We start from the raw sequence: 56296 nt of genomic DNA on the forward strand, positions 1-56296 counted from the left end.
AAAAGAGGAAAAAGTATTGCTTCACATATTGACAATAAAAAAAGCCGCCTAAAAATTACTTTTTAGACGACCTCTTTTCTAGACTCCATTTTTCAGATTCCCTCAACCGGGTACCGATATAATAACCGGAATATTAATTAACCTATTAACACATGTTCCTTGGGATCTCTGCCACCAGGAGTCGGCTTCTCCTTTGAATGGTGGGTTTGGTTAGATATTTCTTACTTCTTCCAATTGTCGTTGGCTTCTTCTTTTTGCTCTTTTTCAATCCAGTTACCTTCAGCATCGGCATAAAGTTCTTTTTCTTCACCCTCAGCTGTAGTCACTTTTAGTTTGAATTTTTGTGTTCCCTCATGATCTTTCACATAAGCTTCAGCAATTGTAGCTCCGGCAAAATCACGCTCTACAGCTTGTTGTACTTCTGCAGGTAATTCCTGCACTTCAATCTTAGTGAATTCTTCCTGTGCTCTTTGAACTACAGTTTCTTCTACTTCTTTTGTTGGATCTACTTCTTCTTTTGTTGGATCTACTTCCTGGGCGGAAAGGTTCTGAGCCGAAAATAACATTGCAGATGCGGCCAGTACGGTAAGACATATTTTTTTCATAGCTTAAATTTTAGGGTTTAATGTTTTAGTTTGTTATCAAGTCTATTGGTAAAATCGCGCCAGTTTGTAGCATCAACAAGAAAGCCCCTGTAAAACAGGGGCTTTGGTAATATTTTAAGAAAAAGGATTTAAATAAAAAGTTGAGGTTTTTCCACAATTCTGTGGGGAATTTCTCCCCAGAATTACTCTTTTAGAGGATCTTTTCTCGTGGCTTTTTTTTCTGAAAGTTTCTTTTTCTCCCTAAGCCGCTTAAGTTTTGCAGCCCTGGGGGTTTTGGTTTTTTTCCGAACCTTAGGTTTTATCAAAGATTCCTTTACCAGGGTCAAAAATCTCCTGGTGACCAGTTCCTTGTTCTTGTGCTGACTTCTGGATTCATCACACTGTAGGATCAATTCACCTGAATTAGTAAGCCTGGAAGCCAACTTTTTTAAAGCTAGCTGTTTTTCTTCATTGGATAATGCCTGAGAATCCTCCAACTTAAAATGGAGTTCAACCTTTGAAGATACTTTATTCACGTTCTGTCCTCCCGCACCCGAGCTTCTTACCGCTTTGTATTCGGCTTCCTGTATGAGCAGCTGTTCATCCACCTAACTCACCTGGTGTGAAGGTTTGAGAAGATCAGCCACAGTTTTCACGGGGTTGAAGGTCTCCACCGGTACCTCAACAAAAATGGTATTCCACTGCGCCATTCCTCCATTCCACAGCCCGGGCAGTTCCAGGGCCTTAAGTTCTTTCCCGTCCTTAGTTTTATTGGCAATAAAACTTGTGTCTTCATCTACATATTTCTCAAGATCGAACTTTCCACCACGATAGTCACGGGTGGAGCAAACCACATCTACAGGATTAAAGTGAGTTGCCTCCAGTGCAATTTTACTTTGCTGATAATTATCGTGGTCAATTTGTGAGCTCTCCACGATCTGCAAGGAAATTTCTCCATTCTTGTGCGTTACCCAAAAAGGCCCACCCCCTGGTTCTCCTTCATTTTTCACCATGCCACAAACCCGAATTGGCCTGTTGAGCAGTTCTTTTATAACCGAGGGTTTCTCCTCCTCATTGAGATCTTTAAAATTGACCCCGAGTCCTGCATTAAGTTCCTTCTGAAGGAATTCTCCCATTTCGTCAAAATATACTTCCCCTGGCTCATTTTCCAGCTGATTTAAATACTTAAAGTTTTTCTCCTGAAGCTGAAGCAACTTCCCTCCCAACATCTTTTTATAGGAAGCCAGCAACTCTCTATTTTTTGGAGTCACCACGTTGTCAATATTTTTTATGAAAATAAGGTCGGCATCCTGGTCATTCAGGTTTTTAATAAGGGCACCATGACCACCGGGTCTAAAGAAAATATCTCCATTTTCATCTCTAAAAGGCTCATTGTCCTTGGTTACTGCAACAGTATCGGTTTTGGGATCCTGGTAAGAATAAGTAACTTCAAAATTGTAACCGGTTTCCTGTTCCAGCCTTGGCACAACTTCCCTTGCTTCTGCTTCAAATTTTTCCCTGTGTTCCTCGGCAACCGTAAAATGTATCCTAACCTTCTTTCCTGCCGCCGCATAATCTATGGCTTCCACTAAATGTTCCTCGAAAGCTGTGGCAAGATGATCCTCATACTTGTGGAATGGCACCAATCCTTTGGGTTGATCTCCCAGGTTGAGCCCATCTTCCTGCAGCATGTACTTAACAAAAAGGTATTTTTGGCTATCCTCCGGCATTTCTTCAAAACCGGGCTCAGCTTCTATAGCTTTCTTTCTCACCTTGTCATAAAATGGAAGATCTTTTATTCGGCTAAAGAAAATCTCCAGGCTCTGTTCATTCTTTTTATCAATATAATCCTCAAGGTCATCATTCGCGGGATCAAACTCCTTCAACAGGTTATAAAATGCTTTAAACATCCTGGTAGCTGCACCCGATGCCGGTACGAACTTCAAGATGTCAAGATTATCTTTTTTTGATTCGTAAAAGTCGGTGAGTTCTTTCTGCTCTTCTTCGGCAACGGCCAGGATCCCATTCTTTACTGTAGCTGCCTCCCGAATATTTACAACAATATTTCCTCTTTTAAAGATCTCGATTTGCTGTTCTACTTTTTCAGGGCTTATTCCTTTTTCCCTAAAATGGGAAATGTCGTTTTCGCTAAAGTTCAATTTTCTGGTTTTTTAAGTTGATCAATAATTTTCACTGCCGTTTCAAAACGCTGCTGTAAGTCTCCTTCCAGAATGCGGTACGGCAATTTGTGTTCATCAAGGGCTTTTTTGAACCTGGCGAACATTTGATCCCTGTCTTTAGGGCGGTCGCGCAGATCATCTTCAACCCATGGAACATCAATATACGTTAAAAAATATAGATCGTACTGCGCTTTTAACGCATGTTTAAGAAGGGCCGGTTCTACAGTTTCGTCATAATAGGCACGGGAATAAACAACAAGTTCCAACAGGTTAGTGTCACAAAAAAGAAGCTCGTCGTGAGTCGTTGCCGCTTCATTTTCCAGGGCCATTTGGCCTCTTGCAATAGGCAGAAGATCATGAGGTTCACAATTTTCCTGCTGCTCATCCCATTTTTTCTGCAGGTATTCCCTCATATATTCCGGTACCCAGCCGGTATTATAATGGTTTGCCAGCAATTGGGCCAGGGTAGTCTTCCCGGTAGATTCGGGTCCAAAAAGGACAATCTTTACGAGACCACGTGTCCGCCGCTGCTCAAGCTTTTCTTCCATGTCTTATATCCGTAAAAAGCGATGATCGTAAATAATAAATATTGAAAACTGGTAAAGGTAAGGCCTTTATAGAAGTACAGGGGCACAGAGATCACATCTCCTATGATCCAGTAGATCCAGTTTTCAAGTTTTTTTCGTGCCATTAACCACATCCCCACAAAGAAAATTCCCGTAGTTACGGTATCTACATAAGCTGTCCAGTTATTCCATTTATCAAAGTATTCATAAATACCAAAGGTGAATAAAAGGGTTGCTGCAAAAATAAGCAGGCTCCAAAAATGCTCTTTTTGAGTAGTCTTTGTAATAGGGATAAAATGCACCGCGTCAACCTTCCTCGTCCATACGTACCAGCCGTAGATACTCATGGTAGAATAATAGACATTGATCATCATATCACCCAGCAATTCCCACTGCCAAAGGAGATATACGAAAATTACAGTGCTTATAATTCCCGTAGGATACACCAGGATATTTTCTTCTTTGGAGAACCAGACCGAAAGGAAACCGAAGATCACCGCAATGATCTCCAGTACAATGTAAAGCGTGGGATAATCTGAATACTGCTGAAAGAAAAAATCAAAAATCGGCTGCATAGTCGCTTCTGTTTCCCTTCACAATTTTAATGGTTAGCAGCACATGATCTGAAGCCTGAAAAGTTTCCCGGACTTCTTCGGTAAGGAATTCCATCACCTTGTCATACTCTCCATAGATCTGGGTGCTTAAAGGATTTTCCATTATGGTCAAGCCCGAGCTTCTTAGTTTTTTGATAAAAGCTTTAATTGGAGCTTCAAAATCATCCTGCAGGGGAGTTAGAGCAAGCTCTACTGAAATTTGCATATTTATTAATTTTTGTCTTCTCAAAATTAGGAAGATTAAGGCGTAAAACCGGCCTTTTTAAAAACTTTCGAAATGGCTGAAGGAGAATTTACAGGAAAAAATCCCCTTTTTCGAAGGCAGTACCTATCACCACCATATTTGCTCCCGCTTCATAAGCGGCTTCAAACTGACAGCGATTCCTTATTCCACCTCCCACTATGACCGGGATCTGCACTGCTTCTTTTACTGCAGAAATTATCTCGGAGCCCACGGGAATTTCCGCGCCGCTTCCGGCTTCGAGGTAAATAATTTGTTTTCCCGAATATTCCCCCGCCAGGGCAGTATCTACTATTAACTGAACGTCTTCCTGCGAAAGTGGAGTTGTTCTACTCGCCCGTTGAACCGCACATTCTTTTCCGCCATCAATAAGCAGATAAGCCGTGGGAATAATTTCCAGGCCGCTCTCACGTACAAGAGGCACAGATCTCACCTGCTGTTCAATTAAATAATCGGGATTTCTACCTGAGAGTAGACTCAGGAATAGCAACGCATCGGCTCTGGCAGAAATTTGCTGGTGATCCCCGGGAAACAATATTACAGGTAAATCGGTTTCCGCCTTAATAGCTTTAGTACAGTTCTCCAGCTCTTCAGAAGTAACCGTACTCCCGCCAATAAAAATGTGGGTAGTCAAAAATGGTATTTTCCGAAGGAATTCTTGAGCTTTAAGAGAATCAAATTTTTCAGGATCGATAAGTACTGCCAGCAATCTCTTATCAGATTTTTCAGCAAGAATGATTTCCTCGAGCACTTTGGGCATTAGGAGATCTGTCTAAGGGTGTAGACACAGGTGAAGCCTTCAAATTCCAGAAATTCGAATTCAAACCAGTTCGTCTCTCCATTAAATGTGATCTTTCCGGTAGTTTTTTGATCTTCGAAATCAAAATCGGTAATATTAATATGCTGCAAAAAGCTGACTTTTGGCTGGGCATATAGTTTGTAAACCGCTTCTTTGGCACCCCATACAATAGTGAGCTTCCGTACTAAGGCATCGTTATTGGCGAGGGTCCTGTATTCCTCTATAGGAGTGAATTTGCGGGCGATCAAAAGTATCTTTTCCCGCTGCTTTTCGATATCGATTCCCACCTCCCGGTCACTGAGAATAATTCCGGAAAAACTAAAGGAGTGAGTGATTGAAATATACCTTCCGTCCTTTAAGTGTGGCTTACCTGCCTCATCGTAGTAAAGATCGCTGTCCTGATAGCCTTCCTGCGCAAGAAGATGCCGCACGCTCATAAAACCCCGGCGATGAATATCGCTTTTCATGCCGTCCACTCTCTCCCTGCACAATGGAGTGAGTTCCATACCTTTACTTAACTCTTCAAAAGGCTCTTCGATCTTCCAAATGAGCACTTTAGTAGCATGATTTATTGTTATTCTTTTGTAAAGGGGCATATATAACTCTTAGATATTCTGTATTTTTGCATTTCTGAAAATGCTAAATCAAATATAATAATATGTCAACGAAAACAGTGCCTTACACTAAATATAAAGTGAAAGATATTTCCCTGGCAGAATGGGGAAGAAAAGAGATCGAACTGGCCGAAGCCGAAATGCCGGGACTAATGTCCCTGCGCGAGGAGTATGGAAAAGAGCAGCCATTAAAGGGTGCACGTATTGCCGGTTGTCTTCATATGACCATCCAGACTGCTGTTCTAATTGAAACCCTTGTAGCTCTTGGTGCAGAAGTAACCTGGAGCTCTTGCAATATATTTTCTACTCAGGATCAAGCCGCCGCTGCGATTGCCGCTGCAGGTATTCCGGTTTATGCCTGGAAAGGGATGACTGCTGAAGAATTTGACTGGTGCATCGAGCAAACTTTATTCTTTGGAGAAGAGCGCGAGCCGCTTAACATGATTCTTGATGACGGAGGGGACCTTACCAATATGGTTTTGGACAAGTACCCGGAACTAGCTGAAGGGATCAGAGGACTTTCTGAAGAGACCACCACCGGAGTTCACAGGCTCTATGAGCGTATGAAAAACGGAACGCTTCCTATGCCTGCGATCAATGTAAACGACTCGGTTACAAAATCGAAATTCGATAACAAATATGGATGTAGAGAAAGTGCGGTAGATGCTATTCGTCGTGCTACAGATGTTATGCTTGCCGGGAAAAGAGTTGTGGTTTGTGGATACGGGGACGTAGGTAAAGGTACCGCCGCTTCTTTTAGAGGTGCAGGTTCAATCGTGACCGTAACCGAGATCGACCCAATTTGTGCTCTACAAGCTGCAATGGACGGATTTGAAGTTAAGAAACTGGAGACAGTGCTTCCAAAAGCCGATATCGTCATCACTACAACCGGAAACAAAGACATCGTTCGTGCCGAGCACTTTAAGGCGATGAAAGACAAAACCATTGTTGCCAATATTGGACACTTCGATAATGAGATCCAGGTTGCATGGTTGAATGACAACTACGGAAATGCAAAATCTGAGATCAAGCCACAGGTTGATAAATACACCATTGACGGTAAAGACATTATTCTTCTTGCCGAAGGTCGTCTTGTGAACCTTGGATGTGCAACAGGACACCCGAGTTTTGTAATGAGTAACTCATTTACGAACCAGACTCTGGCGCAAATGGAGCTTTGGAACAACAACGGAGAATACGAAAATAAGGTTTACATGCTTCCGAAGCATTTAGATGAAAAAGTAGCTGCACTACACCTAGAAAAAATTGGAGTGGAATTAACAAGTCTTTCTCAAGAGCAGGCCGAATATATCGGAGTGACTGTCGAAGGACCGTTCAAACCTGATTATTATAGATATTAGAGGTGAGATTTGAGATGTGAGATATTGAATCTCAGATTTCATTAATTCAAAAAGAACCCTTCAAAATGCTATTTTTGAAGGGTTCTTTTAATTTAATAGCAGCGGGGTTGTAACAAAGTATAAGTGAATTAAAAAAGCCTCCGGAATTTCCGAAGGCTCTAAAAATTGCATTTTACTTAGTGTTACTTTGTACTGGCCAGCATGCATTCTTCATAGAGAGCGATCTTTCCGTTTAAAACAGCCAGACCTTCTTCTTTTGACACATCATTTTTGATCCTTACTTCTTCCCCATCTGGCAGATAAACTATGTAAAAACCTTCCTCGTAAGAAGATAATTTAATTTTTTGCCCATCTTTAACGGCATTCCACGATTTATCTGCAGGATCGAAAATCATTTTTAGTTCTTTTCCTTCTCTTTCTCCCGAAAGTACTCTGATCTTGATCTCATTTTTAGTGGCGATCATTTCATAATTCACTCCATTCCTTTCGATAAGTTGCTTTTCCACTTCTCCGGCATTCATGGCAATAGGATTAGAACCTGTCCAGAATTCCACAAGATTAAAGATGAGCACATCTCCCGCATAAAAGAGCGGATAAATTGGAATAATATTTAATCCCCAGAAAATCGCGTTATTGACATACTTATTGTCGTCTACATTTTCATTCCAATCCCTTAGATTATTCCAGGCACTAAAAGAACCTAGACAACTCGTTGTCAAAAAAGCCAGGGATAACACAGAGCATAAAATTAATTTTCTCATATTTAATTTACTTTTAGTTAGATACATAAAACTAATAAAAAGAATTGCTTCAAACTGCCCTGGATATTTTTAACTTTAAACATTTATGATTTTATGTAAACTGAAAAGGAAATACAACCTAAGACATCCAAAAATTAATAAGAAAAGCTGCTACCACCAGGCATATCATAGCAAGAACAAACCAGAGCCAGAATTGGGACATAGACACGTCGCTCTTCCCGGGCCCGGGCTCTTGTAAAAAACCATTGTCCCGCAAAAGCACTTCTGCCCTTTTCATATCATTTTCATGCACTTGTACTCTGGCACCGATTGCGAAATTTGTGTTAGAAGATTCATCAAGGATCCTGTACCGCAAATTGTTCTGTTCAAAGATATTTCTAAGCAGCATTAACTGGTTCTGTTGTGCGGTTTGGTAGACGGTAATAAAAGCCATTACAGGTTTTACTTTTTAAGATAGAAAAAAACTTTCTATTCCACATTCATGAACATGAGGATAACCATAGCTACTATGATGATAATAAATGCAGCCAAAAAGATGAAGATCCATTTCTTCCCCGGCATACGGCGATGAACCGGGACATGAGCCTGGCTCGCAGTGAGAAATCCGGTTTGATCGAGAAGTTCCCTCGCCCGGGTCTTGTCCCCCTCGGCAACCTGTATTCTTTTCACCTCCCCTATCTCGTCTGTATCATCCAGGCGGTGATCAATCCCTTCTTCGCTATAGACCCTTTGCAGGACATCAATTTCATTTTTGTCCTTTGTTGAATAAATTGTGATGTAATCCATCTTTTTAGAGTGTTGATTACTCTAAAGATAAAAAAAACCCTCCTGAATAAATTCAGAAGGGTTCAATATCTATAAAAGAAATAATACTAAGCCTCGAACGGTTCTATAGAAACGTAAGACTTATTGTCTTTCTTTTTAGTAAATTTCACAAGACCATCAACTCTGGCATGTAAAGTATGATCTTTTCCTGCATACACATTCTCACCTGGATTGTGAGCAGTACCTCTTTGTCTAACGATGATGTTCCCTGCAATGGCAGCCTGTCCTCCAAAGATCTTCACACCTAAGCGTTTCGATTCAGATTCCCTACCGTTCTTGGAACTACCAACTCCTTTTTTGTGAGCCATTTTATTTTACTTTTTACTGTTCAACGTTTAGCTTAAAGCAGCTATTAATTCGGCTTTTTTCATTGAAGAATAACCTTCAATCCCTTTTTCTTTAGCCATTTCTCTTAATTCAACAACTGTGTTGTTGTTAAGATCAGTGTTTGAAGCGTCATCTTTAGTAGATTTTGCTTCTTCCTTTTTAGCTGAAGTTGCTTTTTTACCGTTAACAGAAATTCCTTCAATAGAAATTTCGGTTAGTGCTTGGCGGTGACCATTCTTTACCCGGTAACCTTTTCTTCTTTTCTTCTTGAAAACAATGACTTTGTCTCCTTTAAGGTGTCTGGTGATTTTTGCTTCAACCAAAGCTCCTTCTATAGCTGGGGCGCCAAGAGTAATGTCATCACCATCACCTGTAAGAAGAATTTTATCGAAAGAGACACTGTCTCCTTCTTCTCCTGCAAGCCTGTGAACAAATACCTTTTGGTCTTTTGCAACTTTAAATTGCTGCCCTGCTATCTCTACAATTGCGTACATAGCGTCTTAATTAAGGGTTTACGTTCTCGCCCTGAGATTTTTCAAGGCGGGTGCAAATATACTCCTAATTAATTAATTTGCAAAGGCTTTATCAATAGGTATGTTTTTTTCCTTCGGAAGTATTCCAGGAAGGTTTGTAAAGTTGCATAATAGCTAAAGTGACCACCAGAGAAGTTGCAAACCCCATAAGGGCAACGGTGAAAACAAGCATACCTATGTTAACAAACCAATCTGTTTCCCACATGGTAATTAATTCTTGCGAAAACCGTGGATTAAGTTCACTTGTATAAACCGCAAAAAATGCGGTGAAAATAACAGTGGCTATAAACCCGGTAGTTAAACCAGCCATAAATCCTTTTTGATATTTGAATTTCCCGGACTTTTTATCCCTGTATTTTTTTATGGCTAAAAATATTCCCCCGGCAGTAATGACCATGTTGAAGACGCTGTAAACAGGATTCCTGTGCAGGTCAAATATTGACAACAACAAGAAGTAGACGATTAATGCCACGGCTATAAAAATCCCATAGAGTAATGGAACAGATGATCTTTTCATGTAGTTGTTTTTTATGATTATTTATAAATTTCCAAAAAATAAGAGGAAATATGCCTTAATAGCTTGTTAATTTAGAATTTTAAACAAATCTCAGGAGAATTAAATTCTAAAAACTTTGTAACAAAACGACCCTTAGCACTACTTATCAATCGTATTTAATAATAAACCTTTATATAATGATCAACAAACTTAAATTAGCTGCCTTTGGCTTATTCCTGGGATTAACAGGAACGGCACAGGAAGTTGAATTTGTCGAGTACACGCTCGATAATGGTCTTGATGTAATACTTCATCAGGATAATTCTGCACCCGTGGTAACTACCGCCGTAATGTATGATGTAGGAGGAAAAGACAGAATCAACAACAAAACAGGATTTGCCCATTTCTTTGAACACCTTCTTTTTGAAGGCACAGAAAACATTGGCCAGGGAGAATGGTTTAAAATGGTCTCTTCAAATGGAGGATCAAACAACGCCAATACTTCTAATGACCGCACTTACTACTACGAGATCTTCCCGTCAAACAATCTTGAACTGGGATTATGGATGGAATCCGAAAGAATGATGCATCCTGTAATCAAACAATCTGGAGTTGACACTCAGAATGAGGTTGTAAAAGAGGAAAAAAGAATGCGTTACGATAATGCACCTTACGGCAATCTTATCAACGAGATTTCTTCCAAGCTTTTTGAAAAGCACCCATACAAGGATCCAAACGTAGGCTACATGGAGGATCTTGATGCTGCTACTCTTGAAGAATTCAAGCAATTTTTCGAAATCTATTACAAACCAAATAACGCCACCTTGGTTGTGGCAGGTGACATTGATGTTTCTGAAACTAAAAAAATGATCCAGGATTATTTTGGGCCTATTCCTGCGGGAGAAGAAGTCACCAGAAACTTCCCTCAAGAAGAGCCTATTACTGAAACCATTGAGGCTACAGCATACGATTCAAACATTCAAATCCCTGCCATCCTGCTTGGTTACAGAACTCCCGGTATGACCGAGAGAGACGCTTATGTACTTGACATGGTATCATCTGTGCTTTCTGACGGAAAATCTTCCCGTTTATACAAGAAACTGGTTGATGAGCAAAAGCAAGCCCTGGAGGTAGCGGCAGTTAATCTTGCTCAAAAAGATTATGGGCAGTATGTCGTTTTCGCTCTTCCACTGGCAGAAACTCCTTTGGATACTCTGGTTTCTGAAATCGATGAAGAGATCACTAAACTTCAGACTGAATTAATTAGCCAGAGAGAATATGAGAAACTTCAGAATAAATTCGAGAACAGATTTGTTAACTCAAACAGCAGTGTTGCAGGTATTGCCGGCTCTTTAGCCACTTACCAGATGCTTTATGGAAATACAGACCTTATTAACGAAGAGATCGACATCTACCGATCTATTACAAGAGAGGAAATAAGAGATGTAGCTAAGAAATATCTCAACCCAAATCAGCGTGTGGAATTAGAATATCTTCCGAAGAAAGACTCTGAATAACAAAATTAAAATTGAATAAAATGAAGAATAAAATAATAGCATTAGCAGTCTTATTCCTTACCACCACGGGAATCCAGGCTCAAATTGACCGCAGCACGCCACCTAAGGCAGGACCTGCACCAGAGATCAACCTGGAAAAACCCGAAACTTTTACTTTGGACAACGGGCTTAAGGTCCTAGTGGTTGAGAACCATAAGCTACCAAGAGTTTCTATGGTGCTTACCATGGACAACCCTCCAATATATGAAGGAGATAAAGCAGGTGTTTCAACCCTCACCGGAGCCATGCTTGGGGAAGGGACTAAAAACATTTCTAAAGAAAAATTCAATGAAGAGGTTGATTACCTTGGCGCAAACATGAATTTCTCCTCACGCGGAGCTTCTGCAAATACTCTCTCAAAATATTTCCCACGAATTTTGGAATTAATGGCTAAAGGAGCCCTTAATCCAGATCTTAACCAGGAACAGTTCGCAACTGAAAAGGAGCGTACGCTGGAAAACCTGAAGAGTGGAGAAAAAGACGTTTCTTCAAATGCCCGAAGAATTAGCAGCGCTTTGACCTATGGTAAAGATCATCCTTACGGTGAATTCACTACTAAAGAGAGTGTTGAAGGACTTTCCCTGGAAGATGTCAAGGAATTCTACAATAATTACTATGTACCCCAAAATGCATACCTGGTAATAATAGGTGACGTAAAGCCTTCTGAAGTAAAGAAACTTGTAAAGAAGAACTTTGGTTCCTGGAAGAAAAGTGAACTTCCAAAAAACACAATGCCACAAGTTAACAACGTAGCTGAGACGCAGGTGAATTTTGTGAACTTTCCTAATGCTGTGCAAAGTGAAGTACAGGTAACAAATGCTATCCAGCTTAAAAAGGGAGATCCCGATTATTTCCCTGTATTGATCGCCAACAAGATCCTTGGTGGTGGTGGTGAAGCAAGATTGTTTTTAAATCTTCGTGAAGACAAAGGATACACCTACGGTGCGTATTCAAGCACAGGAGATGATAAATATGTAGCCAGATTTGTGGCTAGTGCTAGTGTTCGTAATGCAGTTACAGATTCTGCTGTAGTTGCCTTCCTGGATGAATTGCATAGAATTAGAAACGAAAAAGTTTCTGAAGAAGAACTGGCTAATGCAAAAGCCAAATACACCGGGGATTTCGTACTTGCCCTTGAGCGTCCTACTACAATTGCAGCCTATGCTTTGAATATTGAGACAGATGATCTTCCACAGGATTTTTACCAGACTTATCTTAAAAAGATCAATGCAGTAACTGCAGAGGATATTCAAAGAGTAGCTAAAAAGTACTACCTGGCAGACAATGCCCGTATCATTGTTGTTGGTAAAGGTAGTGAGGTGGCCGAAAAACTTGAGAATCTTTCCTACAACGGTAAAGACATACCGGTGAAGTATTTTGACAAGTACGCAAACGCCATTGAGAAGCCAGATTACAACAAGAGTGTTGATCCTTCAGTAAGCGTGGAAAACATCTTTAACGATTACATCAAGGCAATTGGAGGCGAAGAGGCCGTGAAAGATATTGAATCTGTTTACATGATCGCGCAGGCAGAGCTTCAAGGTCAAAAAATGGACCTGGAGACTAAAGTAACATCTTCAGGAAAATCTTCTACCGTCGTTTCTATGGCTGGTAATGTGATGCAAAAACAGATCTTTAACGGAGCTACCGGCTTTGTTGCTGCCCAGGGGCAAAAGATCCCATTCACCGAAGAGCAGGTGACCGCCGCTAAGGCAGAAGCTCACCCGTTCCCGGAAATGATGGCCAAAAATGCCACTGTAGAAGGTATTGAAGATGTTGACGGCGAAGAAGCTTATGCTGTAAAAATGGATGAAAATACCACCAATTATTACAGTAAAGAGAGCGGATTGAAGATCAAGCAGGTGAAAACCATGAAGCAGGGACCTCAAACGATGACTATTCCTATTACCTATAGTGATTATCGTGAAGTGGAAGGTGTAAAGTTTCCATTTGGTCTTTCACAGAGCATGGGACCAATGACTCTTGAATTCCAGGTGAGTGAAATCCTGGTGAACGAGAATGTTACAGATGCCGACTTTGAATAGAAAGAAAAGGCTTAAAAATAAGAAACCGGTACTTCAAAGTGCCGGTTTTTTTTGTGACAAAAAATATTACCCTTCCAAAAAGAGCAATTTGATTAACATTTCTTTAAACTGAAGTTTGGCAGCGATTTAAATAAACAATGGCGCTTTTGATTGAGAAGAAGCCACCTCAATATTTTCTTTTTCAATTGGCACATCTACTTCTTTCTGAAGATCAGCTAGTTCGGCAGCAGCAAATTGCCAGGCAACCAAAAGAGAAAATCCGACAAAAAACGCAAAACCAAAAAATAATCTCTTCTTCATTACATAGGGATTTCAAGTTCAACACTAATGTGAAGTTAATAAATAGTTAAAAAGCTACCAAATGTATTCTAGACATTTTTTTTCCTGCTATTAACTATAAGCACCCCTACAATAATTACTATCCCCGAAAATAGCTGAATCAGCGTAAATTTCTCCCCATCGAGGAAACCCCAGCCCAGCGCCACGATTGGTACCAGATAAGTAACCGAAGTTGAGAAAACGGGATCTGAGATCTGGATTAATTTGTTGAAGAAGATCAATGCAGCCCCTGTACCTACTACTCCCAGTATCCCTATATACAAAAGACTGAGTGGCACATTTGGCCCGGAAAGAACTTCGGTAGAGAAGAATCCTGTAGTTGCCAGAACGATTAGTGCAGGGATTGCAATAACCATAAAATTGCCCGTGGTTATTGCCAGAGCCGGCAAGGTTTGAAGATGCTTTTTTATAACATTTGCATTGATTCCATAAAAAAGAGAGGCTAATATCACTAGCAGGGAGTACCAGTAATTTTGGTCCGGGTTCACAGTGGCCCCGCTCCAAATTAGAGCTGTGGTCCCCACGAGTCCTACCATAACACCTACAAATTTCTTTCGCACAAAAGCGGCTTCAAACAATGCTATTCCCACCACCATAGAAAGCAAGGGAGTGGTTGAATTTAGAATAGATACTATCGCGCTGTCAATTTCGGTTTCGGCAAAGGAGAAAAGATAGGCGGGAAAAAATGTTCCGAAGAAACCGGAAAATGTTATCCACATCCATTGCTTCCCTTTTATATGTTTTAATGATCTTAAGCCTATGGCCGCAAGAAAAAGTGCTGCAAAGACAGTTCGAAGGGAACCAACCTGTAAAGGAGTAAGACCCACCAGCCCTTTTTTGATTAAAATAAAAGAGCTGCCCCAAACAAGGGCAAGCAGGCAAAGATAAATCCACTTTAGAGTACTACTCGGCATTTTGGAGTTTTAAACCCGCAAAAGTACTAAACTGAGACAATTAATTAATCCTGCATTCCTTCCTTCCACTCCACCGTTTCCATGAGGTGCTTAATATCTTCCTTGAGATAAGCGGCGGCAGGTAAGATGGAATCAAAATTGGGTTGTACTTCGAAATACACCGAGCCTGTAAGAAAATGTCTGGTGCTGTCGGTTAAATAAAACTGGGCCTGAGACGCCGCGTTCCCTTCAACCTGATAAAACATGCCGTAGGTATTATGAAAGTCATTGATATAAACCGAACTTTTTATCGCATCGGCCTTTATGGTATGCTGTAAGGGTAGTTTCTGAGCATCGGTAAGCAGGGAATCCAGATTATTTAGAACTGGCTGATAGGTTAAGAAAATTGTACCCTTTAAATCACTGTATCTAATGTTTACCCAACACGCATTACCTGCTCTTGAAGGTACAATTGTAGCAATGGTATTTTTTTCAAAACTATAAGGACAATTTTCTTCTAAATAGGCGCCATATTCAGCATCGGGATAATCTAAAGCCAGGTAGGCATTAGGTTTTGGCTGTACTTCATATCTACACGAGAACAAACTTCCCAGAAATATCAAAAAAATCAGTTTTTTCATAACTTCGTGATATTCACCTTAATTTGCTTAATCCGTTTTTTATCCACAGCTTCAACTGTAAAACTATAGCCGTCAAAAATGATCACATCATTCTTGCGGGGAAAGCTTCCGGAGATCTCAAGCAGGAACCCGGCGAGGGTTTCAGCTTCGCCTTTGTTCTCTTCAAACAATTCCGGGTTATCAAGCTTTATTACCCGGTAGAAATCTTTTAAGGGAGTCTTTCCTTCAAAGACGTAATTGTTCTCATCTAATTTTGAGAAGATGAGATCTTCATCATCGAACTCATCACTTATATCCCCAACAATCTCCTCAATTATGTCTTCAAGAGAAATTAGGCCACTGGTCCCACCATATTCATCTACTACAATGGCCAGGTGATTCTTTTTGATTTTAAAATCATTAAGAAGGTCGTCCAGTTTTTTATTTTCGGGCACAAAATATGGCTCCCTTAACAGGGAATTCCATTCATAATCTTCCTCTTCCAGGAACGGCAGTAAATCCTTAACATAAAGTATCCCCGTCACATTATCTATGTTGTCTTTATAGACGGGAATTCGGGAGTAACCGTTTTCAATGACTTCAGAAATTATCTCACTATATGGTTGATTCTCATTTAGTGCAAAAATATCCATCCTGGGCCGCATAACCTGTTTGGTATCTGTGTTACCAAAGGAAACAATCCCTTTAAGGATCTTGTGTTCCTCCCTTGTGGTATCATGATGACTCGTCAACTCAAGGGCCTGTGACAGTTGATCAACACTAAGTCCTGCGCGTTGATTCCCCAGGCGCTCATGAATTTGAAGTGTTATTGCCCTCATAGGAATGCTTAAGGGTGCAAATACTTTATCGAGTACATTAAGAGGATAAGCCATAAAGTGCGAAAAGATCACCTTATTCCGGCTGGCGTAAACCTTGGGAAGTATCTCTCCAAAAAGAAGGATAAGAAAGGTTACCACAACCACCTCCATTAAAAACTGAAGATCAACACCCATGACCACAGTATCCATATTAGCAAACGCCTCATCTGTGAGATTATCGAACAACAGAATAATGGCGATGTTGATCATATTATTGGCAACCAGAATGGTGGCCAGCAACTTTTTTGGCTTATCAAGTAAATCAATTACGATTTGCTCTTTTACAGTCCTTTTTGCCTCCTCGGGTTCAAAATCGGCCGGAGTGAGCGAAAACAAAGCTACCTCAGCCCCAGAGATGAGCGCAGAGGACACCAGCAAAAGCAGGGCTGCAACAATACCAAAGAGTTGCGAAAGATTGTCAACAAATAGGGAAATAAAACTGGCAGGATCGGGATCCAAATTCTATAGTTTTAATTAGACTTAAAACGGCAGGTCATCTTCATCCTCCTGTGTAAAACTTTGAGGCTGGCTGGCAGGTGCTTTTTGCTGGGGCTTATTTTGCTGTTGCCCCTGCGACTGAGATTGTGACTGGCCGTAACCTGCACCTGAATTGTCTCCAGAGCCTGTAGCATCTTTAGGTGTCAAAAATGTGAAGTCTGTACATTGAATTTCTGTAGAATACCTTTCCACTCCTTTGTCATCCTGCCACTTGCGGGTTTTAATTCTTCCCTCGACGTAAACCTTATCCCCTTTTTTGAGATATTTTTCACAGATCTCGGCCGCTTTGTTTCGCACCACAATATTGTGCCACTCGGTATTTTCTACTTTTTGACCAGTGGTTTTATTAGTATAAACTTCATTAGTGGCCAGGGGAAAACGTCCTATGGATCCACCTCCTTCAAAATAGTGCATTTTCACATCGTCTCCGGTGTGGCCTATTAGCATTACTTTATTTAAGGTTCCGGTCATGGTTTGAAGTTTTTGTTATAATTTAAAAATAATAAAATTGCCCTTCAATCAGCTTCCAAAAATGTCATTTTTGAAGAGCTGATTTTAAAAGAGCTTAAAAATCAAAGGTATCAATAAAATTTTCGATTAAAACCGGGACCGGTAATTTATTTACTTCGGCTAAAGAAAGAGCTTCCTGTGGCAGCTCCTTGCACTCCAGGATCCAGAATTTGGTATAAATATGTTGATGTGTTAATTTATGTACTATCGGCACCTCATTGAACAGCAAAGGTTTTTTATTTGAAGTGACATAAGCAGCAGGAACTTCCTCCACCAGATGTTCCAAACCGGCTTCGGTAGTTGTCTCCACTAAAGGAAATTCATAAAGCCCCTCCCATATTCCTTTTCCGCGTCGCTGCTGCATGATTGTTTTACCCTCTTCAGAAACATAAACAAGGTAATTAAAATGTCTTTTTTTGACCTTTAGCTTTTTCAACTTCACCGGCAGTTCATTGATCCGGTTTTGATTGAAAGCCACGCATCGTGTCGAGAAGGGACAGGAATTGCAGAGAGGATTTCGCGGTTTGCACTGCTCTGATCCAAATTCAATTAGCGCCTGATTGAAATTAGCAGGATCTTCCCTGCTTATAAGGTCTTGAGCAAGATTCCTGAATTGTTTAATTCCCTGTGAGGAATTTGTAGGTGTATCTATACCGAAGATCCGGGCGAGAACACGGTAAACATTTCCATCTACAGCCGCTTGTGGTTCATCATAACATATTGAAGCTATTGCAGCAGCTGTATAATCTCCTACTCCTTTTAATTTAACCAGTTCTTTATAGGAAGCAGGAAACCTTCCGCCGAGATCAAATGCTATATATTGGGCTGTGAAATGCAAATTTCTTGCCCGCGAATAGTATCCCAGTCCCTGCCATAGTTTTAAAACTTCTTCTTCAGAAGCATTTGCCAGGGAAAAAACAGTGGGAAAAGCCTCGAGAAATTTAAAGTAATAGGGTTTTCCCTGTTCAACACGGGTTTGCTGAAGAATTATTTCACTAAGCCAGATTTGATATGGATCTTTTGTGGCACGCCATGGGAGATCCCTCTTATTTTCTAAATACCAGTATATCAGCTTTTTATCAAAAGACATTAACAAATTTTCTTAAGTGCAATGATAATTCTTTATTCTCTTACTATTTAATGGGTTAGGATTAAAAAGTTGCGGATTTAATTCATATATTTGCCCCTCGAAAATTTACAAACCCCATTTATTAAATTAAACGAAAATGACGAAAGCAGATATCGTGGCGAAAATCTCCGAAAAACTAGGTATGGAAAAGGGAGATGTTCAGGCAACTGTTGAGACCTTTATGGAAGAGGTAAAAACTTCATTAGAGGCTGGTGATAATGTGTACCTAAGAGGATTTGGAAGCTTTATCATCAAAACGAGAGCAGAGAAGACCGGAAGAAATATTTCTAAGAATACTACTATAAAGATCCCTGCTCATAATATCCCGGCTTTTAAACCAGCTAAGGTATTTGTTGAAGGCGTTAAATCTAACGTTGAAGTAAAATAGAACTTACACTGCTCCAGGGCAGAACCAAAATAATATTATTAATTAAAAAGTCACACTATGCCAAGTGGTAAAAAGAGAAAAAGACATAAGGTAGCTACTCACAAACGTAAGAAAAGAGCAAGAGCTAACCGTCACAAGAAAAAGAAGTAGTTTTCACACTACTTTTTTTATTTAAAACGTTCTTTGAAATCGAGATTTAAATTCAGCTTTATGCTGATCTTAAATTTCTTCAGGATTTTAAAAACCCTGTGAATTTTATTGTTTAATCCATCCCGATTCAACGGGATAAAAATCAATTTAGAGTGAACAAAGAGTTAATTATTCGAACTGGTTCCTCTGCTGTAGATTTTGCCTTATTAAAAGATGGAAAACTTGTAGAACTCAATAAGGAAGAAGACGACAGTAATTTTGCCGTAGGTGATATTTTTATTGCCAAAGTAAGAAAATCTGTTCCCGGCTTAAATGCCGGCTTTGTAAATGTGGGCTATACCAAAGATGCTTTTTTGCATTATCATGATTTAGGCCCGCAGGTACTTTCCTTGTTAAAGTTCATAAAACGTGTAAGCACAGGTAAATTGAAGGATTATTCCCTTGCGGATTTTCCTTTAGAAAAAGATATTGATAAGGACGGAAGCATTGCCGATGTCATTAAATCAAATCAATCGCTACTGGTACAGGTAGTGAAAGAGCCCATATCAACCAAAGGCCCCCGAATAAGTTCTGAACTTTCCCTCCCGGGCCGTTACATCGTGTTGGTTCCTTTTTCAAACCGGGTTTCTGTTTCTCAAAAAATAGAAAGCAAAGAAGAAAAGGATCGCCTTAAACGACTTGTAAAAAGCATTAAACCAAAGGGCTTTGGAATTATTGTACGTACTGTAGCAGAAGGCAGAAAAGTAGCAGAACTGGATAACGACCTTCAGAATTTAATGAGTCGTTGGACAGGAATGTGTAAAAAGCTGTACAAAGCACCTCATCCATCAAAAGTATTAGGCGAATTAAACAGAGCATCCTCTATCCTTAGAGATGTCTTTAATGATTCATTCTCCTCTATTTGCGTTGACGATGAAACCTTGTACACACAAATTAAAGATTATGTGGGCGAAATTGCCCCAAAGAAAGAATCCATTGTAAAATTGTACGACTCCAATATTCCCATCTTTGAAAAGTTTGGGATTGAACGACAGATTAAAACTACTTTTGGCCGCACTGTTTCTATGAACAAAGGCGCTTACCTGATCATTGAACACACCGAAGCTATGCACGTCATTGATGTGAACAGCGGAAACCGTTCAAATAAATCCAAGAATCAGGAAGATACAGCACTTGAGGTGAACCTCATTAGTGCTACCGAAATTGCCCGTCAATTACGCCTTCGCGATATGGGAGGAATTATTGTAATTGACTTCATAGACATGAACAAAGCTGAAAATAGAAAAGCTTTGTACGATCACCTCAAAGAAGAAATGAGTGACGACCGGGCAAAGCATAAGATCTTGCCACCCAGTAAATTCGGTCTTATACAAATTACAAGGCAGAGGGTTCGACCCGAAATGAACATCAAAACGAGAGAAGAAAACCCCAACAAAAATGGGGATGAAATTGAAGCTCCTATAGTTTTGGTAAACCGGATCAACCAGGATCTGCAAAAGCTTCTTAAAAAAGACTATAAAAAGATCACGCTAAGTGCTCATCCTTTTATAGCAGCCTTTTTAACCAAAGGTTTTCCATCACCCCGCTCCAAGTGGTTCTTTGATCACAAAAAGTGGGTAAAAATAGTACCCAGAGATGCTTACACGTATCTTGAATATCATTTCCACGACACAGACGGGGAAGTGATTCAATAACATTAAGAGACGCCTTTCATTAACTTGGGAGGCGTTTTTTGTTTATAGATATGAGATGTTAGATTTGAGATTTGAGATAGTGATGGGCCGAAAAGAGTCAAGATCGCTGCGCTTCTAGAGCCAGGAACCAAGACTTATATCCGTACAAATTGAAAAATAAATCTTTACTTTGATTCAGCATTAGCAGGGCCTTCTAGAATCCTTTGGACGATTATAGTTTTGAGATTTATAAAATTTCAGAACTTATACACGCTTCGCTACAAGAATCAAGAAGTAAGACTGCCTCATCTTAAAAAAACTATTTTTGAATCTTTAATTCTGAATTTTAAACCCTAAACTTTGAATAAAGAATCCGGGAAATCCTATACCGTAAAGGAAGCGACTTTAAAGCTAATGCAATACTGTGCCTACCGCGACAGGTCGCAGAAGGAGGTGGAAGATAAATTAATTGAAATGCGCATGATCCCGGCCGCAAGGGAAGAGATCATCATAAAGCTTATGCAGGAGAACTTCCTCAATGAAGAACGCTTCGCACGTAGCTTTGTGCGAGGGAAATTCAGGATCAAGAAATGGGGGCGGTACAAGATAAAACAGGAACTAAAGCTAAAAGATATTTCCTCACCCGTCATTAGACTTGCCATGACCGAGATAAACGAGAGTGATTATAAAAGTACCCTCTACTCTGTGGCCGAAAAAAAATTACCCCTTATAAAAGAAACAAATCCTTTCAAAAAGAAGAAAAAGTTATATGATTTTCTCTCTTCAAAAGGATATGAATCTCACCTCATACTTGAAGTTATTGACGATCTTACTTCTTGATCATAACATCTGCACCTATTTGTTTAAGGATCCCAAGTTCATCACTACTTCCCCATCTTTCTACCATCTTACCGTTTCTAAAGCGGCTAATTTGCATTCCCCTTACATTAATTGATTTGTTTGTTCCTTCTACTCCCATAAAATCTCCTTTATGAGTTCCCTTAAGAGTGTAGGCGAAAGCCACATTGTCCTCATCTGCAACCAGGTGCTCTACCTCCACCTGCATATCGGGAAAGGCATTTCGCATCATTCCAAAGAAATCTATATATCCCTGAGGTCCCGGACCCTGATTAGGCGCTGGATCGTGATCCTTTACATCCTGTGCGACAACTTCCCTTAATTGCTCCAGATTTCCTGAATTAATTGCATCTCCAAATTTTTCCTGTGCTAACTTATTCTCTTCTTTATTCATTTCAAGTTTGTTTTTGGTTATAACTTAATATCATGATTATCAGATAATCAAAAAACTAAATTTCGCCAATTATGAAAACTTTAAAACGAAGCTTTCCCGAAAGGTTGGGAAATCAGGATATTTTATTCTTTTCGTTCGTCCTCTTTACTGCCTGCGAATTTTTGTAGTCTATCCATTTCTGGCCCTTCCAGCTCCTCATGGCATTATCAAAATGTCGCATAAAGAAGAGGTTATAAAGGGCTTTGCTAAGGTTTTGGAGATTACGTGGTGCAGCGCGCAGGCTCATGGAAAAGCCTGGCGTGAGATAGGTCATTTGATGCCAGTATCCTTCGGGCATATACAACGTCTCCCCATGATTTAATTCTGTCACCACGCCTTTAGCATTTTTTAAGGCAGGAAACGCTTTAAAATCAGGATTTGTAAAGTCAATATCTTCACGGGTTATAAGCGCATGAGGTACTTTATAGAGATATTTTGTTTCTGAAGGAGGGAACAGGATACACCTTTTTTTTCCGTGGAAATGGAAGTGCAGGATATTGGCAAGGTCAATATCGTAATGCATAAAAACCTTTGAATTCTCTCCGCCAAAGAAAAGCATCGGGATCTGCTTCAGGATACGCAGCCCGATCTTTGGGTACCGAATGTCTTTTTGAAGGGCAGGTACTTCCCGCAACAGGTGATAAAGAAAGATTCTATAGCTGGTAGGACCTTTTTCAAGAAGATCCAGATATTCACTCATCTTCATGTGAAGATGCGGCTCATTAAACTTGTATTTGGAAGAAATAGGTTGATTCCCGTCAAAAAGCGGTACTGTTTTTTCACCCGCCACTTCCCTAAGGTAGTCAATGTTCCATTTGGTATAAGCCGGCCAGTCTTCGATCAACTGCTCGATTACCACCGGCTTTTGAGTCTTTACATACTTCTCTAAAAAGTCCTTTTTAGATATCTTTTTTTCTCTCGGGATTTCAGCTAATTCCATAGGCTCTCTCATTTTTCCCTTTCAGTAAATTGTCCTAAACCATTAGGATCTTAAGCTTTGGACTTCCCCTGGGCAGCGAGATTCCTCTCAATAATATGTCCGGGTCTTGTCCATCTTGGTTTTTCCCCAAGCGATTGGTATTCAGAATTCTCTGCGTCTACGGTCTGCGGCTGAGCTTTCTTAACAAATGGCTTTTGAGGGTTTAGGCCAAGAGCTTTGAACATTTCCATATCCTCGTTCACATCGGGATTGGGCGTTGTTAAAAGCTTGTCTCCTGCAAAAATTGAATTCGCTCCCGCAAAGAAACACATTGCCTGTCCTTCCCTGCTCATTTGGGTTCTCCCGGCAGAAAGTCTTACCTGAGTCTCGGGCATTACAATCCTGGTGGTAGCGATCATTCTCACCATTTCCCAAATAGAAACCTGCTTCTGTTCGGCCATTGGCGTTCCTTCAACAGGCACCAAAGCATTAATAGGCACAGATTCGGGTTGTGGGTTTAGCGTTGAAAGAGCTACCAGCATTCCAGCTCGATCCTCTGCGCTCTCTCCCATTCCAATAATTCCGCCGCTACAAACAGTTACGGCAGTTTTACGAACATTTTCTATAGTGTCCAGCCTGTCCTGGTAACCCCGTGTAGAAATTACTTCTTTATAATATTCTTCAGAAGAATCCAGGTTGTGATTGTAAGCATACAAACCCGCTTCGGCAAGTCTTTTTGCCTGATTTTCGGTGATCATTCCCAGCGTACAGCAAACTTCAAGACCCAATCTATTAATGGTCCTCACCATTTCCAGCACATCATCAAATTCCTGCCCATCCTTAACATTTCGCCATGCAGCTCCCATACAAACACGAGAACTTCCGGCTTCTTTAGCCCTCATAGCCTGGGCTTTCACCTGACTCACGCTCATAAGGTCATTGCCTTCAACGTTGGTATGATATCTTGCTGCCTGTGGACAGTAGCCACAATCTTCGGAACAGCCTCCGGTTTTAATCGATAATAAAGTAGAAACCTGTACGGTGTTCGGGTCGTGATTTTGACGGTGAAGAGTAGCTGCTTCATAAAGCAGGTCCATAAAAGGTTTGTTATATATTTCAAGGATTTCCTCCCTGGTCCAGTTGTGTCTAGTTGTTTCCATTAAACGATATTTACTTCAAAAATAATGAAAAGCCGTTGTATGTGAGAGCTTAATTGAAAAAGTTTCCCTTTTACTTCGGAAGGCTTACAAGTACCGATACTGCATTGCCTCCAAAACCAACAGCGTTCACCATAATATTTTTTAATTCTGAAGGCTCTTTTTCTTCGGAAGCAAAGGGAACCGGAATGAATTTTTGATACTGCAACATCATAATTGCCAGTTCCAGACTAAGCACGCCTGAAGCGCCATAGGTGTGACCAAGTTTCCATTTATTGGTAGTCATCGCCGGAAGTTGCTCTCCAAAAATGGCTTTTATGGCATTAACTTCCGAAAGATCTCCTTTAATTGTACCCGGAGCATGCATTACTATCGCATCCACTTGTCCCGGAGGCAGATTTCCCAAAGCCATTTGCATGGATTTCTGAAAAGCAGTACCATTTGCCGAAATAGAAACAGGATGCTTAAGCTTCTCCGTAGCATAACCTACACCCGAAATTACTGCAAGGGCATTTTCTTTCTCCCCCGCTTCCATTCCTATTGTAGCGGCTCCTTCCCCAAGCACCATTGAATTTTGCCCTTTTTGAAGGTTAAGTGCCTGACAGGGATAATCGAGGTCCTCCCTCGCATTTATTTTCATTGCCTGCACCTGCGCTATTGTGAACGGGGTTAGAGCAGCTTCACTGCCCCCGGCAAGAAATTTATCGGCCATCCCTGAGGACAGCCAGGCAACACCGTTTAACACAGCATGAAGCCCTGTGGAACAAGTAACCGAATGCGATATTTCGGGACCCGAACTCTGCAAGTCCTGGGCTACCCAGGATGAAATATTTCCCAGGGTGGTTGCAGGTGACGCAAGAGTTTCTGCTTCACCTTCTTCCAGAAAATGTTGATGGTATTGTTCAAAAAGCCCGGTTGCCCCTCTGGAGCTGCCAATGTTTATTCCTATGTTTTCTCCTTTTTCCCATTCGGCCATTTTCACCGCCTGCCGTGAGGCCTGTATGGCATAAAGCACAGAATCATCAACATTTCTGTAGTTGGAATTTTCAGCACGCAACTCTTCCATTTTTTCCTTCAAGGCATCAGGCAGGAACGCAGCAAAGGACGTCTGTCCATTGAAGTTGTGCTTCTTTAAAAAATGTTTTTTAGAAAGATAATTTTCCCAAATCTCTTCAGGCTTTGATCCAAGTGCAGAAACAGAAGCCACAGAGGTAATGGAGACAGGAATTTTCAAAGCAGAATTTTCGGCAAAATTAAGGGGTAAAATCTACATTTTTGGAACCTCTGCCTTTTATTTTTCCTCGTAGTACAAATTTAGAATGGAATCCAGAGGTTCATTTTTTGCCAGACTTGATTTGATCTTTTCAAGAACTGCAGAGGATACGAGTTTGATTAGCGGCTGCTCTACATGTTCAAAATTCTCAAAGGCTCCTTCCAGCTGCCGGTCCCACTTCTCGTGATATTTCAAAAGATCATCGGGATATACCGTATCGCGGCCGGTGCCTTCATCTACTGCCTTAAAAGGTTCGGATATATTGAGATAGCCATAATCATCTGTCAGTTGCTCCCCCGGCTCAATATCCCGCACCGCTACCTCAAAGTCATATGCTGAAGACAGGCAGTTCGCATTAAAGCTATGATTGACATATTTTGCAAGATCCCAGCATAAAACAAGTTGCCCCTTATTATTCCGGAAACAATATTTTTCCACCTGCTCCTGCACATCGGGGTGCATTTTTTCCACCTCATTTTCTGTGAGCAATTGATCCAGATCATCCTGTACCCAGGTTATCGTACCACGGGGAATGAATTTTTTGGCCACCACCCCGTAGCCAACCACGTCGTTAATAAAACGGACTTCTGTATCTGGATGCATCATAAGATCATTTTTTGTATAAAATCCGTTTCAATGATAAAAGCACATTATAATCATGCATTTATATTTTCGGAGTTAAAATTCCGGTGTTGATGATTACAAAAGCCTGTAACACCCAATAGTGAAGCTTTTTAGAAATCCACAATCCAATCGCTATTCTAAAATACAAAAATTGAGATGCAAAAATTGAAAAATTTTATAGTGCTAGAATTTTTCCAGGGCAGCCTCTATACTTTTATAGATCTTCTCCAATTGTTCATTGGTGGTGACGTATGGACCTGCAATATAGATCGTACTTCCCAAAGGCCTTAAGAATATTCCCATTGTCATAAAATGCTCAAAAAGCCGGTTTCGCAGACTTCCATAACGTTCCATTTCCACATCCAGTTCAAACGCCAGAATTGTCCCTAGCTGCCTTGAATTCTTCACCTTAGGATTCTGCTTGATCTTATTTAAGAAAGACTGATGCGAAGCTATCACTCTTCCAATATTCTCCTGCATTTCAGCCGAAGTGAGGAGCTCAATTCCTGCCAGTGCAGCTGTACATGCTAAAGGATTTGCAGTATAGGTGTGACCGTGAAAAAGCCCTTTGGAAAGCTCTTCAGAATAAAATGCATTATACACTTTTACAGTACAGGAAGTGACTGCCATTGGCAGGAGACCGGCGGTAAGGGCTTTGGACATGCAAATGATATCGGGCTTTGTCTCCAGATGATCTGAAGCAAAATGCTTCCCGGTTTTACCAAAGCCGGTCATCACCTCATCGGCAATTGTAAGGATGTTATTTTCTTTACAAACCTTCAGGATTTGATCTAAACCTTCAGGATCGACAAATTTCATTCCGGCGGCGCCCTGTATGAGAGGTTCATATATGAAGCCGGCTAAATTCTCTTCAGAAATGGCCTTTTTGAGAAGCTCAAGGACCTTGGCATTGTTATTCCCTGTTGGCACAGGCAAACGCAGTACTTTTAAAAAGTGATCTTCAAAAGCTCCATTGTAAACCGAAAGTCCCGAAACCGACATGGCTCCAAAAGTGTCCCCGTGAAAACCTTCTTCGAAAGCCAGCATTACCTTTCGGTCATTGCCAAGGTTGTGGTGGTACTGCAAAGCCATTTTGATGCCAACCTCGGTCGCAGTAGAACCGTTATCACTAAAAAACAGCTTCTCCTGGTTGTTGGGTAAAATGTTGATCAGAGCTTCAGAAAGAGCAATTGCAGGTTCGTGGGTAAATCCGCTAAAAACCACCTGGTCGAGCTGTAGCATTTGGGCTGCAACCTTTTTTGTGATCTCTTCATTGCAATGGCCATAAACTGCCGTGTACCAGCTTGAAATTCCATCTATATATTCCTTCCCGTTCTCATCATAGAGAATTGCTCCTTTTGCTTTGACAATCGCGAGCATATTCCCCGCGAGTTTGTGTTGTGTCAAAGGGTGCCAAAGGTGCTTTTTATCCCGCTGGGAGAGAGTTTCAGTCTTCATTTTTCTTTAATTTGCTTCTGAATTTATCGGCATATTCCAAAACTACATTCCGGTCAAAATAAGGTTCAAGGTCAATTCGGCCTATCACAGGCAGCCCTGTCATTTTTTTAATGATCTCTTCTGAAGAAGGGTTTTCTTCTCCGCTAAAAATGATCCCGGCACAGGAAAGATTCCGGGATTTGAGGGCCTCAACTGTAAGTAAGGTGTGGTTAATACTACCCAAATAATGTTTTGAAACAATGATCACCTCATGATCGGGCTTGATAAGATCGGCAATTGTTTCCTTATCATTGATTGGCACCAAAAGGCCTCCCGCACCTTCAATTACCAGTGAATTTTTAGTCTTTGGCTGCTTTATTTTTTTAGCCGATACCTTTACTCCATCTATCTTTGCCGCAGCATGCGGACTCATAGGAGTATTAAGTTCAAAAGCATTTTCATGAAAAACGCTCTTTTTGTTGGTAATAAGCCTCTTCACCTTGTGAGTATCTGAGTTTTCAAGATCTCCTGCCTGGATTGGTTTCCAGTAATCGGCTTCAAGAGCTTCAGTTACTATTGCTGAAGCAATGGTTTTTCCAACTTCGGTTCCTATACCGGTAATAAAATATGTTTGTTTCATTTTAAGTTAAATTTGTTGTTGCAGGCCGCGCAATGGTATTCGCGTTTTATATGCATGGGCAGCACATATACTAAAAAAGAGATGCAAAAAAAGAAGAGGGATTTTAAACTTTTGACGCTGGTAAAAAGCTGCACCTTTTCGCCACCACACTTTGGACAGGTGATCTGCACCCCTTCATCATCAACAGAATATTTACTGATGTCTTCCAGGACCTGCAGCGCCTTTTCTTCGTCCTCCTTTCTTACCCTAAGCTTGACTCCTCCAATGGCATTACTTACCAAAGGATCTGTGTCTATCGTGTGATTATCGGCCAGGAAAGTTTCAATCCCTTCGGCTTCAAGCCTGCCTTTAATTATTTGGGCTTCCGCCGAATACTGGAACACGGCAATATTTGAAAAACTTCCTTTCATAACAATCTTTTTAAACCCTCGATTAAGCCATTTATTTCTACTTCAGAATTAAAGCTATGCAAACAAATCCGAAGCCGCTCAGCCCCTTTTAGTACAGTAGGCGAAAGTATTGGTCGCACATCAAATCCATTCTCTGCAAGTGTATTTGATGCCGCCTTCACCCGTTCATTTCCGGGTAGAATACAGCAGTGAATAGCAGAATCACTCTCCAAAAAATGCTTCTGAAATCCCCTTTTTGACACCTGAGTTTTGAAGAAATCAATATTCTCCTGAAGTCTTTGAACCTGGGTTGCACCTTCTCCCTGAAGTTCCCCGTAAGCCGAAATAATGGTGGCCAGGGAATGCGGTGGCAGCGCAGTACTATAAATAAGGCTCCGGGCGAAATTCACCAGGTAATCTTTAAGATCCGCAGCTCCCAAAATGGCAGCACCATGGGCTCCCATTGCCTTACCAAAGGTTACCAGCCGGGCAAAAACCCTATCCTGCAGTCCTTCTTCAGCGATTATTCCCGCACCTTTTACTCCCACGGCATGGGCCTCATCCACGATTAAGAAACTTCCACTTTCTTCAGCAAGAGAAACCAGGGCATGAAGATCGGGAGAATCGCCGTCCATGGAAAAAATACTTTCGGTTACCAGAAATACCTCTCCTAAAAGGCCATTTTTGAGCCGGTTGATTTTCTTTTCAAGATCTTTAAGATCGTTATGCCTGAACTTGACAGCTTTAGCAGCACTCAACATGATTCCATCGCGGATAGAAGCATGTATGAGTTCATCATATAAAATAAGATCGCCCTTTCCCGGCACAGCCGAAAAAAATCCAAGATTGGCATCATACCCCGAATTGAAGATAAGGGCGGCTTCGGCTTTATGAAAATTCTCTACTAATGCTTCGGCCGGGGAATAAAGGGCATGGTTCCCAGTAAGCAGGCGCGAACCCCCGGCTCCATTTTTTAAAATGAGATTTTCTTCAAGTATTTTATTTGCCTTCTTCCAAATGATATGGCTCCGGGAAAATCCCAAATAGTCGTTCGAGGAAAAGTCCAGGAGATCTTTAGAAAATTTTAATTCTCTAATGGACCCTTCGCCTTTTCTCCTCTCGAGGCTTTTGCCTATTTTTAATGGTAATTTCGACATTGAAAGCTAAATTAAGAATATAAATGGAGCTACTGGAATTCGGTTATAGAATTGGTGCGGCATTATTGGCCGGTCTTCTTATTGGAATTGAACGGGAAATACATAACAAGAATGCAGGATTAAAGACTAATGCCCTGGTTTCTCTTGGTGCTGCCGTTTTTGTACTCACCTCACTTTCTTTTGCAGGAGATGATTATGTGGATACAACAAGGGTGATTGGCCAGGTTGTAACCGGCATAGGTTTTCTTGGCGCAGGGGTTATTCTTCATAAAGGAAATGTGGTACGGGGATTAACTACAGCTGCTACTGTTTGGTGTAGTGCCGGTGCTGGTTGTTTAGCCGCTATTGGACAATATTCAGAATTACTTTTGCTTGTAGGCGTAATTGTTTTTGTGAATGTGGTTTTTAATCCTGTGGACAGGTTTATTGCACGGCTGTTTGGGCACAGGGATGATGAGAAGATCGACGATTAATGGGTCTCCTTATCATGATCCATATTACGGGGAAGACTAATGTTTTTACCCGTTTTTCTATATTTCCCCTCCAGGTCATCCATGACAGATTTCTTCCAAAGCTTGTTTCCTTTAATATATGAAGCCTTTCCAATAAGATGTGCACCTACGGGGGCCGTCAATAAAATGAAGATTATAACGGCTAAAACACGTGTTGTGGTGGAAAGATCATTAAAATAAATAGCCGAGGCTACAAGGATAAGACCAATTCCCAGCGTCGCAGCTTTGGTAGTAACCCCCATGCGAAGGTATGTATCTGGCATACGCATAATACCAACTCCCGCGAGCAATACGAAAAGAGTTCCTAAAGTTGCAATTATTCCTATGATTGTATCTACTATCATTCGTCCCTGTTTTTTCGCTTCTGAATATAAAATGAATACGCCACAGTTGCCAAAAACCCAATAAGAGCCAGGATCAAAGCAATATCCAAAAAGGTGGGTTGGTGAGAAAGTATGCTATAAACGGCAATAAATCCTATTCCAATGGTTACCAGAAGATCTACCGCTACTACCCTGTCGGAAATCGTAGGCCCCTGAAAGAACCTGTAGAACACCAGCAGGATCGCAAGTGATAATGCCGGAAGAATAACAAAGTACAGGTAATTATCTAAGGTCATGATGAGATCTCTATAATGCGTTTTTCAAATCCGTTCTTGATGTCCCGAATGAAATCTTCCCTGTTCGTAATATACATGGAGTGCACGTAAAGAACTTTTTTATCTTCGGAAACATCCAGGCTTAGGGTCCCGGGGGTAAGGGTGATCATATTTGCCAAAAGAGTGATCTGTCCATCGGACCTTACATCGAGGGGTACTCCTACAATTCCCGGCGTCATATGTAATTTTGGAGTCCCCACTTCCCAGGCTACCTGTACGTTCGCTTTTATGAGCTGGTACAGAAAATAGAAAAAGAAACTAATAAGTCTTGGTACGAGCCTAAAATACCTGGCGCGGCCGCCACCCCGTGTAATCACAAAAAGCACAAAATAACTCAGGAAAAAACCAAAGAAAATATTGGCAAAAGTGAAGCCCCCGGTAAGAGCCACCCAAATAAATGTTAGAAGTAAGTTTGCCAAAAACCGGTTTTTCATTTTCTTTTATTTTCTTAAAACAGTATTTATATATTCCTGGTTATCCATAAGTTCAAATGCTATCCTTTCAGCTAAATTCTGAATATTTCCTGCACCAAATCCAAGGTACAGAGTCACCAAAGTCAGGAAGATTATAGGAGCCAGCATTTGAGTTCGTTTCACTCTGCTTAATTTATTAAAGTACGGAAAATTTCTCACTTCAGGTAACTTCTCACCGGTCTTCCAGAACACCTCTCCCCACAATTTCACTATTACAACAAGTGTAATAAAACTCGCGAACAGAATAGCGGCGATAACAGTAAAATTCTCTGTATTCCAACCTTCAGAAATAAGAGAGAGTTTAGGCCAAAAGCCAGACAAAGGAGGCACACCCACCAATGAGAAAAGGGGCACCGCAAACAACAGGCTCAGCTTTGGATATTCTGCATAAAGATCCCCCAGCTTTTTAATATTGTGATTTGCCTTAATTTTATAGATCACCCCACTTACCATGAACAGGTTTGTCTTTACCATGATGTCGTGGATAAGGTAAAATATAGCTCCTGTTATGGCTACTTCGGTCATCATTCCAAGACCCGCAATCATGTATCCTATATGGCATATTACGAGGTATGAAAATATTTTACGAATGTTGTTCTGCACGATCGCACCCACGGCGCCGCTAAACAGCGTTAGAACCGCAACAGCAAGAAGAACATTCTCAAGGAATGGATCTACTTCAAAGATGAGGGTAAATACCCTGATCAAGGCATACACCCCTACTTTGGTTAAAAGCCCCCCAAAAATAGCTGAAACAGCCGAAGGTGGCGTATGATATGATGCCGGCAGCCAGAAATAAAGCGGAAACAGCGCAGATTTAATTCCAAAGCCAACCAGGAAAAGCAGGGCATTCACCTGTACAAGCGTACGATTTTCTACCGCAGCCACTTTGGAGGCAAGATCGGCCATGTTAAGGCTTCCGGTAAGTCCATACAAAACAGCGATAGCAGTAAGGAAAATAATTGACGCAAGGATATTAAGGGTGAAATATTTTACCGCTCCTTCCAGCTGTGCTTTTTCTCCTCCTATGGTGAGCAGCACGAAGGAAGTAATGATGATAATTTCAAACCACACATAAAGGTTGAAAATATCCCCGGTGAGAAAGGCACCGTTAAGCCCAAGTAACAAAAAGTGATAAATGGGGAAAAACCCAAATTTGAGGCGGGCGGAGATGACAGAGCCTGCCGAGAAGCTGGAAACAGCCAGGCCGGCAATAGCTGTCAATAAAACCAGGGTCGCTGCGAAGGTGTCGGCTACAAAAGTGATTCCAAAAGGTGCCTCCCAGTTTCCCGACTGTATGGATTGGGTTCCATTCTGCCACACCAGGACAAAAAGCCATACAGCCATACCCAGGTTAACAACACTCCCTATTATACTTATAACTCTCTGCCACTTAATCCTGCTCCAAAAGAACATCAGGACGATCGCCAGGAGCATTTGAATAACAAGGGGATATATAACTAACTGTTCGATCATGAGTATTCGTCTGTTGCATTCATTTCATCAAGATCATCTGTCTTTACCACTTTGTGCGCCCTTTTCACAAGAACTATGGCGAAAGACTGCAAACCGAAACTAATTACAATGGCTGTAAGAATAAGGGCCTGCGGAAGCGGATCTGAGTACGCTTCAAGAAACACTTTTGAATCTTCCGGAATTATTGGTGGTGCACCCTTGGCAATGCGCCCCAGCAGGAAAATAAGCAGGTTGGCTCCATTCCCCAGAAGGATAATCCCAATGATGAGCTTCACCAGACTACGCCTAAGGATCATATAAATGCCCGCAGCGTAAAGAGTGCCAATCATGATCGCTAAAAGTATTTCCATAGTTTAAGCAGATTCAGATATTGTGAATATAATGGTGAGGGTTACTCCAATAACTACCAGATAAACCCCGATATCAAAAAATAAAGCTGATCCAAGGTTTCCCACGATGGGCAAATGATGTGGGTACCATATTCCAGTCATTAAAGGCTTATTAGCAAATACGATGGGTGATATACCACTCAGGAAGGATACTGTTAATCCTGCAGGCATAAGAAATCCTGGATGGAAGCGTAAGAGCTTTCGCGTATCTTCAAGGCCATTTGCGAAGGCATGAAGCACAAATGCAATTGAGGCAATCAATCCACCTACAAAACCTCCACCGGGTAAATAATGACCCCGCAACAAAATGAAAACCGAAAACACGAGAAGCAACGGCAACATATAATTTGAGGCGGTACGTAATATTATCGTTTTCATGTTCTAATCTTTTAATTCCCTGTCATCTCTTCTTAACCTTAACTTCAAAAGGCTGAATACGCCAATAGCTGCTATAGTAAGTACCGAGATCTCCATTAAAGTATCAACTCCCCTAAAGTCGACCAGGATCACGTTTACAACATTCTTTCCTTTTGCCAGAACATATGCATTGTCCGCATAGAAATTGCTTACCTCCTTATTAACCGGTTCACTAAGTACTTCAAGCGCAATTAAGGTTATTAGGACGCCAAAAGAAATAGAAAGAATTCCATCTATGGCCTTCATCCTGTAGTCTGAAATAGATAAATATTTTGGCAAACTTGACAATACCAGCACAAAGAGAATTACGGTAAGAGTATCAATTGAAAATTGTGTCATGGCAAGATCCGGAGCGCTGTAAATCACAAACATAAGGCATATAGCATATCCCACAACACCCATAGCTACCACAGCTGTTAACCTTGACCTGGCTCCCACAACAAATAGTACAGCCAGGAACATGATCCCCATAATGATCATTTCATAATAGGTCATCCTTGAAAAAGAGGAAAAATCTATAGGAATTCCGTCATGTTTTGTAAACAAAGAATAACCAACAAGAACCACCAGGAAAAGGATTATGGTCGAAACATAATTCCGAAGGAATCCATTTTGGAAGATCCGGGTCCACCAGTTCGAAAATGTTTTAAAAAGATTTCCGAAGTCGGTTATAAGGTTAAGAGGCGCAATAAAATCCAATTTGGCAATTCCTCTCTCTTTGCTTCGGGATGGTTTAACGGTTAAGTAAAGCACAAATCCTACTGCAAGCGTTAAAGCACTTAACCCGAGAACAAGATTAAATCCATGCCACAACTTTAGATGCACTTCACTCCCGGTCATTCCCACCGCGTCTACAACAGGTTTAATAAGGGGACCGTCAATAAGGGCAGGAAAGATTCCCACGATCAATCCCAGCACCGCCAGAATCACAGGCGGAAGCCACATGAGAAAACTCGGAAGATGAACTTTAGAGAGACCATCGGGAAGTTTCCCCGTAAAAGGTTTAATACCTGCCACAAATCCAGCATATAACACAAGGATATTTGTTGCAATTGCGATAATGGTAAGCACAATAGACCAGGAGCCCATGTGCAGCGTTGATTCATAAACCAGATCTTTCCCCACAAATCCCACAAAAGGCGGCATTCCTGCACTGGAAAGGGCTGCCAGGAATCCGGCGATTGCCACGGGCAGCATTACTTTCCGCAGCCCGGCAAGGCGCGTAACATCACGGGTTCCGGCTTCGTGATCTATGATCCCCGTAACAAGGAATAGAGTAGCTTTATAAAGCGCGTGAACAATAATATAGACCGCGGCGGCAGTCAGGGCATATTGGGTTCCCAGGCCAATTAAAAAAACCAGGATCCCGAGAACCGAAATAGTGGAATAGGCAAGTACACCTTTGAGATCGGTCCTAAATAAGGTATGTACGGCAGCATAAAACATGGTTACGCCACCAACTATTATTAACGTAGTGTTCCAAATTTCTTCTCCTCCTAAAACAGGGGTAAAACGCAACAACAGGTAAATCCCTGCTTTTACCATGGTGGCCGAGTGGAGGTAGGTAGATACCGGCGTGGGTGCCTTCATGGCCCCCGGAAGCCAGAAATGAAAAGGAAACTGTGCAGATTTTGTAAAGGCTGCCCCAAATATGAATATAACGATCCAGAGGTAATAATCACTTTGAATTATAGTGTCGCTTAGCCCAACCATTTCGGTAATGCTGTAAGTACCTGCCACTCCTCCCAATAAAAGGGCGCCTGCCAAGAGCAAGAACCCACCGGAGCCGGTGATGGCAAGGGCCAGCACAGCCGATTTTCTTGAAGCTTCACTGGTATTATTAAAGCCAATAAGGAAAAAGGAACTTATACTGGTAAGTTCCCAAAATATGAACATGGACAGCAGGTTATCACTTAGCACCAGACCTAGCATGGCACCCATAAACATACCTAAATAACCATAAAACCTATCGAGATAATCATGTCCTTTTAAATATGCCGCCGTATAGGCGAAGACGAGAAAACCAATCCCGGTGATCAACAGCGAAAACAAAAGGGAAAGTCCGTCGAGGGCGAAATTTAAGTTAAGACCCAGAGAAGGCACCCATTCAATATTTTGCCTTATCACTTCCCCACCGGATACTCGTGGTAAAAAAGAAAGGAAATATAAAAACAGCGCCAGTGGAACGAGCGAAGAAAGTACAGCAAGTTTACCTTTAAAGAATTTCCCGGCGAAAACCAGGAAAATGGAAAAGATAAAACCTAAGAGTATAGCTGAAAGCATAGGGAACGTTCAAATATCTGGAAACACAAATATAGCAGGAAAAACTGAGGATTTAAACCCACAGGGACTTTTTACTATTGTGGAATTCTATTTCTTACTCAATTTATTATAGGAAAAACCCAGCTCAAATTGCAATTTTTGAATTTCAAAAAATAGAACAGCTTCAGCAGCAGAAATTTTTGATTCTGAAACTCAGGTACTTTGTGAAACAACATGGGTTTCTGCTCCTGCACAGGCAGATAGTTCCTTCAGGAGCAGCAGTCTGCAGAAAATTTTTTATTTTCAGGCAAAATTTTTTTTATGCGATTTCTATTTCTTTTCCTGCTTTTGACTTCCGCAGGTTTTTCCCAAACCAACACCTACACCATTTCATTTGAAAATGCCGGGCATCACGAAGCAAATGTGAAGGTCAATTTTCCAGATCTTGAGCAGGACAGTTTGAGAGTGCGCATGAGTCGCACTTCCCCGGGACGTTATGCCCTGCACGAATTCGCGAAAAATGTGTATGGAGTTAAAGCAACCAATTCCAAAGGAGAAAAACTGGAAATAATTCGGCCAGATCCATATTCATGGACCATCACAGATCACGACGGAACAATAAACCTGGAATACACCCTCTTCGGAAACAGGGCCGATGGAACATATACACAAATAGATGAAACTCACGCTCACCTCAATATTCCGGCGACTTTCATGTATTCTGAAGCCCTTAAAAACGACCTGTAGAAGTCACTTTTGACACTCAGGCTCATCCTAAATGGAAGATTGCGACCCAGCTGAAGCAGCTCGAAAATAACAAATATTACGCTCCAGATCTTTATTACTTCATGGATAGCCCTACTGAGATTAGTGATTTCGATAGCCGGGAGTTTGAGATAGAGGGAGAAGTGATAAGATTTATTTTACACCATCCGGGAACAGAACAGGAATTCGACGAATACTGGGAGCAGGTTAAGGAAATAGTGAGACAGCAAAAAGCCATTTTTGGAGAGCTACCGGAATTCGATTTTGGCGAGTACACTTTCCTGGCCTGCTATTTGCCAAATGTCTCCGGTGACGGGATGGAACACAGGAATAGCACCGTCCTTACAGATGTCACCAGTCTTGGCGAAGGAGGAATGAAGGAAAATATTGGCACTGTCGCTCACGAGTTCTTTCATGCTTGGAACGTGGAGAGAATAAGGCCCGAATCTCTTGAACCCTTTGATTTTACTGAAGCCAATATGAGCGGCCTCCTCTGGTTCGCCGAAGGATTTACAAGCTATTACACAGGTGTCACTCTGGCGCGGGCGGGAATACTCACACCAGAGGAATATGTAAAAAGCCTCAACAGCACCTTTAACTACGTCTGGAATTCTCCTGCCAGGGAATATTTTAATCCGGTGGAGATGAGTTATCAGGCGCCTTTTGTTGATGCTGCAGCATCTATCGATCCTGTGAACCGGGAGAACACGTTTATCTCTTATTATTCCTACGGAAGTATGCTCGGGTTAGCACTAGATCTACAGCTGCGTCAAAAAGGGCAAAATCTGGATAAGTTTATGAGATTAGTGTGGGAAACCTACGGGGAACCCGAAGTACCTTATGAGCTTAATGATCTGCAAAATTTACTAGCGACTTATGCCGGAAAGGAATTCGCCGAATCTTATTTTAATGATTACATCTACAGCAGTAAAATGCCAGATTATGAAAAACTTTTTGCCCACGTAGGACTACAAATAAAAAGGGGTGCCAAAAATGCCTTTTTTGGAGCCTCAGTAAGAACAGATGATGACGGGTTTTACATTAGCGGCAATCCATATAAAGGTTCTCCCGCCTATACCTCTGGCTTGAGTGAAGGAGACCGGATAATTTCATTAAATGGAATCGTACTGGAGAAAGATAATTCATGGAAAGATGAATTCAGCAAATTTAATCCGCAGGATACAATAACACTGGAAATTGAAAGATTTGGGAGGAAGATGAAGAAAAATGTGATCTTGGAAAAAGACCCTGCTTATACTATTTCAATAGATCCAAAGGCAACCGCCAAAGCCGTGAAAGAGCGGGAAGCATGGTTGTCAAAAAAGTGATTTTTCAAATGAAATTCTTATGCCGTTCCTCTGGAGCTCTGGTCCCTATAAATATATTTTCTTCTATAAATATCCCGCCTCTCTGAGACTCATTTCTCTTAGAGAGATAGTGGGATCTGCAAAACCATGAACTCCCTTCGCCCTTAGCCGGAGGAACAGAGAGCCTCCTATTCATGCACATTAGTTCAAAGAACGCATATTTCATAAGAAGCTTTCCGAAAAAAATTATTGTTTTTCAATAATTTATCTATATTTGTTATTGATAAACAATAATATTTATTGAATGAAGGCTTTTAAATTTTTCCGAGTCGTACTCGCATTAGTACATCTCATCTTATTGATTTTTCTATTTTTCGCCTCAATATTTTTGATGTATGTATTAGCTGGCGGAAATATTAACTATCCCTTTGAATTAAGTCCCGACATCGTGCCAGATTCAAAAACTTCCCTCCTAAGCTTTCTCATCTTCTTTTTGATCGTTACAGGCGGCTATTTTTATTTCTTCTCCATCCTGCGAAAACTTGCTGAAAGTATGGGCGGAAAATTATTCACCAAAGATCAGGTAAGAGGTTTGAGGTATGCCGGACGCTTATTGATCTTTATTACTATAATCGAAAATTTTCTTGCGTTCATTATCTCCTTACCATTTGCTGGAATTAACACAGGTTTCTCTTTTTCTGAAATGTTGTTATACACAGGTATTGGGTGTTTCTTACTGGTTCTAGGGGAAGTCTTCGCCAGAGGGAAGGTATATAAAGAGGAAAATGAATTAACTGTATAATACTATGAAACAACCAATTCTTTTAAAGACCATTCTGGATATCTGCTTTATTCTTCTCGCATTTTCCTTTTTAGGTGCAGTTATCTTTTTTACACTTACACTGACTCAGGGAGAAAGTTTTTTCCCTATTACAGTTAACGGTAATGTACTTACGGAATTTACGCCAATAACAATAATTCTCGTTTCAGCAGAATTAATAATTGGAGGATTGATACTATACACGGTTTTTATTCTGAGAAAACTGGTAAGAAACTTCTTAAAAGGAAAACTTTTCACCCGTTTCCAGATCGCCACTTTAAATATGGTGGGACAGCTCATCATTCTTATTACCATTGCACAGGGAATTATAGATTTTCTGGGAAAAATCCTGATCGATTCCACAGCGGGAAGTAACTTAGGGGTGAAGTTTTCATTTGGTTCATTTTGGTTTATCCTCGCCATTGGCTTATTCTTTATCTACCTGAGCAAAATCTTTAAAAATGCAAAAGATTTAAAGGAAGAGAACGAACTAACTGTGTAAGCCATGCCCATTATTGTAAACCTCGATTCAATGCTTGAAAAGCGTAATATGAAGAGTAATGAGCTAGCCGAAAGGATTGGGATAACAACAGCAAATCTCTCAATTCTGAAAACGGGAAAAGCTAAAGCAGTGAGATTTTCAACGCTGGAAGCTATTTGCAGAGAATTGGAATGTCAGCCCGGGGATATATTGGAATTTGAGGACGAAACATAGCTTCATATCTCTGAAGGTTCTATTGGGCTAAGGCCTTTTTCCAAATCTATTTTTACCACGGGCTGAAGCCCATGGCTATTAATTCCTTTCCCTAAATATTAGTCTATGGATTGCCTCCGGCTTTAGCCGGAGGAAGAAAGAATCTCCTCCCCATGAGCTTTAGCTCAATATCATGAGCTCCGGAGGAGCGACAAGTTTGTAGAACACAAGATTCACCCGAGAAAAGAGCTCCGGAGGAGCGGCATATCAGGGAACCTTTAAAAACAAAAAAACCTGTTGCTTTCACAACAGGTTTTTTTATTTACAATTTGTTCAGCTTAATCGGCCAGAACAATGACTTTGTTGTCTTTCATCTCAACTACGCCACCTTCAACAGGAAGAACCAGGACCTTACTATCGCCTGAATCTCTAGTGAAACTTTTTGACAGATCTTCTGAATTCACGGGATGAGAGTGAGTAAAGACTTTAATTTCTCCTTTAGAAAGCACCGAAACGATAGGAGCGTGATTGTTCAACATCTGGAACTGCCCTTCAACCCCGGGTACGCTTACTGAATCAACTTCTGCGCTAAGCAAAACGGCTTCAGGAGTAACTATTTCTAAGTACATAATTTTCTAAATTACAAATTTCAAATCCCAAATTCCAAAAGTTTGTTCTTTTGGAATTTGGAATTTGTGTATTGGGATTTCTCCGCTTATGCTTCAGCTAACATTTTCTCACCGGCTTCGATAGCCTCTTCGATAGTTCCTTTAAGGTTAAAGGCAGCTTCTGGAAGGTGATCAAGTTCACCATCCATGATCATATTGAATCCTTTGATGGTGTCCTTAATATCTACAAGCACTCCTTTAAGACCGGTAAACTGCTCGGCTACGTGGAATGGCTGAGAAAGGAAACGCTGAACACGTCTTGCACGCGATACAGCAAGTTTATCTTCTTCAGATAGTTCTTCCATACCAAGGATGGCGATAATATCTTGAAGTTCTTTATATCTCTGTAGCAATTCTTTTACTCTCTGCGCACAGTCATAGTGATCTGACCCAAGAATATCGGCAGTAAGGATCCTGGAAGTAGAATCTAATGGATCCACTGCAGGATAAATACCAAGCTCGGCAATCTTTCTTGAAAGTACGGTTGTAGCATCAAGGTGGGCAAAGGTCGTAGCAGGCGCAGGGTCTGTCAAGTCATCTGCAGGTACGTAAACCGCCTGTACAGATGTAATAGATCCATTCTTGGTAGAAGTAATACGCTCCTGCATCGCACCCATCTCTGTTGCAAGTGTAGGCTGATATCCTACCGCAGATGGCATACGCCCAAGAAGTGCAGACACCTCAGAACCTGCCTGGGTGAAACGGAAGATATTATCTACGAAGAAAAGAACATCTTTCCCCTGTCCTTCCCCGGCACCATCACGGAAATATTCAGCAATGGTAAGTCCAGAAAGAGCAACACGTGCACGTGCTCCGGGAGGCTCATTCATTTGTCCAAAAACAAAGGTTGCCTTTGAGTCAAGTAAAGCTGTTTTATCAACTTTTTCAAGATCCCAACCTCCATTTTCCATAGAGTGCATAAAGTCATCACCGTATTTAATAATACCAGACTCAAGCATCTCTCTCAAAAGGTCATTTCCTTCACGTGTTCTTTCCCCAACTCCTGCGAATACAGAAAGACCACCGTGACCTTTTGCAATGTTGTTAATTAATTCCTGGATCAAAACGGTCTTACCAACCCCTGCACCTCCAAAAAGGCCAATTTTACCTCCTTTTGCATAAGGCTCAATAAGGTCAATTACCTTGATCCCGGTAAATAATACTTCTGTAGAAACAGACAGATCTTCAAATTTAGGCGCTTCACGGTGAATTGGAAGACCTTTCTCATTTGCCTTAGGCAAGTTCCCAAGACCATCAATAGCATCCCCGATCACATTGAACAAACGACCAAAAACTTCTTTCCCGATTGGCATCTGGATTGGAGCTCCAGTCGCAAGAACTTCTACTCCACGGCTCAAACCATCGGTAGAATCCATAGAAACTGTTCTTACTGTGTCCTCACCAATATGAGACTGCACCTCAAGGACCAAAATGGATCCATCTTTCCTGGCAATCTCAAGAGAATCAAAGATTCTTGGCAATTCAGCATTCTCTGAGTCGAACTTTACGTCAACCACAGGACCAATAACCTGCGCAACTTTACCTGTAACTTTAGACATTATCTATTCCTTTAATATTGTGTGTTTTTATAAATAACTAAAAAAGAACCAGTAACAACTTTTGTAAAATGACGAAAAGCCATTGCCTTTTTCAGGCTGCAAAGATAGTTTTTTTGTCTAAAAGTCTCTAAGAGAAATAATAACTTTTTTATCATAGCCAGCTACTTAAGTTCCGCGTAGAAAAAATACACATTCAAATCAACTTTTTTGGCCTTTTTATAAGAAATTTGGATCGAAAATTGACTACTTTTAATTCATAAGGTCTGGTTCAAGAAACCAGGAAATGCAGACATGATAAAAATTGCTGAAACATATTTTTTCCGGGCCATTCTTTTCCTGATCATATTTTTAAATATATATGGGGTTCTGGATTTCTATATTCCTAACCTAAAGAAAAGTTTTGCTCTTCTAATCTCCCTACTGGTTTCGCATTTGCTATCTCCAAGCTTTAAATTCATTCAAATAAAAGGCGTAAGCAGGATACAGATCAAATGGTTATTTTTACGAAAACCGCTGGTTTTTAACTGCTAAATAAAAAAAGGATGCTTTTTGAAAAAGCATCCTTTTTTTATTTAGGTTCATTGATCATCAAAAACTGATCATTGAATTTTATTCCACTGTAACAGACTTAGCCAAATTCCTTGGTTGGTCAACGTTTTTACCAAGCATAACTGCAATGTGGTAAGAAAGCAACTGTAAAGGAATAGTGGTCAAAAGTGGCGTAAGAGACTCAATAGTATCGGGTACTTCGATTACATAATCTGCAAGATCACGAACACTTGTGTCACCTTCGGTCACGATCCCTATGATCTTACCCTGTCTGGATTTGATCTCCTGGATGTTACTCACCACCTTTTCATAATGTCCTTTTCTGGTAGCGATCACCACTACAGGCATCTCTTCATCTATAAGTGCAATTGGTCCGTGCTTCATTTCGGCAGCAGGATAACCTTCAGCATGAATATAGGAGATCTCCTTGAGCTTTAAAGCTCCTTCCAGGGCAACGGGGAAGTTGAATCCACGGCCAAGGTAAAGGCAGTTACGGGCATCTTTGTATTTGAAAGCAACTTCTTTTATATGCTCGTTCCCTTCCAATGCAACTTCTATTTTCTGCGGAATTGTTTCCAATTCCTGCAGGTGCATGTGAAAATCTGTATTGGAAATAGTTCCTTTAGCTTTGGCCAGCTTGAGAGCTATGAGTGTAAGGACAGTGATTTGTGTTGTAAAAGCTTTAGTTGAAGCTACTCCAATCTCTGGCCCTGCATGAGTATAAGCACCTGCATTGGTCTCTCTTGATATTGAAGATCCCACTACGTTACAAACTCCAAAAACAAAAGCTCCTTTTTCTTTGGCTAGCTTGATGGCTGCCATAGTATCGGCCGTCTCCCCACTTTGGGAAATAGCAATAACAATATCATCTGAATTAATAATCGGATTTCTATACCTAAATTCTGAAGCATATTCTACTTCCACAGGAATTCGGGCAAGATCCTCAAAAATATATTCAGCCACGAGTCCGGCGTGCCATGAAGTTCCACAGGCGACAATTACAATCCTTTTGGCATTTAAAAAACGCTCCAGGTTGTCATCGATTCCCGCCATACGAATTAATCCTTCTTCGGCATTCAACCTTCCGCGGTAAGTATCCTTTATAGCACTTGGCTGCTCATAGATTTCCTTAAGCATGAAATGATCAAAATTGTTCTTCTCAATTTGCTCAAGGTTTAACTGTAACTCCTGGATGTAAGGATCAACTAGGGTATCATCTTTGATCTTTCGAACTTTAACTCCTTTGGTACGTCTTACAACTGCCATCTCTCCATCTTCCAAATAAATGGCATTGTTTGTAAATTCAATGAATGGGGAAGCATCTGAAGCAATAAAATACTCATCCTCTCCAACACCTATGGCAAGCGGGCTACCCAAACGAGCCACTACGATCTCGTTTGGTTTTTGTTTATCAAAAACAGCAATAGCGTAGGCTCCTACTGTTTGATTAAGAGCGATCTGCACTGCTTTTCCCAGCTTAACATCTTCCTTTTTTATAACATCTTCAATAAGGTTGACCAGAACCTCAGTATCAGTATCTGATTCAAATTTGTAACCACGCTTGGTCAACTCCTTTTTAAGACTCTCATAGTTTTCAATAATCCCATTGTGAATGATCACTAGATTACCAGAATTTGACAGGTGCGGGTGCGAGTTCACGTCATTTGGCACCCCGTGAGTTGCCCACCTGGTGTGACCAATCCCCAGCGTTCCCGAAGTATTATCAAGTTCGTTTTCCATTTTTGCCTTTAGATCGGCAACCTTCCCCTTAGTCTTACTGACTTTTAAATCTTTCTCGTCATATAGTGCAATACCAGCACTGTCATATCCTCTGTACTCAAGTCTCTGAAGACCTTTTAGCACGATTGGGTAAGCCTCTCTATGGCCTATATACCCTACTATTCCACACATAATCTAACTCTTTGGTTCTGTATAATAAATATTCAACTTGAGGCGCTTGTCCTCATCTTGTGCATTTGGGCCGTAAAGAACGGTTGCTTCCGGAGTGATCAAAGCACTACCGGGTACCCTTTCTACCTCAGGATTTACTGCAGGGAGCACCTTGTATGTAGAAATTAAATTAATGTTTTGTGTTACTACCAAACCAAGTTTCACATTGGTCGAATCCCGGTTTAGAAGTTTATCGATATGGTTGGTGATCCTTATTTTATAACTAATGCCATTTCCGTTTTCATCACGGGTCAATGGCTGCAGATGACCATTATTTGATATTGAAGTTGTTTTATTGGCCTGCCCGGGAGAATCCAGGATGTAATCGGCCAAAATCGTATTATTATCAAGGTCGTACAAATATAGCCTCTCTGCTTCATCAACATCACCTACCTCATTGCGATTGACAAAAAACTCAAGATTGGCTTCATTTATAAGCCAGTTGTTCTCACGCAGAAACTCCAGCTCATCAGAAACTCCATCATTATCGGCATCGGGCCCGGCAAATAATTCAATTATTGCCATAGCGCCTTCACCTCCTTTTAAATAAAGATTTTCGTCATCAAATTGTGGGGCTTCCTGTTCGAAAGTATTGACCCGCACCCCGCCAAAATTAAGTTTATAAGATCTTCTCACCTCAACCATATCCTCAACATCACCATCCTCGTCAACATCTGTTACATCAACAATGCGTGTCTTATAATAAATGGTTATTCCCCCATCTCCCTGAAGCAAGTTAAGCAACATCATCGTGCCACCGCTGTTTACCTGATCGGCCTTTAAATAAACTCCTCTAAAGTAATTTTTGAAGCTGCTTTGATTAAGTAAAGCCGAACTTCCCGCCTGGTCCAGGATCTTATTCTGAAAAAAGTTATTATTAAGTTTTAACCTTAGGGCAGGTGCTTTTCTCACTGTATCTGTCACCCCTGCTTCATCTACAGGATATTCAACCGTTTCTTCCGCAGAAGGGATAAAGCTTTCATTTTCGTAAAGTGCTTCAGGATTAATATTACTCATGATCTTTGGCTCCAGATTTGAATAATATCTCTGGGACTGCTCAAAATCTTCTTCAGGATCGAGGTCATTTAAAAAGTACCCCGATTCATAAACTGAAAGACTAATAGGAGAACTTCCGTAAATAGAATCAAGAGCATACGTCACCTCCTCATCCACCATAGTTTCATGAGAAAAATAAGGAATTGCAAGGACCACACTGTCAACTACCGGCTCTGTTCCAAAGAATGGGTTGGGAGTGGAAAGCAGCACGTTTGACAACACACTGGCTTCCTGAGTTCCAAATACCTCATCCTCATAAACCCCCAGGAGGTTAAGTGGCAAGCCATTGGTTTGTACCGGAGGAAGATCATAAGAATGAGCAGAGAGTAACGCATCGTCATATAGATCGGCATTAAATCCAGGCTCTCCAATAACACTGCTGCCTAAAGTATCAAAATCATCTTCGCAAGCAATTAGCGAAATAACAACAGCTACAACTGTTGTTATTCTCAACATTGTATTCTTTAAATTCATCAAATTTCTTCTAATTATGATAGTACCTTGTTGGTATAGAATTCCTGATAAGCCTGGGCAAATTCTTCCCTGTTCTTATAATCGAGTACTGGCTTATCAAGCTTACTTAAATATTTTTTTAATTCATCAGGGATATTATCTCCTGCAATAACAACAGCATCAGAATTATCTACAGCTGTTTTCATGATATTAACGTAGTTTGGCTTCTTTAAATGTTTCACCTGTTCATTTTCCAAGCCGTCAAATAATACTTTCTTATGCATTTGATTATCTAACGTACCTTCGAAGTCCTGATTGTATACCGAAGTCACAATTTTCGCCTCATTAAATAAGGGCTCATTACCATAGTAGTTGCGAAGGTAAAGTGGCAGTAAGGAAGACAACCACCCGTTCACATGAATAATATCCGGTGACCAGTTGAGTTTTTTCACTGTCTCGATGACCCCTTTTGCAAAGAAAATGGCTCTTTCATCATTATCGGGAAAAAGATTCCCCTCTTCATCTGTAAGGGTAGCTTTTCTTTTAAAATAATCCTCATTATCTATAAAATACACCTGCATCCTTTCTTTTGGAATTGACGCTACCTTTATTATAAGTGGCATATCCAGGTCATTAATAACCAGGTTCATACCAGACAACCTTATAACTTCATGAAGCTGATGCCTCCTTTCATTTATGTTCCCAAAACGCGGCATAAAAATGCGGATTTGTCCACCCTGGTTATTAACCATTCTGGGGGCTTCAAAAGACATAGATGAAATTTCTGTTTCGGGTAAGTAGGGAATAACTTCAGATGATACGTACAATATCCTCTTATCTTTCATAGGATCACTTTAAATGCTGTTGTAAAATAAAAACAAGCAAAAATACAAAATTTTATGCAGATTGCCAGTATTATATTAAGTTTGCAGGCCCTTAATTTTAGAATAAGATGCAGATTTTAAAGGAGAAGGAAGCTCTAAAAAAGCAAATTAGAGCTCTCAAAAATGACCAGCAGAGCATAGGCTTTGTACCTACAATGGGTGCATTACACGAGGGCCACCTCTCTTTGATTAAACAAGCTCTTTCTACCTGCGATAAAGTAGTAGTGAGTATTTTCGTCAACCCCACGCAATTTGACAATCAGGACGATCTTCAAAAATATCCACGCACCCTGGATAAGGATGTAGAGCAAATTAAAAAAATAAGTGAAGAAGTTATTGTCTTTTCCCCTCCTGCGTCTGAGATGTATGGTGACACTGTTTCTTCGGAAGAGTTTTCTTTTGACGGGTTGGAACATCAAATGGAAGGGAGATTTCGAGAGGGGCATTTTAACGGGGTAGGCACCATTGTAAAAAGGCTTTTTGAAATGGTTGAGCCCGATAAAGCCTTTTTTGGTGAAAAGGATTACCAGCAGTTACAGATCATTAAAAAACTGGTGGAAAAGCAGAGCCTGAATGTTGAGGTGATTGGCTGCCCAATTTTTCGGGAGACCAATGGATTGGCAAGAAGCTCTCGCAATGAAAGGTTGAGCCCGAAGGAGCGACAAACAGCTGCTTTCATTTATGAAATCCTGCAACAGGTAAAGGACGAATTTGGCACAAAAAGTGCAAAGGAGATAAGCACCTGGGTGGCAGAAAGATTTAAATCACAACCCTCCCTGGTCCTTGAGTATTTCGAAATAGCCAATGCAGATGACCTGGTGAGTATTCAGGAAGAAGACAGGAGTAAAAAGTATCGTGCCTTTATTGCCGCGTATTCAGGCGATATCAGGTTAATAGATAATATAGCTTTAAATTAACAGTATGCAAATCCACGTTGTAAAATCAAAAATTCATCGCGTAAAAGTAACCGGAGCAGACCTCAACTACATCGGCAGTATTACTATTGATGAAGATCTTATGGATGCGGCCAATATTATTGAAGGTGAAAAAGTGCAGATCGTTAACAACAACAATGGTGAAAGACTTGAAACTTATGCCATCCCTGGGCCACGCAACAGCGGGGAAATCACCCTTAATGGCGCTGCAGCCCGCAAAGTGGCAAAAGGAGACATCTTGATCCTTATCACATATGCTATTATGGAACTGGAAGAAGCAAAAAATTTTAAGCCATCCCTCGTTTTCCCAAACGAAGAAACCAATCTCCTCAATTAAATCTTGAAGAAAAAGCTTTTAAAGTTTTCAAAAACTTTTCTCCCCCTGTTGTTGGGGATTTTTCTTATTTGGTACTCTCTTAGCAGTGCAACTCCCGCCGAACGTGAGGAACTGTGGAATAATATTCTTCTTGCCGACCTAAAATGGGTTTTCTTAAGCGTTTTTTGTGGAATACTATCTCATCTTTCACGAGCATATCGCTGGAAGTATTTACTGGAGCCGCTGGGATACCAACCCCGCCTGGCCAACAGTTTTATGGCCGTAATGGGAGGATATTTGGCAAACCTGGGGGTACCAAGATCCGGGGAAGTATTAAGAGGTGCAACAATTTCTACTTATGAAAACGTCCCCTTCGATAAGGCCTTTGGTACTATAGTTTCTGAAAGAATTGCCGACCTTGCAATGGTCCTACTTATAACAACTTTTGGATTTCTTATCCAAACTGAAGGCTTGGTCACTTATTTTCAGGATAATGACATCAATCCATTTATTTCCATTGGGATTTTCATTCTCCTGGTAATTTTAGGGGTTACCCTTCTCAACCTGGTAAGACGATCGGGTCACCCATTTATGATAAAAATAAAAGATTTCGCCCGGGGTTTATTAGAAGGTATGCGCAGCATCGTGAGGATGAAAAAGAAAAAAGAATTTATTCTCCACACTATCTTCATCTGGACTATGTATTTGTTGATGTTCTACCTTATAAAATTTGCAATTCCCGAAACGAACTCTCTATCGATAGCAGGGTTCATGGCTGCATTTATAGTGGGAACATTTGCCATTACCACCACAAATGGTGGCATAGGCGTCTACCCTATTGCAATGGGTGCTGTACTGTTGCTTTTTGGTATAAATCAACAGGCAGGAGAGGCATTTGGATGGATCATGTGGGGCTCTCAAACCTTGATGGTAGTGATCCTCGGGGGGCTTTCCTTCTTAATTCTCCCCATTTATAACCAAAAGAAATAATATTTATATTGCTTTAGGAAAAAAACCTATTGCATATGAAGAAATTATACTTATTTATCCTCTTTTTTTTAGCTGTACAGTTAAGTTTTTCTCAAATTATTTACAAGACGATTAACTCTTCGAAACTGGGAAATAATCGGGAACTGAAGATCCAATTACCCAGGGACTACGATCAAAATACAGGTAAAAAATATCCGGTGATCATTGTTCTCGACGGCGACTATCTCTTTGAGCCAATGGCAGGAAATGTTGATTATTACTCCTATTGGGATGAAATACCCGAATCTATAGTAGTAGGGGTGAACCAGGTGCGCACTAGGAATGATGATTGCCTTTATAACCCCAATACTTTTCTTCCGGAAAAAAAAGGAGCCCAGTTCTTCGAATTTCTTGGAATGGAGTTACTTCCTTTTATTGACAACACCTACCGCACATCCAAATTCGTTGCTATTGCAGGTCACGATTATACCTCGAATTTCATCAACTACTACCTTTTTAAACCCGATCCGCTTTTCCACGCCTATATCAACCTAAGTCCCGATCTGGCTCCCGAAATGAGCAACAGGCTTGTTGAAGCACTTTCAACCGCCGAAGCTCCCCGATGGTTCTACCTGGCTACCGGTTCAAATGATGTCCCCAACCTAAAAAAGAACATCAGGGCACTGGACCAACAACTTTCCCAGGTAGAAAATCCAGATTTTCATTATCGTTTTGATGATTTTGATGCCGCCACTCATTACACCCTTATTGGGAACGCACTGCCGAGAGCCCTGGAACATATTTTTTTGACCTACAAACCAATAAGTCTTAAGGAATATGATGAACTGGTCATAATGGATGACTCTGCCTTTGATTATCTAATAGAAAAATACGAGGTAATCAATAACAATTTTGGTGTTGAAAAGCTGGTTAGAATCAATGACTTTCTAGCAGTTGGAAAGGCACTGGAATACCGGGAAAGATGGGATGACCTAGAAAGACTGGGTAATCTTGCACAAAAACAGTACCCGCACATGGCCCTGGGGGATTATTATCTCGCCCGTTCCTATGAAGCTAACGGAAGACCAAAAAAAGCCATGAAAACATACCAGAGTGCCTACGGCAAAGAAGAGGTTGCCTTTGTTACAATTGATTTTATGCTCAAAAAAGCTGACTTAATTAAACAGGATTTCGGTTATTAGCAGCTCATTTGAAGTAACTCCCTAATGGCAAAACCGAAGACCCTGTATTACTGTCAAAATTGTGGTGCGCAGCACAGCAAATGGCAAGGCCAGTGCAATTCCTGCCGCGAATGGAATACACTTGTCGAAGAAGTGATCCAAAAAACCGAGAAAAAACCCTGGAACAGCGAGGCAGCTCCAGACCTTCGGAAAACATCAAAACCGCTTCTAATTTCAGAAATTGAAGTTTCTAAAGAGGAGCGGCTTAAGACTAACAATCTGGAACTCGACCGGGTTTTAGGGGGCGGAATAGTTCCGGGCTCCCTTACCCTTCTCGGCGGGGAACCGGGAATTGGAAAAAGCACACTTCTGCTTCAAATCTCCCTTAATTTGGCCTATAGGACACTTTATGTGTCAGGTGAGGAGAGCCAGCAACAAATTAAGATGCGGGCACAGAGAATTAATCCAAATTCCGATAAGTGCTTTATTCTGACCGAAACGAAGACTCAGAATATATTTCAGCAAATAGAAAAACTGGAACCTGAGATTGTCATTATTGATTCTATCCAAACCCTTCAAACCGACTATATTGAGAGCGGGCCGGGCAGCATTTCACAAATAAGGGAATGCACGGCCGAACTTATCAAGTTCGCAAAAGAAACCGCCACTCCCGTTATCCTCATAGGCCATATCACCAAGGAAGGAAGTATTGCGGGACCAAAAGTTCTGGAACATATGGTAGACACGGTGCTTCAGTTTGAAGGAGATCGAAACCATGTCTACAGGATCCTAAGAGCTCATAAGAACCGTTTTGGCTCCACAAATGAGCTGGGTATCTATGAAATGCAGGGCAACGGACTTCGGGAAGTGAGCAATCCTTCAGAAATTCTGATATCAAAAAATGTAGAAGATCTTAGTGGTACAGCCATCGCTGCAACGCTGGAAGGGATGCGGCCACTCATGATCGAGGTACAGGCCCTGGTAAGCTCTGCGGTTTACGGCACTCCACAGCGATCGGCTACCGGTTATAATGCCAAGCGGCTCAACATGCTGCTGGCCGTTCTTGAGAAGAGAGCAGGGTTTAGACTGGGCGCAAAAGATGTATTTTTAAATATTACCGGCGGAATTTCTGTAGATGATCCCGCACTTGATCTTGCCGTAGTGGCAGCCATACTCTCCTCCAACGAAGACATTGCAGTACCCAAAGACATTAGTTTTGCTGCCGAAATTGGACTGGCCGGCGAAATAAGACCGGTTACCCGGGTGGAACAGCGCATTCTGGAGGCAGAAAAATTAGGTTTTAGCAGCATAGTGGTTTCTGCTCAAAATAAGTTTCCGAAAAATAACTTTGGAATAAATATTCAGAAAGTATCAAAAATAGAAGACGTGGTAAGTTATTTATTTGGGTAAAGGAGCCATATCTTCACCTTTAAAATTTAGAAGAAATGTCCGCCAAAAATGTCATTTTAGAAAAGCTTTCTCCAAAAGACCTTCAGGAGCTTAAGGAACTAAGCAGGAAAACATTCACCGATGCCTTTGGTGCCGACAATAATCCAAATGATCTCGAAGCCTATCTAAATTCTGCTTTTGGCGAAGAGAATTTACGCCTGGAGTTGTTGAATCCGCTTTCAGAGTTTTACTTCGGAAAAATTGAAGGTGAGACTGTGGGTTATTTTAAGATCAATCTTGGAGATGCACAAACAGATTTCCGGGAAGAAGACGCGATGGAACTGGAGCGACTTTATGTAAAGAAGGCTTTTCAGAATCAAGAGATTGGGCAAAAGATGTTGGATGAGGTGATAGAAATGGCTGTACAGCGAAAAATGAGATACCTCTGGCTTGGAGTCTGGGAGAAAAATATCAGGGCGATCAACTTCTATTTAAGGAATAATTTTAAACACAGTGGCACACATCCTTATATGGTAGGCAATGATAAGCAAACCGATAAGATCATGAAGCTCTTCCTGTAAAAAACCTTCCAAAAAGGCCATTTTTGGACCTCATCCTACCGCTAATTGGCACAATTTCTGCTTTTTAGCTGGCGTGAAAAAGAAAAGACTCCTCTACTGCACTGGTTTTTTGTTGACTTTGATGCTAATGGCATCTTGTTCCGGAGTAAATAAAGCCAAGGATATTTTTATAAAACCCACGGCAAGGGAAAAGTACGAAAAAGAATTCGCTAAAGATCCCGCTGTTCTTTCAGAATGGAAAATAGCTTCTGAAAAAGCCCTTTTTGACAGTATAGCTGTATCCCTTCCTTATTCGGAAGCAGGAAATTTTTCAGCTTCAACTTCCGAAGTCTACACTTACAATATCTCCCTCAATCCCGGGGAACGGTTAAGAGTGGATGTTAATATGGATTCCTTAAACTCTCTTGTATTCTTAGATCTTTACCAACAGGAGATAGATTCAGTAATTAGTTATAAGCACCTTCGATCAGCCGATTTTGGAGAGACCAAAATTCAGCATGAGGCAGAACAGCCGGGAATCTATAAGCTCCTTGTTCAGCCGGAGATTGGTGCCTCTTCAGGCTTTCAGCTTAAACTTTCTAAAGAGCCTGTCTACACCTTTCCGGTAGCGGAAAAAGGCAACACTGCGGTCCAAAGCTTTTGGGGTGCTGCGCGAGATGGCGGCAGGAGAAGCCACGAAGGAATTGACATTTTTGCACCCCGGGGAACACCTGTCCTTGCGGCTACCGAAGGAAGAATTTCTTCAACAGGAAATAAAGGTCTAGGTGGAAAACAGGTTTGGCTGCGGGATAGCAAGCGGGGAAATTCACTGTACTACGCCCACCTTGATAGTATCATTGCCCGACCAGGAATGAGAGTAGCTCCCGGAGATACCCTTGGTTTAGTAGGAAATACAGGAAACGCAAAAACGACTCCGCCGCATCTCCATTTCGGCGTATATAAAGGCTTCCGCGGAGCGCAGGATCCATTACCTTACGTTTATGAATCCCCCGCCCCGGAAAACCTTACTCAAAAAATTAATGCAGAATACCTTTTAGCTACCGGCACTGCCAATCTTAGAAAAGGACCTTCTACCAAAGCAGAAGTTGCCTGGCAGGTAAAGAGCAATGACACCCTTAATTTCCTTGGAGAAACACAGGACTGGTATCACGCAAGACTAGAGGATGAAAATTTCTTCATCCATAAAAGTCTTGCAAATCCTCTTTAAATTATTCGAATTCCGATTCTTCTAAAAGCCTGCTAATCTCATCCAGTTTTGGAGTCAAGATAACTTCAATCCTTCGATTCTTAGCACGACCCTCGGCAGTTTCATTTGAAGCAACCGGGGCATGTTCACCTCTTCCGGCAGCTGTGAGGTTCTGCGGATCAATATTTGAATTCTCTCGCAGCAATTGAACTATTGAAGTAGCACGTTTGGTTGAAAGATCCCAGTTATCTGTCAACTGGCCGCTGCCATTATAAGGTACATTATCTGTATGCCCTTCTATAAGAACAGCAATATCGGGGTTTTGAGCAAGAACAGAGGCGAGCTGTTGCACTGCCCTTCTTCCTTCTGAACCCACAGCCCAGCTACCCGAGCTAAACAAAAGCTTGTTTTCCATGGAAACATAAACTTTTCCATCCCTCTGCTCAACGGTTAAACCTTTCCCTTCAAAATTCACAAGAGCCTTGGAAATGGCATTTTTGAGGGCATTCATTTTTGCGTCTTTTGCCGCAATCATACTCTCCAGCTCATCTACACGCTTAGAACGTGCCGCAAGATCTTTCTCTAGTTTTTCAAGACGGGTCTTTTCGGCAAGTAGTGCTTGTTCCTTTGCATCCAGCTCTGCCAAAAGCTGTCGGTTTCTCTTTGAATTTTCAGCAAGAGCAGAAGAACTGTTAGCTTCAAGGGCATCATACGAAGCCTTTAGCTTTTCATAACTGGTTTTCGTGGTGTTATACTCCTGCTGTAAACGGTCTCTTTCGGCTATGACCTGTTCATATTCTGCCTGCAAGGCTGCCAAATCGGCCTCATTTTGCCGGTTTCTTTCTTGCAGATCCTCAAATTCCCTGGACAATTCCCGGTTGTCTTCCTGCAACTGGGCATGTTGGCTCTCGAGGTCCTTGTAAACTTTAGAGGAAACGCAAGAGGTAAGAAAAAGTGAACTACTTACAAAAGCTAAAAAAAGATGTCTTTTCATAAAAAAGAGGGGTTTGGTTTGATCTAAGTTAATTCGAGAAGAACGGGACAGTGGTCACTATGTTGTGCCTCGGGTAAAATTACCGCACGCTCCAGTCGGTCCTTTAATGGCTCGCTTACCATGTTATAGTCAATTCTCCATCCTTTATTTTTTCCGCGGGCGCCGGCACGGTAGCTCCACCATGAGTAGTGACCGGGATCTGAATTAAAATGCCTGAAGGAATCTACGAATCCGCTTTTAATAAAATCTCCTATCCATTCTCTTTCTACAGGTAAAAATCCGGAGGTGTTCTTTAATCTCACGGGGTCGTGAATATCGATCTCTTCGTGACAAATATTATAATCTCCACATATCACCAAATGTGGAATCTCCTGTTTTAACTCATCAACATACTTCTGAAAATCGGCCATGTACTGGAGCTTATGGTCGAGACGGGCAATATTGGTGCCCGATGGCAAGTACAGACTCATCACTGACAGATCATCGAAATCCACTCTTACATTACGGCCTTCAAAATCCATGTAATCGATCCCTGTTCCAAAGACCACATTTTTTGGTTCTTCTTTGCTAAGGATAGCCACCCCGCTGTATCCTTTTTTTACAGCCGGGAACCAGGAATTGTATTTATACCCCAGATCTTCAAAGGGTTCATGGTCAAATTGTTCGGGAGTAGCCTTGATTTCCTGAAGGCAAACTACATCAGCATCAGTCTTTTCGAGCCAGTCTATAAATCCCTTTTTAATAGCAGCCCTTATTCCGTTAACGTTATATGAAATGATCTTCATCCTTCTGAATTTATTGCTGCCCAAAAATAGCATTTTTGGATGGCTCTTCAGAAGAATTGGAAAGGGAGTTTTCCGCAGTTAATGAACAATGATCCGTTTTACCTTCCCCTCCTCACGGGTACCAATACGCACCAGGTAAACACCCGAAGCTGCATAAGACATATCGAGCACGTAACCATAACCAATCGCTCCTTTTTTAATCATCGCCTCCACAAGTTTCTGCCCCAGCATATCATGTACAGTTAACCAGAGTGGGCGCTGGTAAGGAGTAGTGAAGTTGAGTTCGAAAATATCCTCTTCGGAAGAACTTATGATAAATTCTCCCTGCTGTAATTCAGATTCCTTTATTCCATCTACCAGCACCACGGTATAATCTTCTGTAGTACCAAATTCCATAACACTGCAGGGGTCATTGAGCTCTCCTTCATACCTTGAGCTCACATCTCCTGCCCTGGCCCGCAAAATATGTTCTCCTAAAGGCGCATTTTCGGGAAGAGTGAATTCAAATACTGTAACGGTTGAAGAAGAAGTTATATCACCCGATCTTACCAATTGCTCTTCGGGTTCAAAGACCGCATTATCATTGAAGTCTATCCACATGGAAAATTCATTGCTGCTACTCGATCTTACACCAACAGAGAAAATCTCCCTATTGACATCAAGTCTCGTTGAGATGCCAAGGAAATTATTATAACCGTCATCACAATATATATTTTCGTTGACAATATCTTCTAAATAGAAGCTGTTGATCCCATCTCCAAAAGCACAGGAGGAACCTACGGGAATACAATTAAGTTGGGCAACTGTCTCAATTACCCCATCATTGTTGGTGTCACTGTCGTCTTCAAGAAACGTAGATGCTTCAATGGTATATTTTCCATTTGCCGAAAAATCATATGTGCTATTAAATGTGTAAGTTATTTGAGCACCTATTTCCAGAACTTCAGTCACAGTTTCGGTAACAACATCACCTCCATTGACACTGTAACCTACATCAAAATTGGTTTGAGATTCCCCTCCAAAATTTTCTATGGTTACTACAATATTTTCTACCCCCAGGTTTGAGGCTGTCTCCGGGTGCACGATGCTGGTGACGCCTATATCTTTTGGTGGAAGATTAATGATCCTGGCAGACAAAGTATCATTTACCGAATTCATATCCCCTTCCAGTTCTGTACCCACTGTTATCTCGTACTCTTCACCAGGATTTGAGAGATCAACAGTTTCTGAAAATGTAAATTCCACCTGATCTGTTGAAGGAATAGTACCGCTAAAAGTTTCGGTGATAATTTCTCCCTCGTTCACCTGAAAATAAACAGGAAAATTACTTTGAGGCTGGCTTCCGAAATTCCTTATACTTACCCTAACGTTTTCACTGGCTGAAAGTGTAGAGGATACGGGTGAAATTATTTGAGTGACCCCCACATCTTTTGTAAACTGCGGAGCCAGCTTAAACACTCCCACTCGATTCAGGCGGGAACCGGGCCTAAAATATTCCCCGTTATACCAAAAAGTTTCATTGTCTACAGGATCTATGCTGGTATGGGCATAATCACCGTACCTGTTGCTTTCACTTGGCGATGTACTTTCAATTAAGGTTA

63 protein-coding genes (1 of these 63 cut by a window edge) are annotated in these 56296 nt (G+C 41.1%); 19 read left to right on the forward strand and 44 right to left on the reverse strand.

From position 1 onward, the window contains the following. Positions 1 to 221: 221 nt before the first annotated feature. The 8 genes from LA313_RS05030 to LA313_RS05065 form a co-directional block, all read right to left on the reverse strand. On the reverse strand, positions 222 to 605 hold the full coding sequence (locus LA313_RS05030) for a hypothetical protein (protein ID WP_228913586.1): 384 nt from the start codon (positions 603 to 605) through the stop codon (positions 222 to 224). Positions 606 to 787: 182 nt separating this feature from the next. Beyond that, positions 788 to 1192, reverse strand: coding sequence for an alternative ribosome rescue aminoacyl-tRNA hydrolase ArfB (gene arfB, locus LA313_RS05035; protein ID WP_228913587.1), 405 nt, complete (start codon positions 1190 to 1192; stop codon positions 788 to 790). Further along, positions 1193 to 2743, reverse strand: coding sequence for a DUF4301 family protein (locus LA313_RS05040; protein WP_228913588.1), 1551 nt, complete (start codon positions 2741 to 2743; stop codon positions 1193 to 1195). Next, positions 2740 to 3312 carry an AAA family ATPase gene (locus LA313_RS05045; RefSeq protein WP_228913589.1) on the reverse strand — a complete coding sequence of 191 codons (573 nt, stop codon included), beginning with the start codon at positions 3310 to 3312 and terminating at the stop codon, positions 2740 to 2742. The genes LA313_RS05040 and LA313_RS05045 overlap by 4 nt, the downstream gene beginning before the upstream one ends. Then, positions 3270 to 3905, reverse strand: coding sequence for a nicotinamide riboside transporter PnuC (gene pnuC, locus LA313_RS05050; RefSeq protein ID WP_228913590.1), 636 nt, complete (start codon positions 3903 to 3905; stop codon positions 3270 to 3272). The genes LA313_RS05045 and pnuC overlap by 43 nt, the downstream gene beginning before the upstream one ends. Next, positions 3889 to 4149, reverse strand: coding sequence for a YkoF family thiamine/hydroxymethylpyrimidine-binding protein (locus tag LA313_RS05055; RefSeq protein ID WP_228913591.1), 261 nt, complete (start codon positions 4147 to 4149; stop codon positions 3889 to 3891). The genes pnuC and LA313_RS05055 overlap by 17 nt, the downstream gene beginning before the upstream one ends. Before the next feature lie 88 nt (positions 4150 to 4237). Then, positions 4238 to 4945, reverse strand: a complete 708-nt coding sequence (locus LA313_RS05060; protein WP_228913592.1) for a phosphoglycerol geranylgeranyltransferase — start codon at positions 4943 to 4945, stop codon at positions 4238 to 4240. After that, on the reverse strand, positions 4945 to 5580 hold the full coding sequence (locus LA313_RS05065; RefSeq protein ID WP_228913593.1) for a 4'-phosphopantetheinyl transferase family protein: 636 nt from the start codon (positions 5578 to 5580) through the stop codon (positions 4945 to 4947). Before LA313_RS05065 ends, LA313_RS05060 begins: the two co-directional genes overlap by 1 nt. 62 nt (positions 5581 to 5642) lie before the next feature. Here LA313_RS05065 and ahcY point away from each other — a divergent pair, with 62 nt between their 5' ends. Beyond that, a complete protein-coding gene (gene ahcY / locus LA313_RS05070) occupies positions 5643 to 6959 on the forward strand; it encodes an adenosylhomocysteinase (protein WP_228913594.1) in 1317 nt (438 codons plus the stop codon). A 182-nt stretch (positions 6960 to 7141) separates the two neighbouring features. Here ahcY and LA313_RS05075 read toward each other — a convergent pair whose 3' ends face one another. The 6 genes from LA313_RS05075 to LA313_RS05100 form a co-directional block, all read right to left on the reverse strand. After that, positions 7142 to 7720 (reverse strand): DUF3332 domain-containing protein, encoded by a 579-nt coding sequence (locus LA313_RS05075; RefSeq protein WP_228913595.1) that lies wholly within the window; start codon positions 7718 to 7720, stop codon positions 7142 to 7144. A gap of 118 nt (positions 7721 to 7838) precedes the next feature. Next, complete coding sequence (locus tag LA313_RS05080; RefSeq protein WP_228913596.1) at positions 7839 to 8153, reverse strand: putative signal transducing protein; 315 nt, start codon at positions 8151 to 8153, stop codon at positions 7839 to 7841. A gap of 35 nt (positions 8154 to 8188) precedes the next feature. Continuing rightward, a complete protein-coding gene (locus tag LA313_RS05085; RefSeq protein ID WP_228913597.1) occupies positions 8189 to 8506 on the reverse strand; it encodes a hypothetical protein in 318 nt (105 codons plus the stop codon). Between the two features lie 86 nt (positions 8507 to 8592). Further along, positions 8593 to 8853, reverse strand: coding sequence for a 50S ribosomal protein L27 (gene rpmA / locus LA313_RS05090; protein WP_228913598.1), 261 nt, complete (start codon positions 8851 to 8853; stop codon positions 8593 to 8595). 27 nt (positions 8854 to 8880) lie between these two features. Continuing rightward, positions 8881 to 9366: a 50S ribosomal protein L21 gene (gene rplU, locus LA313_RS05095; protein ID WP_228913599.1), complete on the reverse strand. Its 486-nt coding sequence runs from the start codon at positions 9364 to 9366 to the stop codon at positions 8881 to 8883. A gap of 91 nt (positions 9367 to 9457) precedes the next feature. Further along, positions 9458 to 9922, reverse strand: coding sequence for a DUF4199 domain-containing protein (locus LA313_RS05100; protein WP_228913600.1), 465 nt, complete (start codon positions 9920 to 9922; stop codon positions 9458 to 9460). 176 nt (positions 9923 to 10098) lie between these two features. On the opposite strand from LA313_RS05100, the gene LA313_RS05105 reads away from it, so the two are divergent. Then, positions 10099 to 11418, forward strand: a complete 1320-nt coding sequence (locus tag LA313_RS05105) for a M16 family metallopeptidase (protein WP_228913601.1) — start codon at positions 10099 to 10101, stop codon at positions 11416 to 11418. Positions 11419 to 11438: 20 nt separating this feature from the next. Then, a complete protein-coding gene (locus tag LA313_RS05110) occupies positions 11439 to 13502 on the forward strand; it encodes a M16 family metallopeptidase (protein WP_228913602.1) in 2064 nt (687 codons plus the stop codon). Positions 13503 to 13628: 126 nt separating this feature from the next. On the opposite strand, the gene LA313_RS05115 is transcribed toward LA313_RS05110, so the two are convergent. From LA313_RS05115 to mutY, 6 genes are all read right to left on the reverse strand, one after another. Continuing rightward, positions 13629 to 13802: a hypothetical protein gene (locus tag LA313_RS05115; RefSeq protein WP_228913603.1), complete on the reverse strand. Its 174-nt coding sequence runs from the start codon at positions 13800 to 13802 to the stop codon at positions 13629 to 13631. A 68-nt stretch (positions 13803 to 13870) separates the two neighbouring features. Beyond that, entirely contained in the window at positions 13871 to 14755 is an 885-nt protein-coding gene (locus tag LA313_RS05120; protein ID WP_228913604.1) for a DMT family transporter, read from the reverse strand. 44 nt (positions 14756 to 14799) lie between these two features. Then, positions 14800 to 15375, reverse strand: a complete 576-nt coding sequence (gene gldD / locus LA313_RS05125; RefSeq protein ID WP_228913605.1) for a gliding motility lipoprotein GldD — start codon at positions 15373 to 15375, stop codon at positions 14800 to 14802. Then, entirely contained in the window at positions 15372 to 16691 is a 1320-nt protein-coding gene (locus LA313_RS05130) for a gliding motility-associated protein GldE (protein WP_228913606.1), read from the reverse strand. The genes gldD and LA313_RS05130 overlap by 4 nt, the downstream gene beginning before the upstream one ends. Positions 16692 to 16712: 21 nt before the next feature. Next, positions 16713 to 17201, reverse strand: coding sequence for a single-stranded DNA-binding protein (locus LA313_RS05135; protein WP_228913607.1), 489 nt, complete (start codon positions 17199 to 17201; stop codon positions 16713 to 16715). Positions 17202 to 17295: 94 nt separating this feature from the next. Beyond that, positions 17296 to 18330 (reverse strand): A/G-specific adenine glycosylase, encoded by a 1035-nt coding sequence (gene mutY / locus LA313_RS05140; RefSeq protein ID WP_228913608.1) that lies wholly within the window; start codon positions 18328 to 18330, stop codon positions 17296 to 17298. A gap of 136 nt (positions 18331 to 18466) precedes the next feature. Here mutY and LA313_RS05145 point away from each other — a divergent pair, with 136 nt between their 5' ends. The 3 genes from LA313_RS05145 (at position 18467) to LA313_RS05155 (ending at position 21420) form a co-directional block, all read left to right on the forward strand. Beyond that, positions 18467 to 18757: an HU family DNA-binding protein gene (locus LA313_RS05145; protein WP_029033986.1), complete on the forward strand. Its 291-nt coding sequence runs from the start codon at positions 18467 to 18469 to the stop codon at positions 18755 to 18757. Between the two features lie 302 nt (positions 18758 to 19059). Beyond that, complete coding sequence (locus tag LA313_RS05150; RefSeq protein ID WP_228913609.1) at positions 19060 to 20601, forward strand: Rne/Rng family ribonuclease; 1542 nt, start codon at positions 19060 to 19062, stop codon at positions 20599 to 20601. Between the two features lie 339 nt (positions 20602 to 20940). Beyond that, positions 20941 to 21420, forward strand: a complete 480-nt coding sequence (locus tag LA313_RS05155; protein ID WP_228913610.1) for a regulatory protein RecX — start codon at positions 20941 to 20943, stop codon at positions 21418 to 21420. Here the strand turns inward: LA313_RS05155 and LA313_RS05160 are convergent. The 9 genes from LA313_RS05160 to LA313_RS05200 form a co-directional block, all read right to left on the reverse strand. After that, positions 21410 to 21832, reverse strand: coding sequence for an ester cyclase (locus tag LA313_RS05160; protein WP_228913611.1), 423 nt, complete (start codon positions 21830 to 21832; stop codon positions 21410 to 21412). The two genes, LA313_RS05155 and LA313_RS05160, sit on opposite strands and share 11 nt — an antisense overlap. A 112-nt stretch (positions 21833 to 21944) precedes the next feature. Further along, complete coding sequence (locus LA313_RS05165; RefSeq protein ID WP_228913612.1) at positions 21945 to 22811, reverse strand: cupin-like domain-containing protein; 867 nt, start codon at positions 22809 to 22811, stop codon at positions 21945 to 21947. 50 nt (positions 22812 to 22861) lie between these two features. Then, the gene (bioB, locus tag LA313_RS05170) at positions 22862 to 23950 is read right to left on the reverse strand and encodes a biotin synthase BioB (protein WP_228913613.1); all 1089 of its coding nucleotides are present in this window, start codon (positions 23948 to 23950) and stop codon (positions 22862 to 22864) included. Between the two features lie 70 nt (positions 23951 to 24020). Next, positions 24021 to 25181: a beta-ketoacyl synthase N-terminal-like domain-containing protein gene (locus LA313_RS05175; protein ID WP_228913614.1), complete on the reverse strand. Its 1161-nt coding sequence runs from the start codon at positions 25179 to 25181 to the stop codon at positions 24021 to 24023. Positions 25182 to 25238: 57 nt separating this feature from the next. Continuing rightward, on the reverse strand, positions 25239 to 25826 hold the full coding sequence (locus tag LA313_RS05180) for an SET domain-containing protein (protein WP_228913615.1): 588 nt from the start codon (positions 25824 to 25826) through the stop codon (positions 25239 to 25241). 201 nt (positions 25827 to 26027) lie between these two features. Beyond that, entirely contained in the window at positions 26028 to 27302 is a 1275-nt protein-coding gene (gene bioA, locus LA313_RS05185) for an adenosylmethionine--8-amino-7-oxononanoate transaminase (protein WP_228913616.1), read from the reverse strand. Then, positions 27292 to 27921, reverse strand: a complete 630-nt coding sequence (bioD, locus tag LA313_RS05190; protein ID WP_228913617.1) for a dethiobiotin synthase — start codon at positions 27919 to 27921, stop codon at positions 27292 to 27294. Before bioD ends, bioA begins: the two co-directional genes overlap by 11 nt. After that, positions 27918 to 28331 (reverse strand): putative signal transducing protein, encoded by a 414-nt coding sequence (locus LA313_RS05195; protein WP_228913618.1) that lies wholly within the window; start codon positions 28329 to 28331, stop codon positions 27918 to 27920. The genes bioD and LA313_RS05195 overlap by 4 nt, the downstream gene beginning before the upstream one ends. Next, positions 28328 to 29467 (reverse strand): aminotransferase class I/II-fold pyridoxal phosphate-dependent enzyme, encoded by a 1140-nt coding sequence (locus tag LA313_RS05200; RefSeq protein WP_228913619.1) that lies wholly within the window; start codon positions 29465 to 29467, stop codon positions 28328 to 28330. Before LA313_RS05200 ends, LA313_RS05195 begins: the two co-directional genes overlap by 4 nt. A 23-nt stretch (positions 29468 to 29490) precedes the next feature. Here LA313_RS05200 and LA313_RS05205 point away from each other — a divergent pair, with 23 nt between their 5' ends. After that, positions 29491 to 29940: an MgtC/SapB family protein gene (locus LA313_RS05205; protein ID WP_228913620.1), complete on the forward strand. Its 450-nt coding sequence runs from the start codon at positions 29491 to 29493 to the stop codon at positions 29938 to 29940. Here the strand turns inward: LA313_RS05205 and mnhG are convergent. Genes mnhG through LA313_RS05240 form a run of 7 tightly spaced genes read right to left on the reverse strand, consistent with a single transcriptional unit; the run spans position 29937 to position 35675 of the window. Continuing rightward, the gene (mnhG, locus tag LA313_RS05210) at positions 29937 to 30323 is read right to left on the reverse strand and encodes a monovalent cation/H(+) antiporter subunit G (protein WP_255702479.1); all 387 of its coding nucleotides are present in this window, start codon (positions 30321 to 30323) and stop codon (positions 29937 to 29939) included. The two genes, LA313_RS05205 and mnhG, sit on opposite strands and share 4 nt — an antisense overlap. Continuing rightward, positions 30320 to 30598 (reverse strand): cation:proton antiporter, encoded by a 279-nt coding sequence (locus LA313_RS05215; protein WP_228913621.1) that lies wholly within the window; start codon positions 30596 to 30598, stop codon positions 30320 to 30322. The genes mnhG and LA313_RS05215 overlap by 4 nt, the downstream gene beginning before the upstream one ends. Beyond that, a complete protein-coding gene (locus tag LA313_RS05220; protein WP_228913622.1) occupies positions 30595 to 31071 on the reverse strand; it encodes a Na+/H+ antiporter subunit E in 477 nt (158 codons plus the stop codon). Before LA313_RS05220 ends, LA313_RS05215 begins: the two co-directional genes overlap by 4 nt. A 6-nt stretch (positions 31072 to 31077) precedes the next feature. Further along, positions 31078 to 32586, reverse strand: coding sequence for a proton-conducting transporter transmembrane domain-containing protein (locus LA313_RS05225; RefSeq protein ID WP_228913623.1), 1509 nt, complete (start codon positions 32584 to 32586; stop codon positions 31078 to 31080). Beyond that, the gene (locus LA313_RS05230) at positions 32583 to 32936 is read right to left on the reverse strand and encodes a Na+/H+ antiporter subunit C (protein WP_228913624.1); all 354 of its coding nucleotides are present in this window, start codon (positions 32934 to 32936) and stop codon (positions 32583 to 32585) included. The genes LA313_RS05225 and LA313_RS05230 overlap by 4 nt, the downstream gene beginning before the upstream one ends. Before the next feature lie 3 nt (positions 32937 to 32939). Beyond that, a complete protein-coding gene (locus tag LA313_RS05235; RefSeq protein ID WP_228913625.1) occupies positions 32940 to 33353 on the reverse strand; it encodes a Na+/H+ antiporter subunit B in 414 nt (137 codons plus the stop codon). A 3-nt stretch (positions 33354 to 33356) separates the two neighbouring features. After that, complete coding sequence (locus LA313_RS05240) at positions 33357 to 35675, reverse strand: putative monovalent cation/H+ antiporter subunit A (protein WP_228913626.1); 2319 nt, start codon at positions 35673 to 35675, stop codon at positions 33357 to 33359. A gap of 300 nt (positions 35676 to 35975) precedes the next feature. Between LA313_RS05240 and LA313_RS16410 the strand changes: the two genes are divergently transcribed. From LA313_RS16410 to LA313_RS05260, 5 genes are all read left to right on the forward strand, one after another. Then, the gene (locus LA313_RS16410) at positions 35976 to 36401 is read left to right on the forward strand and encodes a M61 family metallopeptidase (RefSeq protein ID WP_408641367.1); all 426 of its coding nucleotides are present in this window, start codon (positions 35976 to 35978) and stop codon (positions 36399 to 36401) included. A 101-nt stretch (positions 36402 to 36502) separates the two neighbouring features. Beyond that, positions 36503 to 37747, forward strand: coding sequence for a M61 family metallopeptidase (locus tag LA313_RS05245; RefSeq protein WP_333473552.1), 1245 nt, complete (start codon positions 36503 to 36505; stop codon positions 37745 to 37747). 370 nt (positions 37748 to 38117) lie between these two features. After that, positions 38118 to 38528 (forward strand): DUF2975 domain-containing protein, encoded by a 411-nt coding sequence (locus LA313_RS05250; RefSeq protein ID WP_228913627.1) that lies wholly within the window; start codon positions 38118 to 38120, stop codon positions 38526 to 38528. Positions 38529 to 38532: 4 nt separating this feature from the next. After that, a complete protein-coding gene (locus LA313_RS05255; RefSeq protein WP_228913628.1) occupies positions 38533 to 39048 on the forward strand; it encodes a DUF2975 domain-containing protein in 516 nt (171 codons plus the stop codon). A 3-nt stretch (positions 39049 to 39051) separates the two neighbouring features. Then, positions 39052 to 39261 carry a helix-turn-helix domain-containing protein gene (locus LA313_RS05260; RefSeq protein ID WP_228913629.1) on the forward strand — a complete coding sequence of 70 codons (210 nt, stop codon included), beginning with the start codon at positions 39052 to 39054 and terminating at the stop codon, positions 39259 to 39261. A gap of 317 nt (positions 39262 to 39578) precedes the next feature. Here the strand turns inward: LA313_RS05260 and LA313_RS05265 are convergent, their stop codons facing one another. The 5 genes from LA313_RS05265 to LA313_RS05285 form a co-directional block, all read right to left on the reverse strand. Then, entirely contained in the window at positions 39579 to 39869 is a 291-nt protein-coding gene (locus LA313_RS05265; RefSeq protein WP_228913630.1) for a F0F1 ATP synthase subunit epsilon, read from the reverse strand. Positions 39870 to 39955: 86 nt separating this feature from the next. Further along, positions 39956 to 41467, reverse strand: a complete 1512-nt coding sequence (atpD, locus tag LA313_RS05270; RefSeq protein ID WP_228913631.1) for a F0F1 ATP synthase subunit beta — start codon at positions 41465 to 41467, stop codon at positions 39956 to 39958. 609 nt (positions 41468 to 42076) lie between these two features. Continuing rightward, the gene (gene glmS / locus LA313_RS05275) at positions 42077 to 43927 is read right to left on the reverse strand and encodes a glutamine--fructose-6-phosphate transaminase (isomerizing) (protein WP_228913632.1); all 1851 of its coding nucleotides are present in this window, start codon (positions 43925 to 43927) and stop codon (positions 42077 to 42079) included. Positions 43928 to 43930: 3 nt separating this feature from the next. Then, on the reverse strand, positions 43931 to 45496 hold the full coding sequence (locus LA313_RS05280) for a DUF4270 domain-containing protein (protein WP_228913633.1): 1566 nt from the start codon (positions 45494 to 45496) through the stop codon (positions 43931 to 43933). A gap of 14 nt (positions 45497 to 45510) precedes the next feature. Beyond that, positions 45511 to 46320 carry a glycogen/starch synthase gene (locus tag LA313_RS05285; RefSeq protein WP_228913634.1) on the reverse strand — a complete coding sequence of 270 codons (810 nt, stop codon included), beginning with the start codon at positions 46318 to 46320 and terminating at the stop codon, positions 45511 to 45513. Positions 46321 to 46427: 107 nt separating this feature from the next. Here LA313_RS05285 and panC point away from each other — a divergent pair, with 107 nt between their 5' ends. The 7 genes from panC (at position 46428) to LA313_RS05320 (ending at position 52937) form a co-directional block, all read left to right on the forward strand. Then, complete coding sequence (gene panC, locus LA313_RS05290; protein ID WP_228913635.1) at positions 46428 to 47276, forward strand: pantoate--beta-alanine ligase; 849 nt, start codon at positions 46428 to 46430, stop codon at positions 47274 to 47276. 4 nt (positions 47277 to 47280) lie between these two features. Further along, positions 47281 to 47631: an aspartate 1-decarboxylase gene (gene panD, locus LA313_RS05295; RefSeq protein WP_228913636.1), complete on the forward strand. Its 351-nt coding sequence runs from the start codon at positions 47281 to 47283 to the stop codon at positions 47629 to 47631. A 3-nt stretch (positions 47632 to 47634) separates the two neighbouring features. Next, positions 47635 to 48600, forward strand: coding sequence for a lysylphosphatidylglycerol synthase transmembrane domain-containing protein (locus LA313_RS05300; protein ID WP_228913637.1), 966 nt, complete (start codon positions 47635 to 47637; stop codon positions 48598 to 48600). 35 nt (positions 48601 to 48635) lie between these two features. Beyond that, positions 48636 to 49781 (forward strand): alpha/beta hydrolase, encoded by a 1146-nt coding sequence (locus tag LA313_RS05305; protein WP_228913638.1) that lies wholly within the window; start codon positions 48636 to 48638, stop codon positions 49779 to 49781. A 24-nt stretch (positions 49782 to 49805) separates the two neighbouring features. Beyond that, the gene (gene radA, locus LA313_RS05310) at positions 49806 to 51170 is read left to right on the forward strand and encodes a DNA repair protein RadA (protein WP_228913639.1); all 1365 of its coding nucleotides are present in this window, start codon (positions 49806 to 49808) and stop codon (positions 51168 to 51170) included. 35 nt (positions 51171 to 51205) lie between these two features. Next, entirely contained in the window at positions 51206 to 51730 is a 525-nt protein-coding gene (locus LA313_RS05315; RefSeq protein WP_228913640.1) for a GNAT family N-acetyltransferase, read from the forward strand. A 127-nt stretch (positions 51731 to 51857) separates the two neighbouring features. After that, entirely contained in the window at positions 51858 to 52937 is a 1080-nt protein-coding gene (locus LA313_RS05320) for a peptidoglycan DD-metalloendopeptidase family protein (protein WP_228913641.1), read from the forward strand. Position 52938: 1 nt separating this feature from the next. Here LA313_RS05320 and LA313_RS05325 read toward each other — a convergent pair whose 3' ends face one another. The 3 genes from LA313_RS05325 to LA313_RS05335 all read right to left on the reverse strand — a co-directional run. Then, on the reverse strand, positions 52939 to 53910 hold the full coding sequence (locus tag LA313_RS05325) for an OmpA family protein (RefSeq protein WP_228913642.1): 972 nt from the start codon (positions 53908 to 53910) through the stop codon (positions 52939 to 52941). Between the two features lie 23 nt (positions 53911 to 53933). Beyond that, the gene (locus tag LA313_RS05330) at positions 53934 to 54695 is read right to left on the reverse strand and encodes an exodeoxyribonuclease III (protein ID WP_228913643.1); all 762 of its coding nucleotides are present in this window, start codon (positions 54693 to 54695) and stop codon (positions 53934 to 53936) included. 78 nt (positions 54696 to 54773) lie between these two features. Beyond that, positions 54774 to 56296 carry the 3' portion of a GEVED domain-containing protein gene (locus LA313_RS05335; protein ID WP_228913644.1) on the reverse strand. 1462 nt of this gene lie beyond the right edge of the window, so only the last 1523 of its 2985 coding nucleotides appear in the window; the start codon falls outside the window, past its right edge — the gene reads right to left on this strand; its stop codon occupies positions 54774 to 54776.

Origin of the sequence: Salinimicrobium sediminilitoris (assembly GCF_020866905.1) — a bacterium.
Taxonomy (GTDB): Bacteria; Bacteroidota; Bacteroidia; order Flavobacteriales; family Flavobacteriaceae; genus Salinimicrobium; species Salinimicrobium sediminilitoris.

Bases quoted from the DNA above. Each gene is read 5' to 3' on its own strand.
- rplU (WP_228913599.1), bottom strand. From the start codon at position 9,366: ATGTACGCAATTGTAGAGATAGCAGGGCAGCAATTTAAAGTTGCAAAA.
- LA313_RS05065 (WP_228913593.1), bottom strand. From the start codon at position 5,580: ATGCCCCTTTACAAAAGAATAACAATAAATCATGCTACTAAAGTGCTC.
- LA313_RS05160 (WP_228913611.1), bottom strand. From the start codon at position 21,832: ATGAATAAAGAAGAGAATAAGTTAGCACAGGAAAAATTTGGAGATGCA.
- LA313_RS05325 (WP_228913642.1), bottom strand. From the start codon at position 53,910: ATGAAAAGACATCTTTTTTTAGCTTTTGTAAGTAGTTCACTTTTTCTT.
- LA313_RS05115 (WP_228913603.1), bottom strand. From the start codon at position 13,802: ATGAAGAAGAGATTATTTTTTGGTTTTGCGTTTTTTGTCGGATTTTCT.
- LA313_RS05220 (WP_228913622.1), bottom strand. From the start codon at position 31,071: ATGAAAAACCGGTTTTTGGCAAACTTACTTCTAACATTTATTTGGGTG.
- LA313_RS05085 (WP_228913597.1), bottom strand. From the start codon at position 8,506: ATGGATTACATCACAATTTATTCAACAAAGGACAAAAATGAAATTGAT.
- LA313_RS05200 (WP_228913619.1), bottom strand. From the start codon at position 29,467: ATGTCGAAATTACCATTAAAAATAGGCAAAAGCCTCGAGAGGAGAAAA.
- LA313_RS05305 (WP_228913638.1), top strand. From the start codon at position 48,636: ATGAAGAAATTATACTTATTTATCCTCTTTTTTTTAGCTGTACAGTTA.
- LA313_RS16410 (WP_408641367.1), top strand. From the start codon at position 35,976: ATGCGATTTCTATTTCTTTTCCTGCTTTTGACTTCCGCAGGTTTTTCC.
- LA313_RS05105 (WP_228913601.1), top strand. From the start codon at position 10,099: ATGATCAACAAACTTAAATTAGCTGCCTTTGGCTTATTCCTGGGATTA.
- gldD (WP_228913605.1), bottom strand. From the start codon at position 15,375: ATGAAAAAACTGATTTTTTTGATATTTCTGGGAAGTTTGTTCTCGTGT.
- LA313_RS05120 (WP_228913604.1), bottom strand. From the start codon at position 14,755: ATGCCGAGTAGTACTCTAAAGTGGATTTATCTTTGCCTGCTTGCCCTT.
- LA313_RS05315 (WP_228913640.1), top strand. From the start codon at position 51,206: ATGTCCGCCAAAAATGTCATTTTAGAAAAGCTTTCTCCAAAAGACCTT.
- LA313_RS05030 (WP_228913586.1), bottom strand. From the start codon at position 605: ATGAAAAAAATATGTCTTACCGTACTGGCCGCATCTGCAATGTTATTT.
- bioB (WP_228913613.1), bottom strand. From the start codon at position 23,950: ATGGAAACAACTAGACACAACTGGACCAGGGAGGAAATCCTTGAAATA.
- glmS (WP_228913632.1), bottom strand. From the start codon at position 43,927: ATGTGTGGAATAGTAGGGTATATAGGCCATAGAGAGGCTTACCCAATC.
- LA313_RS05320 (WP_228913641.1), top strand. From the start codon at position 51,858: ATGGCATCTTGTTCCGGAGTAAATAAAGCCAAGGATATTTTTATAAAA.
- radA (WP_228913639.1), top strand. From the start codon at position 49,806: ATGGCAAAACCGAAGACCCTGTATTACTGTCAAAATTGTGGTGCGCAG.
- LA313_RS05215 (WP_228913621.1), bottom strand. From the start codon at position 30,598: ATGACCTTAGATAATTACCTGTACTTTGTTATTCTTCCGGCATTATCA.
- LA313_RS05080 (WP_228913596.1), bottom strand. From the start codon at position 8,153: ATGGCTTTTATTACCGTCTACCAAACCGCACAACAGAACCAGTTAATG.
- panD (WP_228913636.1), top strand. From the start codon at position 47,281: ATGCAAATCCACGTTGTAAAATCAAAAATTCATCGCGTAAAAGTAACC.
- LA313_RS05280 (WP_228913633.1), bottom strand. From the start codon at position 45,496: ATGAATTTAAAGAATACAATGTTGAGAATAACAACAGTTGTAGCTGTT.
- LA313_RS05225 (WP_228913623.1), bottom strand. From the start codon at position 32,586: ATGATCGAACAGTTAGTTATATATCCCCTTGTTATTCAAATGCTCCTG.
- mnhG (WP_255702479.1), bottom strand. From the start codon at position 30,323: ATGATAGTAGATACAATCATAGGAATAATTGCAACTTTAGGAACTCTT.
- rpmA (WP_228913598.1), bottom strand. From the start codon at position 8,853: ATGGCTCACAAAAAAGGAGTTGGTAGTTCCAAGAACGGTAGGGAATCT.
- atpD (WP_228913631.1), bottom strand. From the start codon at position 41,467: ATGTCTAAAGTTACAGGTAAAGTTGCGCAGGTTATTGGTCCTGTGGTT.
- LA313_RS05285 (WP_228913634.1), bottom strand. From the start codon at position 46,320: ATGAAAGATAAGAGGATATTGTACGTATCATCTGAAGTTATTCCCTAC.
- LA313_RS05205 (WP_228913620.1), top strand. From the start codon at position 29,491: ATGGAGCTACTGGAATTCGGTTATAGAATTGGTGCGGCATTATTGGCC.
- pnuC (WP_228913590.1), bottom strand. From the start codon at position 3,905: ATGCAGCCGATTTTTGATTTTTTCTTTCAGCAGTATTCAGATTATCCC.
- LA313_RS05240 (WP_228913626.1), bottom strand. From the start codon at position 35,675: ATGCTTTCAGCTATACTCTTAGGTTTTATCTTTTCCATTTTCCTGGTT.
- bioD (WP_228913617.1), bottom strand. From the start codon at position 27,921: ATGAAACAAACATATTTTATTACCGGTATAGGAACCGAAGTTGGAAAA.
- LA313_RS05250 (WP_228913627.1), top strand. From the start codon at position 38,118: ATGTATGTATTAGCTGGCGGAAATATTAACTATCCCTTTGAATTAAGT.
- panC (WP_228913635.1), top strand. From the start codon at position 46,428: ATGCAGATTTTAAAGGAGAAGGAAGCTCTAAAAAAGCAAATTAGAGCT.
- LA313_RS05265 (WP_228913630.1), bottom strand. From the start codon at position 39,869: ATGTACTTAGAAATAGTTACTCCTGAAGCCGTTTTGCTTAGCGCAGAA.
- LA313_RS05165 (WP_228913612.1), bottom strand. From the start codon at position 22,811: ATGGAATTAGCTGAAATCCCGAGAGAAAAAAAGATATCTAAAAAGGAC.
- LA313_RS05180 (WP_228913615.1), bottom strand. From the start codon at position 25,826: ATGATGCATCCAGATACAGAAGTCCGTTTTATTAACGACGTGGTTGGC.
- LA313_RS05055 (WP_228913591.1), bottom strand. From the start codon at position 4,149: ATGCAAATTTCAGTAGAGCTTGCTCTAACTCCCCTGCAGGATGATTTT.
- bioA (WP_228913616.1), bottom strand. From the start codon at position 27,302: ATGAAGACTGAAACTCTCTCCCAGCGGGATAAAAAGCACCTTTGGCAC.
- LA313_RS05100 (WP_228913600.1), bottom strand. From the start codon at position 9,922: ATGAAAAGATCATCTGTTCCATTACTCTATGGGATTTTTATAGCCGTG.
- LA313_RS05245 (WP_333473552.1), top strand. From the start codon at position 36,503: ATGGATAGCCCTACTGAGATTAGTGATTTCGATAGCCGGGAGTTTGAG.
- LA313_RS05045 (WP_228913589.1), bottom strand. From the start codon at position 3,312: ATGGAAGAAAAGCTTGAGCAGCGGCGGACACGTGGTCTCGTAAAGATT.
- LA313_RS05135 (WP_228913607.1), bottom strand. From the start codon at position 17,201: ATGACCGGAACCTTAAATAAAGTAATGCTAATAGGCCACACCGGAGAC.
- LA313_RS05330 (WP_228913643.1), bottom strand. From the start codon at position 54,695: ATGAAGATCATTTCATATAACGTTAACGGAATAAGGGCTGCTATTAAA.
- LA313_RS05235 (WP_228913625.1), bottom strand. From the start codon at position 33,353: ATGAAAACGATAATATTACGTACCGCCTCAAATTATATGTTGCCGTTG.
- LA313_RS05255 (WP_228913628.1), top strand. From the start codon at position 38,533: ATGAAACAACCAATTCTTTTAAAGACCATTCTGGATATCTGCTTTATT.
- ahcY (WP_228913594.1), top strand. From the start codon at position 5,643: ATGTCAACGAAAACAGTGCCTTACACTAAATATAAAGTGAAAGATATT.
- LA313_RS05110 (WP_228913602.1), top strand. From the start codon at position 11,439: ATGAAGAATAAAATAATAGCATTAGCAGTCTTATTCCTTACCACCACG.
- LA313_RS05075 (WP_228913595.1), bottom strand. From the start codon at position 7,720: ATGAGAAAATTAATTTTATGCTCTGTGTTATCCCTGGCTTTTTTGACA.
- mutY (WP_228913608.1), bottom strand. From the start codon at position 18,330: ATGTCTTTTGATAAAAAGCTGATATACTGGTATTTAGAAAATAAGAGG.
- LA313_RS05060 (WP_228913592.1), bottom strand. From the start codon at position 4,945: ATGCCCAAAGTGCTCGAGGAAATCATTCTTGCTGAAAAATCTGATAAG.
- LA313_RS05195 (WP_228913618.1), bottom strand. From the start codon at position 28,331: ATGAAAGGAAGTTTTTCAAATATTGCCGTGTTCCAGTATTCGGCGGAA.
- LA313_RS05230 (WP_228913624.1), bottom strand. From the start codon at position 32,936: ATGGAAATACTTTTAGCGATCATGATTGGCACTCTTTACGCTGCGGGC.
- LA313_RS05260 (WP_228913629.1), top strand. From the start codon at position 39,052: ATGCCCATTATTGTAAACCTCGATTCAATGCTTGAAAAGCGTAATATG.
- LA313_RS05145 (WP_029033986.1), top strand. From the start codon at position 18,467: ATGACGAAAGCAGATATCGTGGCGAAAATCTCCGAAAAACTAGGTATG.